General features: G+C 67.2%; 53 protein-coding genes (1 of these 53 only partly in view). 20 read left to right on the forward strand and 33 right to left on the reverse strand.

Annotation, left to right across the window (positions count from 1 at the left end; translation table 11 throughout):
• Window positions 1–162 precede the first annotated feature (162 nt).
• On the forward strand, window positions 163–1233 hold the full coding sequence (locus RCF13_RS09215; protein WP_134969355.1) for a DUF4241 domain-containing protein: 1071 nt from the start codon (window positions 163–165) through the stop codon (window positions 1231–1233).
• 81 nt (window positions 1234–1314) lie between these two features.
• On the opposite strand, the gene RCF13_RS09220 is transcribed toward RCF13_RS09215, so the two are convergent.
• Complete coding sequence (locus RCF13_RS09220; RefSeq protein ID WP_005410175.1) at window positions 1315–2307, reverse strand: LysR family transcriptional regulator; 993 nt, start codon at window positions 2305–2307, stop codon at window positions 1315–1317.
• A 127-nt stretch (window positions 2308–2434) separates the two neighbouring features.
• Between RCF13_RS09220 and RCF13_RS09225 the strand changes: the two genes are divergently transcribed.
• Together RCF13_RS09225 and RCF13_RS09230 are read left to right on the forward strand one after the other, a co-directional pair.
• Complete coding sequence (locus RCF13_RS09225; protein WP_061478956.1) at window positions 2435–3022, forward strand: NAD(P)H-dependent oxidoreductase; 588 nt, start codon at window positions 2435–2437, stop codon at window positions 3020–3022.
• Window positions 3023–3159: 137 nt separating this feature from the next.
• Entirely contained in the window at window positions 3160–3516 is a 357-nt protein-coding gene (locus tag RCF13_RS09230; RefSeq protein WP_231352182.1) for a ligand-binding protein SH3, read from the forward strand.
• A gap of 117 nt (window positions 3517–3633) precedes the next feature.
• Here RCF13_RS09230 and serS read toward each other — a convergent pair whose 3' ends face one another.
• Window positions 3634–4914 (reverse strand): serine--tRNA ligase, encoded by a 1281-nt coding sequence (gene serS / locus RCF13_RS09235; protein ID WP_061478958.1) that lies wholly within the window; start codon window positions 4912–4914, stop codon window positions 3634–3636.
• Window positions 4915–5027: 113 nt separating this feature from the next.
• Here serS and RCF13_RS09240 point away from each other — a divergent pair, with 113 nt between their 5' ends.
• Together RCF13_RS09240 and RCF13_RS09245 are read left to right on the forward strand one after the other, a co-directional pair.
• Window positions 5028–5654: an energy transducer TonB gene (locus RCF13_RS09240; protein WP_231352183.1), complete on the forward strand. Its 627-nt coding sequence runs from the start codon at window positions 5028–5030 to the stop codon at window positions 5652–5654.
• Between the two features lie 121 nt (window positions 5655–5775).
• On the forward strand, window positions 5776–6348 hold the full coding sequence (locus tag RCF13_RS09245) for an energy transducer TonB (protein WP_231352184.1): 573 nt from the start codon (window positions 5776–5778) through the stop codon (window positions 6346–6348).
• 110 nt (window positions 6349–6458) lie between these two features.
• Here RCF13_RS09245 and aroA read toward each other — a convergent pair whose 3' ends face one another.
• The 4 genes from aroA to RCF13_RS09265 form a co-directional block, all read right to left on the reverse strand.
• Complete coding sequence (aroA, locus tag RCF13_RS09250) at window positions 6459–7766, reverse strand: 3-phosphoshikimate 1-carboxyvinyltransferase (protein WP_134969380.1); 1308 nt, start codon at window positions 7764–7766, stop codon at window positions 6459–6461.
• A 76-nt stretch (window positions 7767–7842) separates the two neighbouring features.
• Entirely contained in the window at window positions 7843–9042 is a 1200-nt protein-coding gene (gene pheA, locus RCF13_RS09255) for a prephenate dehydratase (protein WP_061478961.1), read from the reverse strand.
• A gap of 51 nt (window positions 9043–9093) precedes the next feature.
• The gene (gene serC, locus RCF13_RS09260; RefSeq protein WP_134969381.1) at window positions 9094–10179 is read right to left on the reverse strand and encodes a 3-phosphoserine/phosphohydroxythreonine transaminase; all 1086 of its coding nucleotides are present in this window, start codon (window positions 10177–10179) and stop codon (window positions 9094–9096) included.
• 181 nt (window positions 10180–10360) lie between these two features.
• Window positions 10361–11167, reverse strand: coding sequence for an FHA domain-containing protein (locus tag RCF13_RS09265; protein WP_154351056.1), 807 nt, complete (start codon window positions 11165–11167; stop codon window positions 10361–10363).
• Window positions 11168–11292: 125 nt separating this feature from the next.
• Here RCF13_RS09265 and RCF13_RS09270 point away from each other — a divergent pair, with 125 nt between their 5' ends.
• The 3 genes from RCF13_RS09270 to RCF13_RS09280 all read left to right on the forward strand — a co-directional run bounded on the left by RCF13_RS09270 (window position 11293) and on the right by RCF13_RS09280 (window position 13382).
• Window positions 11293–11568 (forward strand): polyhydroxyalkanoic acid system family protein, encoded by a 276-nt coding sequence (locus tag RCF13_RS09270; protein WP_005417302.1) that lies wholly within the window; start codon window positions 11293–11295, stop codon window positions 11566–11568.
• 81 nt (window positions 11569–11649) lie between these two features.
• On the forward strand, window positions 11650–12141 hold the full coding sequence (locus RCF13_RS09275; RefSeq protein WP_005417304.1) for a phasin family protein: 492 nt from the start codon (window positions 11650–11652) through the stop codon (window positions 12139–12141).
• Window positions 12142–12377: 236 nt separating this feature from the next.
• The gene (locus tag RCF13_RS09280) at window positions 12378–13382 is read left to right on the forward strand and encodes a restriction endonuclease (protein WP_231352185.1); all 1005 of its coding nucleotides are present in this window, start codon (window positions 12378–12380) and stop codon (window positions 13380–13382) included.
• 117 nt (window positions 13383–13499) lie between these two features.
• Here RCF13_RS09280 and hutC read toward each other — a convergent pair whose 3' ends face one another.
• On the reverse strand, window positions 13500–14228 hold the full coding sequence (gene hutC / locus RCF13_RS09285; protein ID WP_134968801.1) for a histidine utilization repressor: 729 nt from the start codon (window positions 14226–14228) through the stop codon (window positions 13500–13502).
• A gap of 27 nt (window positions 14229–14255) precedes the next feature.
• Complete coding sequence (locus RCF13_RS09290) at window positions 14256–15626, reverse strand: formimidoylglutamate deiminase (protein WP_134968800.1); 1371 nt, start codon at window positions 15624–15626, stop codon at window positions 14256–14258.
• Between the two features lie 67 nt (window positions 15627–15693).
• Here RCF13_RS09290 and hutI point away from each other — a divergent pair, with 67 nt between their 5' ends.
• From hutI to RCF13_RS09320, 6 genes are all read left to right on the forward strand, one after another.
• Complete coding sequence (gene hutI / locus RCF13_RS09295; RefSeq protein WP_134968799.1) at window positions 15694–16917, forward strand: imidazolonepropionase; 1224 nt, start codon at window positions 15694–15696, stop codon at window positions 16915–16917.
• Window positions 16914–18455 carry a histidine ammonia-lyase gene (hutH, locus tag RCF13_RS09300; protein ID WP_134968798.1) on the forward strand — a complete coding sequence of 514 codons (1542 nt, stop codon included), beginning with the start codon at window positions 16914–16916 and terminating at the stop codon, window positions 18453–18455. Before hutI ends, hutH begins: the two co-directional genes overlap by 4 nt.
• Window positions 18452–19306: an N-formylglutamate deformylase gene (gene hutG / locus RCF13_RS09305; RefSeq protein WP_134968797.1), complete on the forward strand. Its 855-nt coding sequence runs from the start codon at window positions 18452–18454 to the stop codon at window positions 19304–19306. The genes hutH and hutG overlap by 4 nt, the downstream gene beginning before the upstream one ends.
• Window positions 19303–20970, forward strand: coding sequence for a urocanate hydratase (gene hutU / locus RCF13_RS09310; protein ID WP_134968796.1), 1668 nt, complete (start codon window positions 19303–19305; stop codon window positions 20968–20970). The genes hutG and hutU overlap by 4 nt, the downstream gene beginning before the upstream one ends.
• Before the next feature lie 163 nt (window positions 20971–21133).
• A complete protein-coding gene (locus RCF13_RS09315) occupies window positions 21134–22570 on the forward strand; it encodes a serine hydrolase domain-containing protein (protein WP_231352187.1) in 1437 nt (478 codons plus the stop codon).
• A 192-nt stretch (window positions 22571–22762) separates the two neighbouring features.
• Window positions 22763–24871: a TonB-dependent receptor gene (locus RCF13_RS09320; protein WP_134968795.1), complete on the forward strand. Its 2109-nt coding sequence runs from the start codon at window positions 22763–22765 to the stop codon at window positions 24869–24871.
• A 46-nt stretch (window positions 24872–24917) separates the two neighbouring features.
• Here the strand turns inward: RCF13_RS09320 and RCF13_RS09325 are convergent, their stop codons facing one another.
• From RCF13_RS09325 to RCF13_RS09340, 4 genes are all read right to left on the reverse strand, one after another.
• On the reverse strand, window positions 24918–25436 hold the full coding sequence (locus RCF13_RS09325) for a hypothetical protein (RefSeq protein WP_134968794.1): 519 nt from the start codon (window positions 25434–25436) through the stop codon (window positions 24918–24920).
• A gap of 195 nt (window positions 25437–25631) precedes the next feature.
• A complete protein-coding gene (locus tag RCF13_RS09330) occupies window positions 25632–26411 on the reverse strand; it encodes a hypothetical protein (protein WP_061480065.1) in 780 nt (259 codons plus the stop codon).
• Window positions 26412–26564: 153 nt separating this feature from the next.
• Window positions 26565–26948: a nuclear transport factor 2 family protein gene (locus RCF13_RS09335; protein ID WP_061480064.1), complete on the reverse strand. Its 384-nt coding sequence runs from the start codon at window positions 26946–26948 to the stop codon at window positions 26565–26567.
• Window positions 26949–27001: 53 nt separating this feature from the next.
• Window positions 27002–27577, reverse strand: a complete 576-nt coding sequence (locus RCF13_RS09340; RefSeq protein ID WP_231352189.1) for a TetR/AcrR family transcriptional regulator — start codon at window positions 27575–27577, stop codon at window positions 27002–27004.
• 69 nt (window positions 27578–27646) lie between these two features.
• Between RCF13_RS09340 and RCF13_RS09345 the strand changes: the two genes are divergently transcribed.
• The gene (locus tag RCF13_RS09345; protein ID WP_005410204.1) at window positions 27647–28192 is read left to right on the forward strand and encodes a thioesterase family protein; all 546 of its coding nucleotides are present in this window, start codon (window positions 27647–27649) and stop codon (window positions 28190–28192) included.
• A gap of 3 nt (window positions 28193–28195) precedes the next feature.
• On the opposite strand, the gene RCF13_RS09350 is transcribed toward RCF13_RS09345, so the two are convergent.
• A complete protein-coding gene (locus tag RCF13_RS09350; RefSeq protein ID WP_231352190.1) occupies window positions 28196–28918 on the reverse strand; it encodes a hypothetical protein in 723 nt (240 codons plus the stop codon).
• A gap of 67 nt (window positions 28919–28985) precedes the next feature.
• Window positions 28986–30119, reverse strand: a complete 1134-nt coding sequence (locus RCF13_RS09355; RefSeq protein ID WP_308141092.1) for an agmatine deiminase family protein — start codon at window positions 30117–30119, stop codon at window positions 28986–28988.
• 6 nt (window positions 30120–30125) lie between these two features.
• On the opposite strand from RCF13_RS09355, the gene RCF13_RS09360 reads away from it, so the two are divergent.
• Entirely contained in the window at window positions 30126–30494 is a 369-nt protein-coding gene (locus tag RCF13_RS09360) for a LysR substrate-binding domain-containing protein (RefSeq protein WP_235643251.1), read from the forward strand.
• Here the strand turns inward: RCF13_RS09360 and RCF13_RS09365 are convergent.
• Together RCF13_RS09365 and RCF13_RS09370 are read right to left on the reverse strand one after the other, a co-directional pair.
• Complete coding sequence (locus tag RCF13_RS09365; RefSeq protein WP_134968708.1) at window positions 30469–31251, reverse strand: SGNH/GDSL hydrolase family protein; 783 nt, start codon at window positions 31249–31251, stop codon at window positions 30469–30471. The two genes, RCF13_RS09360 and RCF13_RS09365, sit on opposite strands and share 26 nt — an antisense overlap.
• Before the next feature lie 49 nt (window positions 31252–31300).
• Window positions 31301–32266 carry a DUF2268 domain-containing putative Zn-dependent protease gene (locus tag RCF13_RS09370; RefSeq protein ID WP_231352193.1) on the reverse strand — a complete coding sequence of 322 codons (966 nt, stop codon included), beginning with the start codon at window positions 32264–32266 and terminating at the stop codon, window positions 31301–31303.
• Window positions 32267–32404: 138 nt separating this feature from the next.
• Between RCF13_RS09370 and RCF13_RS09375 the strand changes: the two genes are divergently transcribed.
• Window positions 32405–33388, forward strand: a complete 984-nt coding sequence (locus tag RCF13_RS09375) for a hypothetical protein (protein ID WP_134968707.1) — start codon at window positions 32405–32407, stop codon at window positions 33386–33388.
• A gap of 13 nt (window positions 33389–33401) precedes the next feature.
• Here RCF13_RS09375 and RCF13_RS09380 read toward each other — a convergent pair whose 3' ends face one another.
• The 5 genes from RCF13_RS09380 to RCF13_RS09400 form a co-directional block, all read right to left on the reverse strand.
• The gene (locus tag RCF13_RS09380) at window positions 33402–33722 is read right to left on the reverse strand and encodes a hypothetical protein (RefSeq protein WP_134968706.1); all 321 of its coding nucleotides are present in this window, start codon (window positions 33720–33722) and stop codon (window positions 33402–33404) included.
• 126 nt (window positions 33723–33848) lie between these two features.
• Window positions 33849–34379 (reverse strand): FtsX-like permease family protein, encoded by a 531-nt coding sequence (locus tag RCF13_RS09385; RefSeq protein ID WP_134968705.1) that lies wholly within the window; start codon window positions 34377–34379, stop codon window positions 33849–33851.
• Between the two features lie 35 nt (window positions 34380–34414).
• Window positions 34415–36232, reverse strand: coding sequence for a M3 family metallopeptidase (locus tag RCF13_RS09390; RefSeq protein WP_229298568.1), 1818 nt, complete (start codon window positions 36230–36232; stop codon window positions 34415–34417).
• A gap of 180 nt (window positions 36233–36412) precedes the next feature.
• Complete coding sequence (locus RCF13_RS09395; protein ID WP_308141093.1) at window positions 36413–38875, reverse strand: prolyl oligopeptidase family serine peptidase; 2463 nt, start codon at window positions 38873–38875, stop codon at window positions 36413–36415.
• Window positions 38876–39043: 168 nt separating this feature from the next.
• Entirely contained in the window at window positions 39044–39373 is a 330-nt protein-coding gene (locus RCF13_RS09400; RefSeq protein WP_061480047.1) for a hypothetical protein, read from the reverse strand.
• A 239-nt stretch (window positions 39374–39612) separates the two neighbouring features.
• Between RCF13_RS09400 and RCF13_RS09405 the strand changes: the two genes are divergently transcribed.
• Both RCF13_RS09405 and RCF13_RS09410 read left to right on the forward strand, forming a co-directional pair.
• Window positions 39613–40389 carry a HipA family kinase gene (locus tag RCF13_RS09405; RefSeq protein WP_134968703.1) on the forward strand — a complete coding sequence of 259 codons (777 nt, stop codon included), beginning with the start codon at window positions 39613–39615 and terminating at the stop codon, window positions 40387–40389.
• The gene (locus RCF13_RS09410; protein WP_061480045.1) at window positions 40367–40774 is read left to right on the forward strand and encodes a DUF3037 domain-containing protein; all 408 of its coding nucleotides are present in this window, start codon (window positions 40367–40369) and stop codon (window positions 40772–40774) included. The genes RCF13_RS09405 and RCF13_RS09410 overlap by 23 nt, the downstream gene beginning before the upstream one ends.
• Window positions 40775–41068: 294 nt before the next feature.
• Here the strand turns inward: RCF13_RS09410 and RCF13_RS09415 are convergent, their stop codons facing one another.
• The 10 genes from RCF13_RS09415 to ligA all read right to left on the reverse strand — a co-directional run bounded on the left by RCF13_RS09415 (window position 41069) and on the right by ligA (window position 53895).
• A complete protein-coding gene (locus RCF13_RS09415; protein ID WP_134968702.1) occupies window positions 41069–41353 on the reverse strand; it encodes a hypothetical protein in 285 nt (94 codons plus the stop codon).
• A 47-nt stretch (window positions 41354–41400) separates the two neighbouring features.
• Window positions 41401–41826 (reverse strand): hypothetical protein, encoded by a 426-nt coding sequence (locus tag RCF13_RS09420; protein WP_231352195.1) that lies wholly within the window; start codon window positions 41824–41826, stop codon window positions 41401–41403.
• Between the two features lie 81 nt (window positions 41827–41907).
• Window positions 41908–42201 (reverse strand): hypothetical protein, encoded by a 294-nt coding sequence (locus RCF13_RS09425; protein ID WP_231352196.1) that lies wholly within the window; start codon window positions 42199–42201, stop codon window positions 41908–41910.
• A gap of 125 nt (window positions 42202–42326) precedes the next feature.
• Window positions 42327–44855, reverse strand: coding sequence for a membrane-bound PQQ-dependent dehydrogenase, glucose/quinate/shikimate family (locus tag RCF13_RS09430; RefSeq protein ID WP_134968701.1), 2529 nt, complete (start codon window positions 44853–44855; stop codon window positions 42327–42329).
• A gap of 131 nt (window positions 44856–44986) precedes the next feature.
• The gene (gene gyrA, locus RCF13_RS09435) at window positions 44987–47701 is read right to left on the reverse strand and encodes a DNA gyrase subunit A (RefSeq protein ID WP_308141094.1); all 2715 of its coding nucleotides are present in this window, start codon (window positions 47699–47701) and stop codon (window positions 44987–44989) included.
• Window positions 47702–47962: 261 nt separating this feature from the next.
• Window positions 47963–49027: an S-methyl-5-thioribose-1-phosphate isomerase gene (mtnA, locus tag RCF13_RS09440; protein ID WP_061480041.1), complete on the reverse strand. Its 1065-nt coding sequence runs from the start codon at window positions 49025–49027 to the stop codon at window positions 47963–47965.
• Between the two features lie 47 nt (window positions 49028–49074).
• Window positions 49075–49803, reverse strand: a complete 729-nt coding sequence (locus tag RCF13_RS09445; protein ID WP_134968200.1) for a DUF3011 domain-containing protein — start codon at window positions 49801–49803, stop codon at window positions 49075–49077.
• A gap of 138 nt (window positions 49804–49941) precedes the next feature.
• Complete coding sequence (gene epmA / locus RCF13_RS09450; protein ID WP_134968199.1) at window positions 49942–50898, reverse strand: EF-P lysine aminoacylase EpmA; 957 nt, start codon at window positions 50896–50898, stop codon at window positions 49942–49944.
• Window positions 50895–51380: a GNAT family N-acetyltransferase gene (locus tag RCF13_RS09455; RefSeq protein ID WP_061480038.1), complete on the reverse strand. Its 486-nt coding sequence runs from the start codon at window positions 51378–51380 to the stop codon at window positions 50895–50897. The genes epmA and RCF13_RS09455 overlap by 4 nt, the downstream gene beginning before the upstream one ends.
• A 49-nt stretch (window positions 51381–51429) precedes the next feature.
• Window positions 51430–53895 (reverse strand): NAD-dependent DNA ligase LigA, encoded by a 2466-nt coding sequence (ligA, locus tag RCF13_RS09460; RefSeq protein ID WP_134968198.1) that lies wholly within the window; start codon window positions 53893–53895, stop codon window positions 51430–51432.
• A gap of 259 nt (window positions 53896–54154) precedes the next feature.
• Here ligA and RCF13_RS09465 point away from each other — a divergent pair, with 259 nt between their 5' ends.
• On the forward strand, window positions 54155–55279 hold the full coding sequence (locus RCF13_RS09465) for a pyridoxal phosphate-dependent aminotransferase (RefSeq protein ID WP_134968197.1): 1125 nt from the start codon (window positions 54155–54157) through the stop codon (window positions 55277–55279).
• A gap of 93 nt (window positions 55280–55372) precedes the next feature.
• On the opposite strand, the gene zipA is transcribed toward RCF13_RS09465, so the two are convergent.
• Both zipA and smc read right to left on the reverse strand, forming a co-directional pair.
• Window positions 55373–56113, reverse strand: a complete 741-nt coding sequence (zipA, locus tag RCF13_RS09470) for a cell division protein ZipA (RefSeq protein ID WP_061480035.1) — start codon at window positions 56111–56113, stop codon at window positions 55373–55375.
• 46 nt (window positions 56114–56159) lie between these two features.
• Window positions 56160–56952, reverse strand: partial view of a chromosome segregation protein SMC gene (gene smc, locus RCF13_RS09475; protein ID WP_134968196.1) — the 3' portion only. Its footprint extends 2711 nt past the window's final position; the window shows 793 of its 3504 coding nt (coding positions 2712–3504); the start codon falls outside the window, past its right edge — the gene reads right to left on this strand; the stop codon is at window positions 56160–56162.

Consider the following 56952-nt stretch of genomic DNA (forward strand, 5'->3'; position numbering starts at 1 on the left):
GCTGCTTACATCCACGGCTTCTACAATCCAGCCCGGCTACACTCGGCGCTGGGCTACCACTCGCCTAACAACTACGCCCGGCAGCTCCGGGCTGCCGCCTGAAACGGCTTCATGGCGTCCGTTTTCAGGGGGCCAGATCACTTCACCGCACTTGGAGCCGCCATGGCCCATCTCGATCTGGCCAACCTGCGCACCTGCCTGCTGGACGACACCCAGCTGGCTGCGGTGGCCCTGCACCGCACCTTCGCCGGACACCTGCCGGTCAGCAGCGGGCAGCTGGTGGTCTGCGATCCGCTGGTCCAGGCCGAGGCGCCGGCGCTGGCCGACTACACCGCGCCGCTGGGCCGGCATCCGGTCGAGATCATCGTGCACAGTGGCCGCCCGGCGTTGGCCGTGGCCTGGTTCAAGCCCCGCGAAGCTCTTACCGCGAACGCCCTCCACTGGCAGATGGCGCGCTGGACCACCCAGGACCTGACCGGCCTGGATGAGGACAGCTTCATCGGCTACCCGGTCGACGCCGGCATCGGTTGTTTCATGGACACCGACACCCAGCAGGCGCTGCTGGCCCTGATCGAACAGGCCGATGGCGACGAAGAGAGTGAATGGTCGGATGCACTGATCGACCATGATGGCCTGGATGAAGGCGCCGAGTACCGCCCCTGGGGCGAGGACTCGCCGCACGGCCTGGTGGTCTTCACCAGCGGCTGGGGCGACGGTGTCTATCCCAGCTACTGGGCGCTGGACACGTCCGGCATTCCGGTCGCCCTGGTCACCGATTTCCTGTGCATCCAGGGCGGCGATGGGCGCGACGAGCGCGAGATTGCCGACCAGGCCTATCGCGACAACCTGCCAGCTGCAGAAGCCGAGGCGCTGGCACGACTGGTGGCTGCCGTCGAACGAGACGACACGGAGGCATTGCAGGACCTGCTGAAAGATGCGCCGCAGCGCGCCAACCAGATCGAACCGGGCTGCGGCGGCACCGCCCTGTACGAAGCGATCCGCCTGGACCGCCCGCAGGCGTTGCGGGTGCTGCTACAGGGTGGCGAGCTACCGGCGATGCCCGAGCGCCTGCACATGAGCAAGGTGACCGGCTATCTGGACTACGCGCGGTTCCTGAAGAAGCCGCGCAGCGCAGAACTGATGGCGGTGCTGGAAGCACCGGTCATTGCCGAGCCCACACCGGCCGCACCGCCGCGGCGCAGCTTCTGGGACCGGCTGTTGGGCCGGAACTGACTGGGGCCGGAAAGCAGCAACGCCGGGCATGGCCCGGCGCTACCGTTTCACAGATTGGCGGTGCAGTTGCGGGTAGGTGCCTCAGCCCGCATCCACCGCCAGCGCCCCCAGTGCACTGGCCTTGATCCGCTCCTTGGCCTTCTCACAGGCGCCACCGCAATCCAGGCGCGAGGCCTCCAGCTGCGGCGGCAGATGTTCTGCCAGGAAGTCGATGAACACGCGCACCGCCGGCAACAGCCCGCGGCGCGAGGCGAACACGGCGTGGCACACGCCCTGCGGCAACGACCAGTCCGGCAGCACCACTTCCAGCTCGCCATTGCGCACGGCATCGGCGCACACGGTCTCCGGCAGCATGGTGATGCCGAAACCGTCCTTCACCATGCTCTGCAGCAGCGGGAAGTCGAAACCAGCCACGCGCGGCTGCAGGTCGACCCGGCGCACTTCGCCTTCCGGGCCATGCAGTTCCCAGCGCTGGCGGGCTTCGTCTTCGCTGATGCTGAGGGTGACATGCTGGGTGAGCTCTTCCGGGTCCTTGGGGCGGCCGGCGCGGTCCAGGTATTTGGGGCTGGCCACCAGCAGTTCCTGCACCTGGCCGAAGCTGCGCATCACCAGGCTGCCGTCGTCGTCCAGGCGCGAACGCACGCGCAGGGCGACGTCGTAGCCTTCATTGATGATATCCACGCGGCGGTTGCTGATGTTCAGCTGCAGCCGCACCTTCGGGTACTGCTCAAGGAACTTGGGCAGCAGCTTGGGAAGCTGCATCTGCGCCAGTGACACCGGCACGCTGGCGCGCACCACGCCGCGCGGCTCCGCGCTGAGGCGGTCCACCACTTCGCGGGCGGCCTGGGCCTCGGCCAGCATCGTCTGCGCATGGCGATGCACGCTGGTGCCGACATCGGTGACCGCGAAACGGCGCGTGGAGCGCTGCAGCAGGCGTACGCCCAGGTCGGTTTCCAGCTGGCTGATGCGGCGGCTCAGGCGCGACTTGGGAATACCCAGTGCGCGCTCGGCGGCGGCGAATCCGCCGTGGTCGACCACCATCGCGAAGTAGTACAGGTCATTCAGGTCATGCATACCCGAGTTCCATATCTAGAACAATACGTGGCATTCAATCACCTTTATTCCGCCTTTGCAACAACCTATCGTTCTCTCCGTCGGCGGGGCCCCCCCGCCCCTTCCTCCCAGAACACAGGTGACTGCCATGAAGCTTCTGCATCTCGACGCCAGCGTGCTTGGCGACAACTCCGTCTCGCGCCAGCTGTCGGCCGCCGTGGTCGCCCGCTTCGCCAGCCAGATTGATGGCCTGCAGGTCGATTATCGCGATCTTGACGCCAATCCGGTACCGCATCTGCGCAGCAGCTCGCTGGCCAGGACCGACGCGGCCGAGGCGACCGATGCTGAACAGGTGATGCAGCAGTTCCTGGACGCCGACATCGTGGTGATCGGCGCGCCGATGTACAACTTCAGCATTCCGTCCACGCTGAAGGCCTGGATCGACCGCGTGGCCGTGGCCGGCCGCACCTTCAAGTACACCGAGAACGGCCCGGTGGGCCTGGCCGGTGGCAAGCGGGTGATCATCGCCAGCAGCCGCGGCGGCATCTACACCGACTCGCCGGCCGACTTCCAGGAGCCGTTCCTGCGCCAGGTGTTCGCCTTCATGGGCATCAACGAGGTCGAATTCGTGCGCGCCGAGGGCATCGCCTATTCGCCGCAGCACCGTGAAGACGCCATCGCCGGTGCGCTGGCAGCACTGCCGTCGCACGAAGCGGCCGAACCCGTCGCCGCATAACGCGTTCCAACGTTCGGCGCCCCTCTCTCCTCGTCTGGGCGCTGAACGCGGGCCGGGATCCCCTCCCCCATCCCGGCCCACCCTGGCGGCCCCGCTGTGCGGGGCCGTTTTCTTTTGCGACGCGCTAGGCTGGGGGCATGAACTACATCGTGACGGCTGCGCACCGCAGCGAATTTCCGCACCCGATCACCCTGCGCCGTGGCCAGGCGCTGGTGGTGGGCGAACGTTATGAAGGCCCGGAGGGCTGGGAAGACTGGTTCCTGTGCCAAGCCGAAGAGCAGCAGCCCGGTTTCGTGCCGGCGCCGGTGATCGGTCGCGATGCGCAGAATGACGCCTATGCCACGGAGGATTACTGCGCGCGGGAGCTGGATGTGGATCCCGGGCAGATCTTGCGCGGGCTGCGCATCCTCAATGGCTGGGCGTGGTGCGTGCCGGAGACGGGCGAACCTGGATGGGTGCCGTTGGAGAAGCTGCGGGTTTCAGAAGCCCCGTAGCGCCCGAGCCCATGCTCGGGCGGCGGCGCGCGGAGCGCCGATAGAAACAATGCGGCCCGCGATGGGCAGGAGCAGCCGAGCATAGGCTCGGCTCTACAGGACACTGAGCGCCGGCTGTCAGGCGATGGTTTCCAGGCCGCCCATGTACGGGCGCAGGGCCTCCGGCACGGTGATGCTGCCGTCGGCGTTCTGGTAGTTCTCCATCACCGCGATCATCGCACGGCCAACCGCCACGCCCGAGCCGTTCAGGGTATGCACCAGCTCAGGCTTGCCGGTGGCCGGGTTGCGCCAGCGCGCCTGCATGCGGCGGGCCTGGAAGTCACCACAGTTCGAGCACGAGGAGATCTCGCGGTAAGTCTCCTGCGACGGCAGCCAGACTTCCAGATCGTAGGTCTTCACCGCCGAGAAGCCCATGTCGCCGGTGCACAGCAGCACCTTGCGGTACGGCAGGCCCAGCTTTTCCAGCACCACTTCGGCACAGCGGGTCATGCGCTGGTGCTCGGCGTCGCTGTCTTCCGGGCGGCTGATCGAGACCAGCTCGACCTTCTCGAACTGGTGCTGGCGGATCATGCCGCGCACGTCGCGGCCGCCGCTGCCGGCCTCGGCACGGAAGCACATCGAGTGAGCGGTCATGCGCAGCGGCAGACGCTCGGCGTCGACGATCTCGTCACGCACGATGTTGGTCAGCGGCACTTCCGAGGTCGGGATCAGGTAACGCGTGGAGTCGCCCACGGCGGTCTTGAACAGGTCGTCCTCGAACTTCGGCAGCTGGCTGGTGCCGCGCAGCGAGTCAGCATTGACCAGCAGCGGTACGTTGGTTTCCTCGTAACCGTGCTCGCCGGTGTGCAGGTCGACCATGAACTGAGCCAGGGCGCGGTGCAGGCGCGCGATCGGGCCGCGCAGGACGGTGAAGCGCGAACCGGACAGTTTGGCCGCGGTCTCGCCGTCCAGCCAGCCATTGCGGGCGCCCAGTTCAACGTGGTCGAGCACCTTGAAATCGAACTGGCGCGGGGTTCCCCAGCGCGCCTGCTCGACGTTGTCGTTCTCGTCAGCACCGGCTGGCACGTCATCGGCCGGCAGGTTCGGGATCCCCATCGAGATTGCTTCGATCTTCTCGCGCAGCTCGTCCAGCGCCACTTCCGAGGCCTTCAGCTCGTCGGCGAAGGCGGCGACCTCGGCCATGATGGCCGACACGTCCTCGCCCTTGGCCTTGGCCTGGCCGATGGCCTTGGAACGGCTGTTGCGCAGGCTCTGCAGCTCCTGGGTCCGCACCTGGATGCGCTTGCGATCGGCCTCCAGGGACTCCAAGGCAGACACGTCGAGCTCGAAGCCACGGCTGGTGCGCAGGCGTTCGGCGAGGTCGGCGGGCTGGTGGCGGAGCAAGGCTGGATCAAGCATGGCAGGTGTCGTGGTGGGTATCAGGGATGGGATTATCGCTTGTTATACGGATTTCTGCCGCCCGGTTCATTCCCGCCGTGGCAGAATCGGGGCATTCCGTACTGGTCCGGTCCATGTCTGCACCCCGCTCGCCGTCCGCCAAGTCGTTTACCGTGCATATCCCGCGCAACGCCCTGAAGATCGCGGGCATCGCCTTCGGCGTGGGCGTGCTGCTGTTCGTGCTGGTCTGGTTCACCGGTCGCGACAAGGAATTCTTCCGCGCCGACCCGGCCGCACAGACCCCGCAGGAGACGGCGCAGGTGGAACCGCTGCCCGAACCGCTGGCGGCGGCCGCCGGTTCCAGCGACATGCCCGATGCCAAGCCGGCCCCGGTCGAGGAGGAAGCCCCGAAGCTGGTCGAAACCCCGCCGCCACCGCCGGCGCCCGTCGCCGAAGCGGCCCCGGCCGCGCCGGCTGCCACGGGCAACAGCCAGCCGATGCCGATTGCCGGCCAGTCGCCACCGCCGGCCTACCCGGCCGCCGCGCTGCGCGCCGGCGAGACCGGCAGTGTGGTCGTACGCGTGGACGTGGATGCCACCGGCTATCCGAACAATGTCACGGTAATCCAGCGCAGCGGCTCACGCGAGCTCGACCGTGCCGCGACCGATGCGGTGCGCCGCTGGCGCTTCACCCCGGCACAGAGCAACGGCCAGGCCGTACCGGGCAGCATTGAAGTGCCGTTCGACTTCAAGACCCAGTAACTGAACGTTTCCCGGCAGGCAAACTGAACCCTGCCGGTCGCGTTGACGCAACGCTGACACTTCACGCCGCTGGCCCGCGCAACACTCTCTCCCGTCGTCCAATCGACGGAAGGAGTTCGCGATGACCGCCACCACCCACGAAGACCTTCATTCGCCGCAGCTGCCGCAGGACGTCAGCGAACAGCACAAGCCCACGTCGCCCTGGATGTGGATCGCGCTGATCGTGGCGATGTTTGCCGCCGCGCTGCTCTGGCTGCGTCACTCGAACCAGGAAGACGTGGCGCCGGCACCGGTCGGCGAGCGCATGCTGCCCGCGCCCGAGCAGGCGCCGGTCGCCGACGTACAGCAGCCTGCGGCACGCCATGCCGCAGCGGCCGGCAACCAGCGCAAGGCCACCCCTGCCGTACGCAATCGCGAGGCGCGCCCACTGGCAGGCAACAGCAAGCCGACCTACCCCGCTGCCGCGCTGCGCAATGGCGTGCAGGGCAGCGTGATCGCCAGCCTGAATGTCGATGCCCGCGGCCAGGTCACCAATGCTGCGATTGTTTCGCGCAGCGGCGAGCGCAGCCGTGATCTGGATCGTGCGGTGCTGAGCGCCGTGCAGAACTGGAAGTTCCAGCCGGCGATGCATGAAGGCCGTGCAGTGGCCAGTGTGGTGCGGGTCCCGGTGGATTTCCGTACCGGACAGCGTTGATCGCGGACGAGGGGTTCGTGATGTTTAGACGGAGGCTTCGGCCTCCGTCCTTTTATGCGGAGAAGCGTGCCAACCGAGGTTGGCACCTACCCGAAAACCTGATCGGCCGATCAGGCCAGGTTGAAGCCGGCGCTGCGCGCCAGGCCGTCGAAGTCCGGGAAGGACGTGGCGACGTTGGCGATGTCGTTGATACGCACTTCGCCGTCGCTGATCTGGCCGGCAATGGCAAACGCCATGGCAATACGGTGGTCGCCGTGGCTTTCGATGGTGCCACTCCCCAGCCGAACGCCGCCGTGCAGGGTGGCGCCATCCTCGGTTTCGTCCACCTGCATGCCCAGCGCACGCAGGCCGGTGGCCATCGCCGCAAGGCGGTCGGATTCCTTCACTCGCAGTTCGGCCGCACCGCTCACCACGGTCTGGCCCTCGGCGGCCGCGGCGGCCACGAACAGCGCCGGGAACTCGTCGATCATGTCCGGCACCAGTTCTTCCGGAATGCGTGCGCCCTTCAGCGGGGCGTAGCGCACCACCAGGTCGGCCACCGGTTCACCGCCCTGTTCTGCCGGGTTCTCTTCGGTGATGTCCGCACCCATCAGGCGCAGCGCGTGCAGCAGGCCGGTGCGACGCGGATTCAGGCCGACCTGCTTCAGGCGCAGCTCGGAACCGGGAATGATGCTGGCGGCGACCAGATAGAACGCGGCCGAAGAGAAATCGGCGGGCACCACGATATCCGTGGCGCGCAGGCGCTGGCCACCGCGCAGGCGGGCCTTGCCCGGCGAAAACGCGATGTCCACGCCGAATGCGGACAACATGCGCTCGGTGTAGTCGCGGGTCGGGTGCGGTTCGGTCACGCAGGTTTCGCCCTGCGCATACAGCCCGGCCAGCAGCACCGCCGACTTGACCTGCGCACTGGCCACCGGCGAGGCGAAATCGATGCCGTGCAGCGCTTGGCCACCATGCACGTGCAGCGGCGGTGTGCCGTCGTCCTGGGTGTCGATCCTTGCGCCCATCTGCGACAGCGGGCCAGTGACGCGGCGCATCGGGCGGCCGGACAGCGATTCATCGCCGATCAGCGTGCAGTCGAACGACTGGCCCGCCAACAGGCCGGCCAGCAGGCGCATGCCGGTACCGGCATTGCCGCAATCCAGCGGTGCATCCGGCGCCTTCAGGCCATCGATGCCGACGCCGTGCACGACGCGCTGCGACGGGCTGGGCGTTTCGATGCGCACCCCCAGCTGGCTGAAGATGCGCGCCGTGGCACGGGTGTCCTCACCTTCCAGGAAGCCCTCGATGTGCGAGGTGCCATCGGCCAGCGCGGCAAACATCACCGAGCGGTGCGAGACCGACTTGTCGCCGGGAATGGTCAGGCTGCCCTGCAGCGGCTGGCCCTTGCGGGCTATCCAGTGTTGCGCGTTGCTCATCGTTCGATCATTCCGTAAACACCGGCAGCGCCGGCGATGCATCAGGGAGCGGCGGCTGTTGCCGCCGCAGCAGCACTCATGGCACGGCCACCGGATAGGAGCCCAGCACCTTGATCTGCGCCGAGTGCGCTTCCAGTTCGGCCAGCGCAGCCTGCATCGGCGCGTCGTCGATGTGGCCGGCCAGGTCGATGAAGAAACCGTACTCCCACTTGCCGTGGTGTGACGGCCGCGACTCGATGCGGTTCATGCTGATGCCGTGGCGGGCGAACGGGCTGAGCACGTCGAACAGCGCACCGGGCTTGTCATGGATGAACACCAGCACCGAGGTACGGTCGTGGCCGGAGGTCGGGAAAATGTTGCGGCCCACCACCAGGAAACGGGTGGTGTTGTCGGCATCGTTCTGGATCGGTTTGGTGACCACCTTCTTCAGGCCGTACACATGGCCGGCGCTCTCGCCGCCGATGGCCGCCGCGTCGTCGGCGTTGCGCGCACGACGCGCACCTTCGGCATTGCTCGACACCGGAATCTTTTCGGCCTTCGGCAGATTGGCGCGCAGCCACGCCGAGGTCTGCATGAACGACTGCGGGTGCGCGTAGATGCGCTCGATGTCCTCGATGCGGCCGCTGCGCGACATCAGGTACTGCTGCACGCGCAGTTCCACTTCGCCGCAGATCTTCAGGTTGGAGGTCAGGAACATGTCCAGGGTGATCTGGATGGTGCCCTGCCCCGAATTCTCCACCGGCACCACGCCGAAATCGGCGTTGCCCGCTTCCACTTCCTGGAACACCTCTTCGATGCTGGCCATCGGCAGGCCCAGCGCGGAGCGGCCGAAGTGCTTGAGCACGGCCTGCTGGCTGAAAGTACCTTCCGGGCCGAGGTAACCGATCTTCAGCGGCTCCTGCTGGGCCAGGCAGGCCGACATGATCTCGCGGTAGACGTGCACCAGCAGTTCATCGCTGAGCGGGCCTTCGTTGCGGTCCACCACCATGCGCAGCACCTGCGCTTCGCGCTCGGGGCGGTAGTAGTCGACGGCGGCGGCGAGCTTGCCCTTGGCCTTGCCGACCTGGTGGGCGAAGCGCGCGCGCTCGGCGATCAGGCTCTGGATGTCGCGGTCGATCTGGTCGATCTTCGAGCGCACATCGGCCAGCGCCAGCGGCGCCAGGGTGGGTGCCGGGTTCGAGGCGGCCTTGGCCTTGCCCTTCGCCTTGGTGGGCACGCTTTCATTGGCCGGTTCGGCCTTCTTCGGCGCCTTCTTGCTGGATTTGCTGCTTGCCATCGGAATTCCTTGTTGCGGGGCACGCACCCGACGGTGCGCGCCGTTCATTGCTCAGCCGTGACGCTGCTGGAAATCGGCCATGAAGGCCACCAGCGCCTCGGCCCCGGCCAGCGGCATGGCGTTGTAGAGCGAGGCACGGATGCCACCGACGACCTTGTGTCCCTTCAGCGCCAGCAGGCCAGCGGCCTTGGCCTCGGCCACGAAGCGGGCATCGAGATCGGCGTTGGGCAGGAAGAACGGGATGTTCATCCGCGAACGGGCCGCGTGTGCAACCTCATTGCGGTAGAAGCCGCCGGAGCCGTCGATGGCGCCGTACACCAGCGCGGCCTTGGCGGCATTGCGCCTGGCGAACTCGGCCACGCCGCCCTCGGCCAGCATCCACTTGAACACCAGGCCGGCCAGGTACCAGTTCCAGGTCGGCGGGGTGTTGAGCATCGAATCGCGGGCGACATGCGAGCGGTAATCGAAGATGTCCGCGCGTGGCTGGCCACTGCGCTCGAGCAGATCGCGGCGGATGATCATCACCGCGATGCCGACCGGGCCCAGGTTCTTCTGCGCGCCGGCATAGATCACACCGTAGCGGCGCACGTCCAGCGGCTCGCTGGCGATGGACGAGCTGAAGTCGGCCACCAGCGGTACATTGCCGGTATCGGGCACATCACGGAACTCGACGCCGTGGATGGTCTCGTTGGCGGTGATGTGCACGTAGGCGGCATTGGGCGAGAGCTGCCAATCGGCGCGCGGCGGCAGCGTGCGATAGCCATCGGCCTCGCTGCTGGCGGCGATGTTGACGTCGACGTAGACACCGGCCTGCTTGACCGCGGTCTTGCCCCAGTGACCACTGACCACGTAGTCGGCACGCTGGCCGGGGGCGGCGAAGTTGAGCGGGATCAGCGCCTGCTGGGTGGTGGCACCACCGGACAGGAACAGCACCGCATAGTCCTCCGGGATATCGAGCAGGCGACGCAGGTCGGCCTCGGCCTCGGCGGCCACGGACATGAATTCCGCGCCGCGATGGCTCATTTCCACGATCGAAGCGCCGGACCCGTGCCAGTCCAGCATTTCCGCCTGCGCCTGGCGCAGGACCGATTCCGGCAAGGTCGCAGGGCCGGCACTGAAGTTGAACGCGCGCGTCATGTCACACCTGTGGGGCAAGACCCCTAGTATGCCGCAGTGCACCAGCCTTGCGGCCTTGTGCAGCAAGGGAAATTTGGTTTCATTGGAATCCATCGGCAACGCGACCGGGTAGTGCCAGCCGCTGGCCGGCAACCTCACGGATTCAGGGGCGGCGGTTGCCGGCCAGCGGCCGGCACTACCGTCAGCGCGCGCCGAACCAGAGCAGCAGGCTGAGCAGCGCGGCCAGCAGCAGCGCACTGACCAGCAGCCACGGCCAGCGCCGCACCCTGCGCGGCGCAACCGGCAGCACCGGCGCCTGTTCCACGTCCTCGCCCGACTCGTCCTCGACCGGCAACGACCGCCGGCGCGGATCATGCGGCACTTCCAGCACGAAACGGTGCTGGCCATCGAACACCACCTGGTCGCCGGCCTGCAGCCAGCAATGGCGCACGGCCACGCCATTGACGCGGGTGCCGTCGGCACTGCCAAGGTCGCGCAGCAGCACGCGTTCGCCGTGCACTTCCACGCGGGCATGCTGCTCGGCAAAAGCCGGGTCATCGATGGCGATGTCGGCCTCGTTGCCACGCCCGATCAGGCGGGCCCGCGACAGGGTGAAGCTGCGGCCATGATGGAGGCCGCCGACACCGCGCAGCAGCCGCTGCTGCTCGTCGCTGCCATCTTCGGTTCTCGGCGCAGGCGCCTGCAGCAGGATTTCGACCTCGCCCTGAAGGACCATCTCCACGCCATCTACATACACCGCATCGCCTGCACGCAGCAGGGCCATCCGGCGTACCGGGCGACCGTTGACGTGGACGCCGCGGATGCCGTTGCCGACCTGCAGCCAGAGGCCGCGATCATCCATGCAGAACTGGGCCAGCAGCAGTGCGCCGTGGCCGGGATCTCCTAGCCGCACGCTGCCGTTGGCCTGGCGCACGATGCGCTGCACCCCGGGCCGCAAGGGCTGGTCGGGCTGTTGTTGTTGACTGAAGTGAACAAGCAGGTTCTGCACGCGGCGCAGCCTAGCAGGTTGGTCGCCAACGAAGAAGAACCCACGATGAGTGCTTGGCGCGGCGGCCCTTGATGCGCACAATGCTTGCCCTCTTCGACCTACCCCGCCCTGCGCCAGGAGCCTTCATGTCCACCATCGATGTCCGCCACGCCCACGCCCTGCCCGATGCACAGGCGCGCGCCGCGATCGAACAGGTCGCTGCCAAGCTGTCCGAGCGCTTTGGCCTGAAGTCGTCCTGGACCGCCGACGTACTGAACTTCTCCGGCAGCGGCGTGGACGGTGCGATCGAACTGCAGCCGGGTGCCGTGCGCGTAACCGCCAAGCTGGGCTTCCTGCTGTCGGCGATGAAGGGCATGGTCGAAGGCGAGATCCAGCGTGTGCTGAAGGAAAAGCTGGGCTGAACCCCGGCGGCGGCCGTCACGGCCGTGCAACGCCGGTGCGCGCTACTCTCGGGGGCAGGCCCAACTCCCACGGGAAGTGCGATGAACCACTACGAGAACGACGACCGCCGCAACGACGATGCCTCTTTCAGTGACCAGGCCGAGCGCTTCTCGCGCAAGCTGAGCGATTCGGCCCAGCAGGTCTGGCTGGCCGGGTTGGGTGCGCTGGGTCGCGCCCAGGCCGAGGGCAGCCGCTTCTTCGACGGCCTGGTGAAGGAAGGCGAAGCCTGGGAAGCCCGCCGCCGTGAACGCAACGGCGACCAGGGCCCGGGCTGGCGTGACAATGTCGAGACCTCGCTGGACGAGGCCCGCGAGAAGGCCTCCGGCACCTGGAACAAGGTGGAGAAGGCCTTCGATGACCAGGTGCAGGGCGTACTCAAGCGCCTGCATGTACCCACCGCCGACGAAGTGACCGCGCTGGAGGCGCGCATTGATGCCCTGCACGCGCGCCTGGCCAAGCTGGAAAATCGCGCCGCGTCCGGCACCGACGCCCCTGCTCCGGGCAGCCATCAGTCGCCGGACAGCGTGCCCTGAGCGCAATTGTTGCAACGCAATAAAAATTGGTCGACAATCGCGAGCAACCCGCCAATCGCTTCGGCTGCCGTTTGTTCCCTCCCCTCACGGCTTCAGGATTGGCGGGTTTTTCGTGCCCGCTGTGCGCCGATCTGCGCGCTCCATCACGCTTTCTGTCAGGAACATCCTGACCCGGCCAGGCACCGCGACCTTTACACTGTCGTCCTCCGCTTTCGCCCCTTCCGCCCTACTCCTGCATGCTCCCCTGGATCCTGGCCCTGCTGTCGGCCCTGCTTAGCTGTTCCCTGGCCGTTGTCTATCTGTGGTGGGTCAAGCGGCGGCAGAAGGAGATGCAACTCGGCCTGCAGGCCCTGGCGGGCATGCATTGGCGCGAATTCTCGGTTCTGGTCAAGCGCATGCTGCGCGAACAGCGCGGCCTGCGTGAGCTGATCGATCCGGCGGAAGAAGCCCGCGAGCCAAGCAGCGATTTCATGCTCAGCGATGGCCCCAACCACTGGCTGGTGTCGTGCAAGCATGGCCTGGCCTACCGCATCGGCACCGCCGCGGTGAACGAGCTGGGTGCGGCCGCGCGCCTGGCCGGGGCCAAGGGCGGCGTGCTGCTGACCGAAGGCCGCATCGAGCGCGACGGCCGCAGCGCCGCCGAGAAGCAGGCGGTTGAAGTGCTGGACGGCCCGCGCCTGTGGCCGTTGCTGCAGCCTTACCTGCCCGGCGACATCGAAGCGCGCGTGCGCGCCAGCGCCCGCCACGAAGCGCTGCGCCGCATCGCCATCGCCGCACTGGGTTCGGCAACGCTGGGGCTGCTGGTTGGCCTGGGCCTGCAGGGCCTGCGTGTGGAAGAGGCCGCGCCGGTTGCTGCGGCACCGGTGGTGGCGACGCCTTCAACCGCGCCTGCGGCGGAACCTGCTGGCACCGCGGCAGTGCTCCCGGCCGCCCCTTCACCCGCGGCTGCCGTCGCCCCGGCGGCCGACGCGCGCAGCAATCCCAATCCGGATGCGGCCACGCTGGAGCGCTTCCAGGCCGATCTGGCCCGCGCCCTGGCCGGCAAGCCCGGCATCGCCAGCGGTGTCTGGCTGACCCGGCAGACGCTGGCGATCAACCGCACCGGCGAACTGGAAAAGGTCTGGCCGCAGGTCTGTGAGGAAGTGCTGCACTACCCCGCCCTGCGCAACGTGCGCATCCAGCTCAACGCCCGGCCCGGCGTGGATGAGCCGGTACGCTGGCGGCAGTGCGCTACGTATTGATGGGGCAGCATCTTGATGGGGCAGCATCCACGCATGGCGTGGATCTACCAGGGATTCACACGCGTCGGATAATCCCAACCGGGATTCAGTAGATCCACGCCATGCGTGGATACGCCTCTAGCGCGCCCCAGGCGCGAAGCGCGCGACCAGGTCCCACGCGTCGCCGAGGAATACCTGGCGCACGCGGGTGATCGGCTGATCGCCACGCCAGGTCAGGCGCTCGATCACCAGGCAGGCGGTACCCGGTTTCACGTCCAGCAGCCTGGCCGTGGCGGTGTCCGCACCCCAGGCACTGATGCGATGCTGCGCGCGCGTCCAGGACACGTTCTGCAGCAGCCAGCTGCCCGGCGCGGTGGTACTGAAATCGACTTCCAGTACCTCGGGCACGCCCACCGGACTGATCAGGCGATGCTCCAGCGCCAGCGGACGGCCATCGGCCAGGTGCAGGCAGCGCATCGCCAACAGCTTCTCGCTGCCGGCCAGCTCCACTTCACCGGCATTGCCGGTGTCGGCCAGGCGCAGCTCGCGCTGCAGCAGGCGGTACGCGTACTGATGGCCGCGCGAACCGACCTCCATCGCGATATCGGGAATCTCCAGCGCCACCTGCTCCAGGTGCGGCGGCTGCCGCGCCACGAATGAACCGGCGCGACGGCGGCGCTCGATCATGCCGCTCTCGGCCAATGCGGTCAGCACCTTGTTCACCGTCATCCGCGAGCAGCCGTATTGCTCCATCAACTCGTGCTCGTACGGAATACGGAAGCCCGGCGCCCACTCTCCGCTGAGGATGCGGCTTTCCAGATCGCTGCGGATACGCTGGTTGAGCGTGGCGGACTTGCTGGCCTTCACGTAATGAGGTCCCGGTGGCGGAGGCGATCAGCCCAGCACGCCGCGCAGGGCGGCGGCGAAGGCGGTGGTGATCGGCTCGCGCTGCAGGTGGCGGCCCTCGGCCACGCACTGGCGGCCATGGCGCCAGACCGATCGCAGCGCGCCATTACGTGCGGCGAACACCCAACTGTCAAGCCATGCGTCATCCTGTCGCGCCTGCAGCGCCGGGTGCGCGGCGTCCAGTTCGACCAGGTCGGCACTGGCACCAACCTGCAGGCCAGCGGCCACGCCCAGCGCCTGCGCTCCACCGCGCAGTGCGCCTTCGAACAGGAAACGACCGGTGCTGCGGCTGGCATCCGGGGCCAGTACATTGCGCCCGCGCAAGGTCAGCCGCTGGCCGTATTCGAGCAGGCGCAGTTCTTCGGCGGCATCGATCAGCACATTGGAATCGGAGCCGACACCGAAGCGACCGCCCTCGCGCGCGAACGCCTGCATCGGGAACAGGCCGTCGCCCAGGTTGGCCTCGGTGATCGGGCACAGGCCGGCCACCGCCTGGCTGGCCACGATGGCCGCGCGCTCGTCGTCGGTGATGTGGGTGGCATGCACCAGGCACCAGCGCGAATCCACCGGTGCATGGTCGTACAACCACTGCACCGGGCGCTGGGCGCTCCAGGCCAGGCAGGCCTCGACTTCGCGCACCTGCTCGGCGATATGGATGTGCACCGGGCCATCGGTGAGCGGCAGCAACGCACTCAGTTCTTCGCCGGTGACCGCGCGCAGGCTGTGCGGGGCAATGCCGAGCACCGCGTCAGGCAGCGTGGCCAATGCCGGCTTTGCGGCGTCCAGCAGCTGCGCGAAGCCGTCCATGTCGTGGATCAGGCGTCGCTGCGCAGGGTTCGGCGGCGCGCCGCCGAAATCGGCGTGGGCATAGAACACCGGCAGCAGGGTCAGGCCGATACCGGTCTGCTCGGCTGCCGCCGCGATCCGTGCACTCATCTCGGCGCGGTTGGCATAGGCGCGACCATCGGCGTCGTGGTGCAGGTAGTGGAATTCACCGACGCGGGTAAAGCCGCTTTCCAGCATTTCCATGTAGGCCTGGGCGGCGATGGCCTGCACCGCGTCCGGGCGCAGGTGGGCCAGGAAGCGGTACATCAGCTCGCGCCAGCTCCAGAAGCTGTCACCGTCACCGCCGCCGATCTCGGTCAGGCCGGCCATGCCGCGCTGAAAGGCGTGGCTGTGCAGGTTGGGCAGGCCCGGCACCAGGATGCGGACGCGGGTGTCGCCCGCCTGCGCGCCCTGCCCCGTGCTGATCGCCGCGATGCGACCGTCCTGCACCTGCAGGCGGACATCGCGGACCCAACCCTCGGCCAGCAGGGCGTGGGCGGCATGGAAACTGTGCGGGGAACGCGAATCGGACATGGCTGGACAACCCGAAATGGACGCCTATATTGTATAGACATATAAGCACAGCCGCGTTGTGGATGCCATGCACGTCGATACCCTCTGGTCCAACGTCCACCTGATCACCCTCGATGGCGAAGGGCTGGGTGTCATCCGCGATGGCGTTCTGGCCTGCGCCGACGGCCGCATCGTCCATGTCGGCGCGGCCGGCAGCGATGCCCACCTGCAGCCGACCACCCGCATCGACGGCGAAGGCCGCTGGATTTCGCCCGGCCTGATCGACTGCCATACCCACCTGGTCTACGCCGGCAACCGCGCCAACGAGTTCGAGCAGCGCCTGCAGGGCGTCAGCTATGCCGAGATCGCCCGTGCCGGCGGCGGTATCGTCTCCACCGTACGCGCCACCCGTGCTGCCACCCCGGAACAGCTGGCCCGCGAAAGCCGGCCGCGCCTGCTGGCGATGCGTGCCGAAGGCGTGACGACGATCGAGATCAAGTCCGGCTACGGCCTGACCTTGCCCGACGAACGCAAGCAGCTGCAGGTGGCGCGTGCATTGGGTGAGGAATGCCGGGTCAACGTGGTGACCACCTTCCTCGGTGCACACGCGATTCCGCCGGGCCGCCAAGCACAGGAGTACACCGATGAGCTGTGCGAGGTGATGATTCCGGCCATCGCCGCGGAAGGCCTGGCCGAAGCGGTGGATGTGTTCTGCGAGAACATCGCGTTCTCGCGCGCACAGGCGCGGCAGGTCTTCGAAGCGGCACGCGCCAACGGGCTGGCGGTGAAGATCCACGCCGAGCAGCTGAGCAACCAGCATGGCGCCGAACTGACGGCCAGCTTCGGTGCACTGTCGGCCGACCATATTGAACATCTGGATGACGCCGGCATCGCCGCGATGGCCGCTGCCGGTACCGTCGCCGTGCTGCTGCCCGGTGCTTTCTATTTCACCCGCGATACCACCCTGCCGCCGATCGCCGCGCTGCGTGCGGCCGGCGTGCCGCTGGCGCTGGCCACCGACAGCAACCCGGGCACTTCGCCGCTGACCAGCCCGCTGCTGGCGATGAACATGGGCGCCACCCTGTTCCGCCTGACCGTGGATGAGTGCATCGCCGGCTTCACCCGTGAAGCGGCGCGCGCACTGGGCCACGGCGAGCGCATCGGTCGCCTGGCGGTGGGCATGGACTGCGACCTGGCGATCTGGGACATCGATGCGCCCGCCGACCTGGTCTATCGCATTGGATTCAACCCGCTGCACGCGCGCGTGGTGCGCGGGCAGCCCGACCTGCCTGCCTCCTGGAGCAACACATGAGCAACACCCTGGTTCTTCGCCCCGGCCATGTCACTCTCGCCCAGTGGCGGCAGGTCTATCGCGGTGCGCCGCTTGCACTGGACCCGGCCGCGCTGCCGGTGGTGCGCGCCAGCGCTGCGGCGGTGGCCGCCATCGTCGCCAAGGGCGCGCCGGTGTATGGCATCAACACCGGCTTCGGCAAGCTGGCCAGCGTGCGCATCGAGCGCGAAGACCTGGCCACCCTGCAGCGGAACATCGTGCTCTCGCATGCCGCCGGCGTGGGCGAGCCGATGCCGGCCAGCGTGGTGCGGTTGATGATGGCGCTGAAGCTGGTCAGCCTGGCGCAGGGCGCATCGGGCATTCGCGAGGAAACCCTGCTGCTGCTCGAAGCGATGCTGGTCAAGGGCGTGCTGCCGGTGGTGCCCGCACAAGGCTCGGTGGGTGCCTCGGGTGACCTGGCGCCGCTTTCGCACCTGGCCAGCGTGATGCTGGGCGTCGGCGAAGCCTTCATCGGTGACGAGCGCCTGCCGGCGATCGATGCGCTGGCACGTGCCGGCCTGCAGCCGATCGAACTGGGCGCGAAGGAAGGCCTGGCGCTGCTCAATGGCACCCAGTTCTCCACCGCGTATGCGTTGGCCGGCCTGTTCGAGATCGAGACCGTGTTCCAGGCGGCGCTGATCACCGGCGCGCTGTCGGTGGAAGCAGCCAAGGGCTCCGACACGCCGTTCGACCCGCGCATCCACGCCATCCGCGGCCAGCGCGGGCAGATCGCCACCGCGGCCACCCTGCGCACGCTGATGCAGGGCTCGGACATCCGCGAGTCGCATCGCGACAACGACGTGCGCGTGCAGGATCCGTACTGCCTGCGCTGCCAGCCGCAGGTGATGGGCGCAGCGCTGGACATCCTGCGCCAGGCCGCGACCACGCTGGAAATCGAAGCCAACGGCGTGTCCGACAATCCGCTGGTGTTCACCGATACCGGCGAAGCACTGTCCGGCGGCAACTTCCACGCCGAGCCGGTCGCCTTCGCCGCTGACATGCTGGCGATGGCGGTGTGCGAGATCGGCTCGATCAGCGAGCGCCGCCTGGCGATGCTGGTCGACCCTGCGCTGTCCGGCCTGCCTGCATTCCTGACCCCGCGCCCCGGCCTGAATTCCGGCTTCATGATTCCGCAGGTGACCGCTGCCGCGCTGGTCTCGGAGAACAAGCAGCGCGCCTACCCCGCCAGCGTTGATTCGATCCCGACCTCGGCCAACCAGGAAGACCATGTGTCGATGGCCGCACATGGCGCGCGCCGGCTGATGCAGATGGCCGAGAACGCCGCCAACGTGATCGGCATCGAGCTGCTGGCCGCTGCGCAGGGCTGCGACTTCCACGCCCCGCTGCGCTCCAGCGCCGCGCTGGAAACCGTGCGCGCCACCCTGCGTGCGCAGGTGCCGACGCTGGAAGAAGACCGCTACTTCCATCCGGACATGGTGACCGCCACGAATCTGGTGCGCAGTGGCGCGCTGGCGCAGGGCCTGACCGACCTGCTGCCAACCGTGGAGCCGCAGGCATGAATACCCATCCCGAATGGCTGACCGTGCACGAGGGCGACGCCCCCCTCATCGTCAGCTTCCCGCATACCGGCAGCGAGCTTCCGCACGACCTGATCGGCGACTACCACTCGCCGTGGCTGGCCCGTCGCGATGCCGACTGGTGGGTGCACGAGCTGTACGACTTTGTGCGTGGCATGGGCGCGACCACGGTGCGCTCGGCGATCTCGCGCTCGGTGATCGACCTCAACCGAGACCCCAGCGGGGTCTCGCTGTACCCCGGCCAGAACACGACCGGCCTGTGCCCGCTGACCACCTTCGACAACCAGCCGCTGTACCACGCCGGACGCGAACCGGATGATGCGGAAATCGCCCGTCGTCGCGACACGTATTTCCTGCCTTACCACGATGCGCTGACCGCGCAGATCACCCGCCTGCGCGCGAAGTTCGGCACGGTGGTGGTGTACGACGCACATTCTATCCGCTCACATATTCCGCACCTGTTCGACGGCGAACTGCCGCAGTTCAACCTGGGTACCGCTGGCCCGTCCGGCGCGCCGGACACGTCCTGCGACAACGCGTTGAGCGACGTGGTGGAGAACCTGCTGAAGATCAGTGGCATGAGCCAGGTGCGCAACGGCCGCTTCAAGGGTGGCTGGATCACCCGCCACTACAGCAACATCGCCGGCGGTGTGCACAGCCTGCAGATGGAGCTGGCCTGCCGTGGCTACATGCACGAACCCCTGCCGGACCAGGTGGACGAACACAGCTGGCCCACCCCGCTCGACCCCGACCACGCCGCACCGCTGCGCCACACCCTGGCGCAGGTGCTCAACGCCTGCCTTGAATTCGCTACGAACCGGAGCGCCGCATGACCCGCAACGACCCGTCCCGCACCCTCGCCGCGCCAACCGGCACCACGCTGAATGCCAAGAGCTGGCTGACCGAAGCGCCGCTGCGCATGCTGATGAACAACCTGCACCCCGATGTGGCCGAGCGCCCGCAGGAACTGGTGGTGTACGGCGGCATCGGCCGCGCCGCACGTGACTGGGAGAGCTTCGATGCCATCGTCGAAACGCTCAAGCGCCTGGACGACGACCAGACCCTGCTCGTGCAGTCGGGCAAGCCGGTGGGCGTGTTCCGCACCCATGCCGATGCACCGCGCGTGCTGATCGCCAACTCCAACCTGGTGCCGCGCTGGGCCAACTGGGACCACTTCAACGAACTGGATAGGAAGGGCCTGGCCATGTACGGCCAGATGACTGCCGGCAGCTGGATCTACATCGGCGCGCAGGGCATCGTGCAGGGCACCTACGAGACCTTCGTGGAAATGGGCCGCCAGCATTTCGGTGGTGACCTGACCGGCAAGTGGCTGTTCACCGGTGGCCTCGGCGGCATGGGCGGCGCACAGCCGCTGGCCGCGGTGATGGCCGGCGCCTCCTGCCTGGCCGTCGAGTGCCGCAAGAGCAGCATCGACATGCGCCTGCGCACCGGCTACCTGGATACCTGGACCGACAACCTGGACGAAGCGCTGCGCCTGATCGACGAGTCGTGCAAGGCCGGTACGCCGAAGTCGGTGGGCCTGCTCGGCAACGTCGCCGATGTACTGGCTGAACTGCTCAAGCGCGGCGTGAAGCCGGACCTGCTGACCGACCAGACCTCCGCGCACGACCCGGTGAACGGCTACCTGCCGCAGGGCTGGACCGTCGAGCAGTGGGACGAAAAGCGCGTGTCCGCGCCGAAGGAAGTGGAGAAGGCAGCGCGCGCGTCGATGGCCAACCATATCCGCGCCATGCTCGGCTTCCACGCACTCGGCGTGCCGACCGTGGACTACGGCAACAACCTGCGGCAGATGGCGCTGGAAGAAGGCGTGGAGAACGCGTTCGACTTCCCCGGGTTCGTGCCGGCCTACATCCGCCCGCTGTTCTGCCGTGGCATCGGCCCGTTCCGCTGGGCGGCACTAAGTGGTGACCCGGAAGACATCGCCAAGACCGATGCCAAGGTGAAGGAACTGATTCCGGACAATCCCCACCTGCACCGCTGGCTGGACATGGCCGCCGAGAAGATCAAATTCCAGGGCCTGCCGGCGCGCATCTGCTGGGTCGGCCTGGGTGATCGTGATCGACTCGGCCTGGCGTTCAACGAGATGGTCGCCAACGGCGAACTGAAGGCGCCGGTGGTGATCGGACGTGACCACCTGGACAGCGGCAGCGTGGCCTCGCCGAACCGCGAAACCGAAGCGATGGCCGATGGCTCCGACGCGGTGTCCGACTGGCCGCTGCTGAACGCCCTGCTCAACACCGCCAGCGGCGCGACCTGGGTCTCGCTGCACCACGGCGGCGGCGTCGGCATGGGCTTCTCGCAGCACGCCGGCATGGTGATCGTCTGCGACGGTACCGAGGCGGCGGCGAAGCGGATTGCCCGCGTGCTGTGGAACGACCCGGCCACCGGCGTCATGCGCCACGCCGATGCGGGGTATGACATCGCGATCGGCTGCGCGAAGGAAAAGGGACTGGATCTGCCGGGGATCCTGGGCTGATCGCAGGGTGCCGGCCAGCGGCCGGCACTACCCGAAAGCACCTGTAGAGCCGAGCCATGCTCGGCTCATTTTTCCGGGTGCATGATGCCTGGCCCGAAGGCAGCCGAGCATGGGCTCGGCTCTACATGCCAAGATGCGCCATCACCGCTGACGGATCACCGCGATGTTCCGCACGCTCGCTGCCTCATTGCTCTGCACGCTATTGGTGATTCCGCCTGTTTCGGCACGTGGCGCTCCCAGCACTCTCTCTGCTCAGCTCGACACCCAACTGCAGGCCAACCGCGAGCGCTACGGCATTGCCGGCCAGGCGGTGCTGGTCGCACACAACGGTCAGGTGCTCTACCAGGGCGCCAGCGGCGAGCGTGACCCGGCCTCCCACGCACCTGCCACCGTCGATTCCATCTTCGCCGCACAGTCGATGGCCAAGCTGCTGACCAGCACACTGGTGATGCAACTGGTCGATCAGAGCAAGGTGGATCTGGATGCACCGGCCAGCCGCTATGTGCCGGGCCTGCCTGCAGCATGGCAGGCAATCCACGTGCGTGATTTCCTCAACCACAGCTCCGGCATCGGCGAGTACTACGACCGGGTGGATAACCGCTGGGTGAGCACGGGCTACCCCGGTGTAGCGCCTGACCTTGGCACTGCGCTGAAGGTGGCCGGCGCTGCACCGATGCAGTTCGCCACCGGCAGCCGCGTGCAGTACACCCAGGCCAACTACCTGGTGCTGACGGCGTTGCTGGAAGCGCACTACCGCAAGCCCTACCCGGCCATCGCGCGCGAACGCATCCTGCAGCCATTGAAGATGGCCAGCACCTCGTGGGGCGTTGCCAGCGTGCCGGCCCGGCGCGCGGCGGTGCCGTACATCGGCAAGGATGGCCAACTGCAGCCGGCCAATGAAGATGCCTGGCCGGACTACGGCTGGGGCCATGCCGATCTGCAGACCACCGTGGGCGACATGAACCGTTTCCTGCAGGCGCTGGCGACCGGCAAGCTGGTGCGCACGGGGACCCTGGAAAAACTCTGGCAGCCGCAGAAGCTGAGCGGTGGCGGCAGCAACTTCTTCTCCACCGGCTGGGACACCACCCGCAGCGACGGCCACACCCAGGTCGGCCACGATGGGGGCACCCGTGTTAGGGCACGGCTGGCCTACAAGGGCACGCTGGCCGACGGCTACTGGGTGTTCGTGTACCTGACCAACGGCAGCGCCCGCAATGTCTGGTCCAGCACGCTGGTGGAGAGCACGATGGCGGTCGCGGCGCCGCAGGCGTTTCCGCACGCGGTGCTGTCCGAGCGGCTGGTCGCGTATGCGCTGGATGATGATGCAGGCGCTGCCCAGGCGATACGCAGTTGGTTGCGCGATAACAACCGGGTGACGGGCAGCGAGCTGGAACGAGCGATCAACGCCAGCGGCTATGCCATCCACCAGAGCCTTGGTGCACGCAGGGCGTTGAAGGTATTCGCCCTCAATACCGAGCTGTATCCGGATTCGGCCAATGTGTGGGACAGCCTGGCCGAGTGTCATGCGGCATTGGGCGAAAGGGAAGCGGCTGATCGGCTGTATGCAAAGGCCAAAGCGCTGGCCAAGCCCTCGCCGTAACCTGCTGTAGAGCCGAGCCCATGCTCGGCTGCTCTTCGTTTCGAGCGAAGGAAACCCGCGCTGCGCGCGATTAGCCGAGCGTGGGCTCGGCTCTACATGGATGTTGCGGGCGGCCATACGCCGCCGGTGGGTGACGTGGCGCCACCGACCTGTTAACTTGCGCGCCACTTTACTGGTTTACAGCATTTCCGCATGTCGCTCTCGTCGTACCGCCCCATCCCCTCGCTGCTGTCTCTGGCCGTTTCCCTTGGCCTCGCCTCCACTGCCGCTGCAGTCCCGCAGGCCACCACGTTGGATGCCGTACAGGTCACTGCAGCCGATGCCAGCGCGCAGGCGCGCGAGGCGTTGAAGCGGGTGCCCGGCGCCAGCAACGTCATCGACGTGGCCAAGGCCGACAGCCGACTGTCCAGCAGTGCCGATGTGCTGGCCTACCAGCCGGGCATCAGCGCGCAGTCGCCGGGCAACGAGGGCACCAAGATCTCGATCCGTGGGTCGGGCATCAACCGGGGGCCGGGCGCGCATGCCTCGGGCATTGCGGTGTCGATCGACGGCCTGCCGCTGACCGGCCCAGGTGGCACGCCCTACGAGCTGCAGGAACCGCTGTGGCTGTCGCGCGTGGAAGTCCTGCGCGGCGCCAACGGTTTCGAGCGCGGCGCGTTGGCGCTGGGCGGTGCCATCGACTACGTCAGCCGCAGCGGCCGTGATTCGGCGGGCGTGCAGCTGCACTACGAAGCCGGCAGCCGTGGCTACCAGAAGCGTGGCCTCAGCTGGGGCGGCGTCAACGGCGATGTCGACTACTTCCTGGCCTACACCGATACCGAATTCGACGGTTACCAGCGCCATGCGCGCGGCGATGGTAAGGGCGCGATGGCCAACATCGGCTGGCAGATCACGCCCGACCTGCAGACGCGCTTCTTCGTGCGTTACCGCGAAACCAATCACGAAACACCCGGTCGCCTGACCCGCGATCAGATCCGCAACGATCCACGTGCCGCGAACGCGGCCAACCTGGCCATCGATGCGCGTCGCCCGCAGCCGGGCAGCACCTGGGTGGGCAATGTCACCACGCTGCAGATCGATGAGGACTCGTCGCTGCAGGCCGGGCTGGTGTACCACTCCTACCCGATGGACTTGAACGAGAGCCTGTACCGCCAGCAGCTGGACTACGCCAACCTCAACGCCACGCTGGACTACCGCCGCCGCCACCGGCTGTTCGGGCTGGACAGCGAGACCACGGTCGGCCTGCGCGTCACCCATGACCTGGATGCCGATGTGCGCGAGTCGCTGCGCTTTGCCAGCAACGGCTATGCCGCCGGCACGCGCACGCGTGACTTCCGCCACCACGGCACCGACAGCACGCTGCACGTCAGCAACACCCTCGCCTTCAATGACCGCCTGCGCATGCAGGCTGGGCTGGCACTGATCAACACCCGCCGCGATGTGCAGGTGACCTGGCCGAGCAGCGGCGGCCGCCTGCGCGAGCAGGACTGGGACTATGCGCCGCGACTGGGCTTCACTTGGCAGCACAGCGCGCAGACCCAGTGGTTCGGCAACCTCAGCCGTTCGGTGGAGGCACCGCACCCATGGTCGATGATCTGGGGCTCGAACCAGTACTTCGGGCCGGGCAATGGCCCGTCTACCGGCCGTCAGCGCGCGCCGGTGCCGATGCAGAACCAGACCGCCACCACGCTGGAACTGGGCGCGCGCGGTGACGCGGCGCTGGGCCGCTGGGAACTGACCGGCTACTACGCCCACGTGAACCACGAACTGCTGAGCGTCGAACTGCAACCGGTGCCGAACCTGTTCATCGCCGAGAACAATGCCAGCCCCACCGTGCACCGCGGTATCGAAGCCGGATTGGACAGCACGCTGTGGCAGGCTGCACCGGGCCGCCTGTCGCTGCGCCAGGCGTATACCTTCAGCGATTTCCGCTACCGCCACGATGCACGTTTCGGCAGCAACCGCCTGCCCGGCCTGCCGCGCCACGCCTACCAGGCCGAGCTGCGCTTCGATCATGCATCCGGCCTGTACGCGGCGCTCAATACCGAATACGCCTCGCGCATCGCCGTGGACTACGCCAACAGCTACTGGGCCGACAGCCATGTGATCTTCGGCAGCCGCATCGGCTACGACGCACCCGGTGGCCGCTGGCAGGCCTGTGCGGAGATGCGCAACCTAGGCAACCGCCGCTACGCCGCCACCGTCACGCCGGGCTATGACGACGCCGGCAAGGATGTTGCGCGCTCGACCCCGGGCGAAGGCCGCGGCGTCTACGCGGGCGTGCGCTGGCGCTTTGAGTGATTGCTGCAGGCGGCGCCGGGTGTGATCCGGCGCCGTCGTTCCAGGGTCAGCCGATACGCCAGGGCGGCAGGCGCTCGCTGCGCTTCCAGATGGAAGGCGCGAAGCCGACCAGCACCAGTGCCGCCAGCCACTTCGGCGACGTACTCAGCAGCGTCGAACCGAGCGAGCCGCCGCCGGGTGCGAGCGGCTCCTGCCACGGGTTGTAGCCCAGGTAGACGACGCTGCCAGCCCACCACAACAACGCCAGGCCGATGCCCACCAGCAGCAGGGCCAGGATACGGCAGGTCCAGCGCTGCGAGGTGGTTCCCCACTCGCGGGACACCGCTACCAGCAGACCCACCACCAACAGCGACACCAGTGCCACCAGGCCGATATCGATCTTCGGTCCAATGCGCTCATAGGCGCAGGCACGGCATTGCGTCTCTTCCGCGGCAGTGGCGGCTTCAGCGCCATCGCCCCGCCCGGCTGCCGGCTGCGCCAGTGCTGCAAACGGCAACAACACCGCCAGCAGCGTCACCATGATCCAACGAAACAACGTCCTGTTCCTGCGTGCAGCGACATCCATGCGCTCTTCCTCGTCAGTGGTTGTGTGTCTCAGTGGGCGTTCGGCCATCCAGCGCCCCGGTTCCCGATGCAATACGACAAGCTCCCGATAGGTGAAACCGCCAGGACACGAATCCTCGGCGACCGCGATCATAGCCCACTGTTCATTGCGGCTGAAAACCGGTCGGGACCGGGCCATATGAAGGAAGCAACCGCATTACAGCCCCTGGATGACCTGCAGCAGATGGCTCGCACCTGGCTCGAGTTCCTGAGCAAGCCAGCCCAGTACCGCGAAGAACAGCAACAGGCCGATCAGCGGCCAGGCCGTGTGCGACACGCATACCCGCCACCATCCCTGCTCGTGCATGCCCTGCATGCGCCGGTACAGGCCGCCGGCGATCGCCGCGTCCACCAGCAGTTCGGCCATCAGCACCGGCGCCGACCACACCACCCACACGCTGGCCAGCAGGACGGTCGCCACCAGCGCGACGATGCCGAGGATGGCCAGCAACGGCAAGCCCGCTTCGTCTTCAGCGAGCCCGGCCAACGGCAGCTCTCCGGCGTCGCCACTGCTCACCGATGCCGGCTCGTTCCACGAGGCCGACGCACCGCCACCGCCGGAACGGCCGCCGGCGCCGCTCCACGGTGATTCCACGGCACTGCCGCGAGGGGATGGGCTGCCACCGCCCACATCCGGCGACAGGCCATCCAGTACGTTGTCCCAACGCCAGCGGATCCAGATCCACATCAGCAGCAGGAACACGCCGTAGGCCAGCACGACGGCCATCGGGTAGCGAAACCACATCGCGTCGATACCGGCCAGGCGCAGCAGGTGCGAGGCAAGGAAACCGGCCGCACCGGTCAGGGCGACGATCAGTGCCATCTGCAGGCGTGGCCAACCGCGCTGCTGCAAGTGCCTGCGCGCACGCACGACTTCGCTGCCGCGGTTCATCGGCAATGTCAGTGGGCTGCGTGAAAAATGGCGCGAGCGCTTCATGCCGCCGCCAGGGGGCGGGAGGCATCGCGGCCAGGGACCTCGGGAACCTGATGCTGCATGCGGACATCCTTGCCGGGCACGCGTAGGCGGTGTTGGGCGGATTCTACCGCGGGCAGCTCCGCTGTCCAGACGGCGGTTCCAAGCGGCCGATCCTCAGCTGCGATCAATGATCCGTTCGATGCGGCCACCCGCGAACACGAACTCGCTCTGGCCCTGCAGTTCCAGCTCAGTGCCCGCACGCGGTCCATCGGGAACATCCTGCGCGAACACGCCGCGCCAGCCAATCGTCGCCGTCGCCCGATCACCATCGAGCACCAGCGCCAGCAAGCGCTGTTCGCGCTCGCGGAACAGGCGCGCAGATTGGCGTGCCAGTTCGCCAAAGGCATCGACGCCTTCGGTGACCATCGTCAACTGGCCGCCACTGTGATTCTCGAAGCGTACGTTGTGCGCCAGCACGGCCAGCATGGCGTCGATATCGAAGCGGTTGTAGGCCTGCAGGTAGTGCTCGATCAACTGACGATGGTGCAATTCGTCCATGGCGGCATCCAGTCGTGGGCTGCTGGCGAGTCTGGCCTGCCCGCACCGGCCGATCAAGGCCGCGTGGCCGCCTTCAGCAACTGCGCGGCCACCTGGTCGAACGGGGCAATGTCCTGCAGAGCGCGGCACATCGCCACCGCACCTTCCACGCTGGCGATCACCAGGCTGGCCAGTTCACCCGCCGCTGCCGGGGCATGCCCTTCAGCGACGAACGCCGAGGCGAGATGGCCGTGCCAGCGCGCGAACACCTCGGCCGCCGCCGCGCGGGGTTGGCTGGGCGTCGCCTCCACCGGCTCCTCCACGGCAGCGGCCAGCACCGGGCAGCCGGCGCGGAATTCTGAGCGCAGCAGACGCTCGCGCCACATCGCCAGGAACTGCTGCAGGCCCTGCACCGCCCCACCCTCCAGCAACTCCATCAGCAGCGCCTCCACCTTGTCGCCAGCCATGTGGGTGGCGCGCGCCAGCAACTCCTGCTTGCCGCCGGGAAAGTGGTAATAGGTGGAGCCCAGCGGTGCCTCGGCCAGCTTGGTCACCTCACGGATGCTGGTGGCATTGAGGCCTACCCGCGCCAGCATCTGTGCCGCAGCATCAATCACGCGTTGTGGCGCATCAGAGGGTCGCGGGCTCACGGCGGTCTCCTTGCTAAGACAGTCGTCATAGATTAGCGTACCGGCCGTTCTATAACAGTCGTCATAGCCATGAATCTCTGGTTCCGCCTGCTCCACCTGCTGCTGTGCAGCCTGTTCCGGCCGAAGCTGGAGGCGCCGTTCGGGGTCTCGCGGCTGCAGTTCCGGGTACTGCCCAACGACCTGGACAGCAACCTGCACATGACCAACGGCCGCTACTGGAACATCTTCGATCTGGGCCGGCTGGACCTGATCCTGCGCATGGGCCTGGGCCGGGTGGCGCTGCGCGAGAAGTGGGCACCGATCGTCGGCGCTGGCACCATCCAGTTCCGCCGTGAACTGAAGCCGTTCCAGCGCTTCACCCTGGAAACACGCCTGGTCGGCTGGATCGGCTCGCGCGGCATCATGGAGCAGCGCGTGCTGATCGGGCCCGAGCAGAAGATCGCCACCCGTGCGCTGCTGGTCACCGGCATCTACGACCGTCGCGCGCGCCAGTTCCTGGGCATGCCGAAGATGATGGAAGCGATCGGCGTGGTCGCCCCGCCCTCGCCTCCACTCAGTGCGGCCGCCGAAGCGCTGCTGGCCGCCGACGCAGCGTTGAAGCAGGACGACGCCTGAGCCTCAGGGAGCCGCCACCGGCATCATGTGCTGTCCGCGCGATACGACCTGGGTACGCCCTCCCACGTGCAGCACGTACTCGAAGGACTGCCGCATGCGGCTGTACGCGCCACCCTCCGGCACGCCGTAGTTGGCACCCACGCTGAGGGTATGCCGGCCCGGCGGCAACGGCTTGAGCATCACCCAGTAACCGTCGGCGGCGGCCAGCCGTGAGTCTGCGTCATCGGCATCCATGCGGAAGCAGCCTTCACTGCGCACCCGATGCATGCGCATGTCGCCCAGGGGTTGCCCATCCAGCAGCACCACTGCACTGATCAGGTAATCGTTGTTGACCGCCGCCCCGGCCTGCAGCTCCTTGCAGGACACAGACTCATCCACCTGGTAGTGCGCCATGTTGATGATCGGCAGCAGCAGGTACTTGCCAGCCGGCACCACGCATTCGCGATGTGGCCGGAAACGGCCATTGGTGCCGGCCAGGTACCAGACCGGGCCTTCCTGGCCCAGATCACACACACGGCCATCCGGGTCGAGATAGGGCGCGCCGCCCTGGGCGTCGGCCCACCGCCACCAGCGGGCGGTCCATTCGGCCAGTGAAACGCCGCCCACCGGTTCACGCGTCAGCGGCGAAGGCGCCGCCGTGTCTGCACTGAACGCCGGCACGGCCGCCAGCAGCAGTGCCATCGTTGCGCCGCTGCGGCGCAGCCATCCCTGGATTCCCTTCCGCATCACCCACCCCATCGTCCCTGGCGGCCACGCTGCGTGGCCGGCTCCGGGGCCACTTTACCTTGGCTGACTACACCTTCGGCATGTTCTTGGTCACGCAATGGATGCCGCCACCGCCGCCGGCAATCGCATCGATGTCCACCTGCTCGATCACACGACCGGGATACATGTCTTCCAGCAGTTCACGGCAGACGCCATCGGCTTCGTCGTCACCGAACTCCGGCGTGACCACGGCGCCGTTGATCGGCAGGTAGTTGATGTAGCCCATGGCCAGATCGTCGTTGTCGCGGGTATGCACGTTGTCGCGCCCGTCCAGGGGCGGCGGCAGCGTGTGCACCTGCAGGCGACGGCCATCGGCATCGGTGGCCCCGCGCAGGATGTCCAGGTGCTCGCGGGTCAGATCGTAGTCGTAGGACTCCGGATCGTTGTCCAGGTTGGCGATCACCACGCCCGGGCGCACGAAACGGGCATAGAAGTCCACGTGCGCATCGGTGATGTCCTCGCCGGCGATACCGGGCAACCAGATCACCTTGCGCAGGCCAAGGTGATGCTTCAGCTCCGCCTCAACATCCGCGCGCGACCAGTCCGGATTGCGATTGCGGTTCACCCAGCAGCTTTCGGTGAGGATGGCGGTGCCATGGCCATCGACTTCGATGCCACCGCCCTCACCTACCAGATCGCTTTCCAACAGCGTGGCGCCGGTCACCTGCGCCAGCCAGGGCGCCACCGCGCCATCGTTGCGTGCGCTCTGCTTGCCACCCCAACCGTTGAAGTTGAAGTTGACCAGCCCCAGCCCGCCCCGGTCATTAGTGACGAAGCAACCGCCGTAATCGCGCACCCAGATGTCATCCAGCGGCACCTCGAGGAACTCGATGTTGTCGCGGCCGCAACGGTCCTGCGCCTGCTTCAACTGTGCCGGGCGGCACAGCACGCTGACCGGCTGGTGGCGGGCGATGGTACGGGCCAGCCGCGCCACGGCGGTGTTCACCGCATCAGCGTGCGCGCCCCAGACCCGAGGCTGCGCGGCGAAGGCCAGGAAAACGCGCTCCTGCGGGCCGTGCTCGTCCGGCATGCGCCAGATGCCCGCACCCGGCCCCGCTGCGGACGCGCGGCCCGGCAGCCCGGCCAGGCCCAGTGCGGCCAGCCCGCCAAGAAGTGCCAGCATCGCGTACTGCTGCAGGACCGTCTCTATCCGGCCTGCCATCCGGCGCTGCTCGCCACACCGGTACAAGAACGCCTGACCCTGCATGGCGAGCGGGAAATGGACTGGAGCCAGTGGCAGGTCCAGGGCGGCGCCGATGTCGGCCAGCGCCGCGAGGGCATGAACTTCTCCGAACCCGGGCAGCTGCTGGATGCCGCCTGCCAAGGGCTGGGTATCGCGCTGGTCAGCGAGCTGCTGGCCGCACGCGCCTGTGAACAAGGGCTGCTGCAACCCCTGGATGATGCACGCGTGCGCGGCCCGCGCTGGAGCTGGCTGGTGCACGAGGACAGCGCGGCGGATCCGCTGGTGATCAGTTTCTGCGAGTGGTTGCTGGCGAGCCTGCCCGCTGACGCTACTTCTGCTGCAGCGCGCGCTTGACTGCCGCCTCGGCCAGCGGCGCCATCACCGCATAGCCCTTCGCCGTGGGATGCACGCCGTCCTCGGCCAGCTGCGGGTCCAGCCCTCCGGCGGCATTGGCCATCGGCGTGTAATAGTCCAGATAGACCAGCTGCTTCGCATCGGCATAGCGCTTCAATGCCGCGTTCAATGCGCGCACCTTGGGCGCAGGTGCCGTACCCGGCAACCACGGGTAATCGCTGACCGGCAGCACCGATGCCAGTACCACGGCGATGCCATGTGCGCGTGCCAGGTCCACCATCGCGTGCAGGTTGTCTTCAATCATCGCCTGCGTGGTCGGGCCGGTGTTGCCGGCGATGTCGTTGGTGCCGGCCAGGATCAACACCACCTGCGGCTTCAGTGCCAGCACGTCCTGCGGGAACCGCACCAGCATCTGCGCCGTGGTCTGGCCACTGATGCCGCGGTTGAGCCAGCCCTTGCCGGAAAAGAACGATGCGCTGCCTTCCCTGCCCCAGCCTTCGGTGATGGAATCACCGAAGAACACCACGCGTGGTTGCCCCGGTACCGCCGCAGGCAGCCGCGCGTTGGCTTCACGATAGTGCTGCAGCTGCGGCCAATCGGCCAGACGCTGCTGCATGAAACGCACTTCGTCCGCGCGCAGGCTTTCGACAGGCTCCAGCAGTAACGGGTTGATTGCGGGCATCTCGGCCGCCACCCCGTGGGCGCTCAGCGCGATACCGAGGGCAACTGCGGCCAGGCCGCCGGACAAGGAACGCATGGGGTCTCTCCCTTGAATGTCCGGGCCAGTCTAGCGCGCGGCCCCGCGCTTACCGCGCCGCCGACCGCGCGGCCACGCCGGTCACCTTGGCCGGCATCCACATGCCGGGCGTCCAGCCGCTGGCAGCCAGGATTGCCTTCGGGTTGTCCTGCTGGATCAGCGCACGCACTGCATCGCGCTTGTCCTTGGCCCGCAGGTAATAGGCCTTGGCGATGCGGTAGCCCACCCAGTACCCGAGGTCATAGGGCTCCTGCGAACCAGGCTTGTAGTTGTACAGCCACGGCGACAGATCGGTACTGTCCACATCCAGCGCAAAGGCGCTTTCAATGTGGACCTCGCGGCCGCGCGTCCACGCCGCATGGCGACTGTTGCCGACGTTGCCGGAAATCAATTCGGCGATGAATTCGGCGATACCTTCGCCCAGCGAAACACGCAGCACCGTCGCATGCGGGTCGCCGGGCTCGAAATCGGTCAGGCCGGTCTGCTGGATGTGCACGTACTCGTGCGCGATCACGTGCACGAAGCGGTCCTGCACATTGGGATTCATGAAATCGGCTGCGCACAGCGCTTCCAGGCCGATGATCACCCCGCTCTTCGAGGTCAACCCGACCGGTCGGCCGCGGCCGACCGCGAGGGTCACCGGCAGAAACGCGGCCTGCGGATAGATCGCCTGCAGGTTGCCGAACACCTGCACCAGACGCTGCTTCACCGCCGGCAGCTCCGCCAGGCAGCTGCGGCCCTGCGCATACACCCCGGGCTGGCCGGCAATGGCTTCGGCCATGCGTTCGGGCGTGACCCGGCGCGCCTTCGCCAGTTCACCCAGGCCCGGACTGCCTTCGGCCAGGTAACCGGCCAGCTGGGCGACGCTGGGCTTGCCGCCGGTGCTGTCGTAGATCGCGTAGAAGCGGCTGGCATCGGTGGTGAGGATCTGCGGCCCCGGCGGAGTACCCGCCGACGCCACGCCAACCGCCCCAGCACAGGCCAGGGCAAGCAGGCAACGCAGGAAACTGGACATCGCTCCGTCCTTGGTGGAGTGCATGCGAAGCGCGCAATCTATCACTCCGCCCCGGCCACCGCAGCGGGCACATGCAGGCCCTTCGGGGCTGTGCCAGACTCACTCAGGCACCTGCCATGGATGATGGAGCACCGCACGATGATGATCGTTCCCGCGTACTGGGCCGAAGCCCGCCTGCAGGCCCGTTTCCGTGGCCGGCCGGTGGTCGTGCGCCGCTTCGGCTGGTCCGATGAGGGACCTGCCGAGGCCCAGGCCCACGCCGACCGCCGTGCCAACGAAGCCCTCAATGCCATCCTCGCCGGGCAGGTGCTGCCGCGTCGCGAAGTGCGCAGCAACTATGGCGTGGAGGGTGTGCCAATCCGCGAGCAGATCGTGCAGCGCGACGGCGATGTCATCATCACCCGCAACAGCTATGGCGCATTGTGTCTCAACAGCCCCGACGTGCTGTTTGCCGACATCGACCATGCGCAGCCACCGGCCGGCTGCGTGATACCGGCCATCGTCGCTGCGATCCTGCTGCTTGCCGGCGCCATCATCGGCACCCTGCTCTGGCACTGGCTGGTGGGCCTGGCACTGGGCGTGGCGGCAGTGCTGCTTGTCAACGCGGCATTGCTGATGCGGCGGAAGCAGCGCCTGGCCGCCGCCGGCGGTGCTGAGGGGCTTGCGCTGAAACGCGTGGACGCGTTCAGCGAACAGCATCCCGATTGGCACCTGCGTGCCTACCGCACACCCGCCGGGCTGCGCGTGCTGGCGATGCATGCCACGTTCTCAACGGAGGACGAGCAGCTCCAGGCATTCTTCAAGGCACTGGGCACCGACACCCTGTACGCGCGCATGTGCCGGCTGCAGCATTGTTTCCGTGCGCGACTGACACCGAAGCCGTGGCGCGTCGGCCTGAAGTACCGCATCCGGCCGCCGGTGGCCGCGTGGTCAGCCGAACAGGCCAACAATCCGGATCGACTGGCCTGGATTGCCGAGTACGAAAAGAAGAGTGCCGGCTTTGCCGCGTGCACCTACCTGCGCAGCTTCGGCGACACCTCCCGGGTGCATGCCAAGGCCGAGCATGTGCGCGAGCTGCACGATCGGCTGTCGCACGCTCAGGACCGGTTACCGCTGGCCTGAGCGCAACGCGCGCTCAGTCCACGCCCTGCACGAACGGCTGCCCTGCCAGGGTAACGCCCAGCCGCACCGCGATCTGCTGACCTTCCTTCTCGAAGGTCGTGGCGCATTGCTTGGCGCCTTTTTGGCATCCGACTTCCGGAAAGCCCTCGAGTGACTCAGGCGCGCCCTGGACCGGACTCACCTGCCACCCTGCCGCATCCATGAGGCGCTTGGCCTTGGCATAAGGCATGCCGGCGACAATGCCCAACTGCGCCAGTTCGGAGGGGAGTGATTGGCCATGCAGGCTCGGCGTCATCACCAGCGCCAACACTGCGACAACACGTTTGGACTTCATAGGTGAAAACCATGGCAGACAGCAACAGGCCTGCAGCGTATCGCAGCGTCCGCACGCCATGGCACCCGCATCACATATGGTTACGCAACCGCAACGGCCAATGACACGAGGTCGCCCTTCGATCCATCAGGTACTGTTGAGAACCGCCACGGGCGCCTCGCGCGCCGCCCGCCGCGCCGGTACCCAGGCAGCCAGCTGCCCCAGGGTGAACACCAGCCCGACGCCCAGCACCAGGTACTCGGGATCGATGCGAGGTACCTCGTAGTAGCGCGAAACCCAGACATTCAACGCCAATGCCAGCACACTGCCAGCGAGCGCGCCGACGAAGGTCAGCATCAGATTCTCGATCATGAAGTAGCTGGTCACATCGCGCCTGCGGGCACCCAGCGCACGTCGTATGCCGATCTGCGGATAGCGCTTGCGGACCCAGAAGCTGGCCAGCCCATACACGCCCGTGCCGGTCACGATCAACAGCGAGATGCCGGCGCACAGGAAGATGATCGCCATAGTCTGGTCACGCCGGAAGTATTCCGCACGCAGTTCGCTGAAGCGCTGGACCCGGGGCAGCATCCGGTTCGCTTCGCGCGCGGCCAGCGCATTGCGGGCCGAGTCGAGGACCGCGGAAAGCGCGTCCGGCTCGCTGCGCACCGCGTACATCACACGGGTGCCGGCAGCAGCAGGCTGTCGCCTGTTCAGCGACCGCGCTTGCGCTCGATTTCCGCGTGCAGCCCCTGCAGCCGCACCAGGTACTGCTGGAAAACGCCCAGATCTTGCTCGACCAGGCGTGACCAGTCGGGCTTCGCATTCAGCAACTGCTCGACCTGCTGCTGCGGTGGGCGATCAAACCCCTCGCCCAGGACGGCCAGGTAGCGCTCCCTGAATCCCTCCGGATCCTGCTGGTCCTGGGCGAAGAGCTGCACCGCAATCAGTCCGGCATACAGGTAATTGGCCAGGTAAAGCGGATCCTCATACATCAGCCGCTTGGATACCCAGGTGCTGCGCAGCTCGGGATACTGCTCCGATGCGCCCCCATACCGGCCCAGTACCTTCATCGTCAGCGCATCAAGCGCGTCTGCATTGCCAACCCCATCGGCGGCCACTTCCTGATAGATGGACTGTTCCAGATCGGCCTCTTCAGACGAGACGAACAGCTGCAGGATGATGTCATCGAGCAACGACTTCAGGTAATACGCCTTGGCACGTGGATCACTGGCCTGCCGGTAGAGCTGATCGCGGAACTTCAGTTCGTTGTAGATGGCGAAGGCCTCGGTCAACCACTTGTTGCCGTTGCGCTGGAATGATGATGCGCCGCCGCGCTGCATCCACTGGCCATGCATGGCATGGCCGGCTTCGTGAGCGATCTGGACATCCCCCTCCAGATCGCCCTGGCGATGGCCAACGAACAGCAACGAAGGCACACCGGGGGCGCTGATCGAAAACGCATCCATCGCGCGCCGCCCTGCCGATCCGCCCAGATCCATGCGTCCGCCCGCAGGATCGAGCAGCCCGCGCAGCCCTGTCACGTAATGCGGCCCCAGCACCTGCATTGATGCTGCCGCCGCATCACGCAACTGCGCCAGGTCAAGCGGCGGAGGAATATAGCCCGCATCAGGCAGGTCCATGTCCCAGATCTGTGGAGACGCCTGGCCCATGCGCTCAAGATGGGTCAACTGCATCTGCTGGTAGTTCCGCCGCAGCAGCGCGTGGCGCGCTACCGCCGCCAGTGTCGCGTCGACGGCGGCCTGATCCAGGCCCATGTGCCGGTAGCTGCGGTCAGGCGCAGTTCCATCGCCCTGCAGTTCCGACGCATGCTCGTTGAGGCGGACCAGGCCCAGCAGCACCGTTGCCATTTCGCTGCGCCGCGACGCCATTCCCTGCCAGTAGGCACGCCATGCCGCTTCGCGCAGTGAACGGTCCGGCAGGCGGGAAAGGGCTCGCGCGTCGGTGCGGCTGTCGAGCGTGCGGCCTTCATGTTCGAAGCGGGCAAAGGGCGCCGACTGCAACAGCTGCCGGTGCAGGCGCCCGAAGCTGTCCAGCGCCGGGTCAGCCAACGTGTCGACCGCATCCACCAGCGCTGCATTGGCCGGCTGCACATCCTCCCGCAAAGCCCGTTCACGCAGGTCGGCATGCGGCGCGATCCAGGCAGCGTGCGCGGGCGCATCACGCAATGCCTGCTTGGCAATCGCCGCGATGCGTCCACATGTGCTGGCGACTTCGCCCTGGGTGTTGGCCCACCGGGCATCATCGGCATTGCGCGCTGCCTGAAGATGCAGGTAGCCATGGTGGCGGAGGCACTCGCCATACAGCTGTTCGGCCTGCTGGAACCTCACGTCTGGCGGCGCATGAAGTGCCTTGAGGGCATGGGTCCTCCGCTCGAGGTTCTGCCACGCCTCACGTTCCTGGGAGGCGCTGCCAAAGTAGCTGCGGTCATCTGCCCGCAGAGCTTGCGCTTCCACTCCGTGTGTCATCCCGGCCAACAGCGTCGCGATGACAAAAGTGATGGCGCGCATCCCATTGCGATGCATCGATGTCTCCTGGTCTGTTTCCACTCCCAGCTTAGCAGCCCGGGTGGACCCGGATGCCTCATGGCAGGTGGCTTCCCGATTCCCGATTGCGCATCCGGATCCAGGCCGTCTACCCACTCACATCCCGATACAGCAAGGCCGCCCTGGGGCGGCCTTCCCGTCTCCTTACTTGGCGTTCTTCACGTAGGTGTCGAACCAGTTCAGCATTTCCGCCACCAGCTGCTCGTTCGATTCCAGCGCGGTGTACCAGTGCGGTTCGTTCGGCAGCATCACCAGCCGCGTGATGCCGCCGTTGCCTCGGATCGCCTGGTAGAGCTTGCGCGACTGGAACGGCTCAGTGCCCGGGTTGGCGTCGTCCTCGCCGTGGACCAGCAGCAGCGGCAGCTTGATCTTGTCGGCATAGAAGAACGGAGAGGCCTTCAGGTACACGTCCTGCGCCTGCCACACCGAGCGACGCTCGTTCTGGAAGCCGAACGGGGTAAAGGTCTTGTTGTACGAACCGCTGGTCGCCACGCCAGCCTTGAACAGATTGGTATGGGCGATCAGGTTGGCGGTCATCAGGCCGCCATGGCTGTGGCCGGTCACGCCGATGCGGTTGCGATCGACCACGCCCATGTCCACCGCCTTGTCCACCGCTGCCTTGGCGTCGGCTTCCAGCTGTTCCAGGTAGGTGTCGTAGGCGTTCTTCGGATCGCCCACGATCGGGAACGAGGCGTTGTCGATGATCGCGTAGCCGGCCAGCAGCATCAGGCGGTACGGCTGCAGGCGGGTGAAGGTCTGCTGCGAACCGGACACCTGCCCCGCCTGCGCGGCGTTGGCGAAGTCGGCCGGGTAGGCGTACAGGATCGCCGGCACGCGCTGGCCTTCCTTGTAGCCCGGCGGCGTGTACAGGGTGAACGACAGGTCCACGCCATCGGCACGCTTGTAGGTCACCAGCTGCTTCTTGATCTGGCGCACTTCCGGAGTCGGGTCGACCAGCTTGGTCAGCGCGGTCGCGGTGGACGCGAACTGCGCCTCGCCGGTCTTCGCATCGGCCACCGCCTCACCCTGCTGACGGATGAAGGCGTTCGGCGGATCGATCACCGACTGGTGCCAGGTCAGGTAGCGCCCAGGCGTATTGCTGAAACCAAGGAACTGCTCGTAGGCATCGGCGCTGCTGCGGAACAGGCGCTCGCTCTTCAGCGTGCCGAGGTCGAGGCGGTCGAGGAACGGACGGTCGCCCTGCGGCGAGGCACCACGGCCGCTGAGGAAAACATGGTTGCCCTCACGGCGCACGACCTGCGCACCATTCGGCAGGCGGGTGAAGACCAGGTTGCCGGGGTTGCCGTACAGCTCATCGCTGGACATGTCCCACAGCAGGCGGCCTTCCTTCTTCGGCTGGTCCACTTCGACGATGCGGGTCTGCATCCAGTGGCGGTTCTCGTCGTTCTCGAACTGGAACGCCACGGCCGGATCGGCAGTCCATGCGAAGCCTTCGAAGCGTTGTGCAGTGCGGGTGATCTCGACCGGCTTGCCGTTGAACGGCGCCTTCAGCATCAGTACCCGATCGCGATGCGGCACGCTGACCTTCCAGTCGCCCTTGTCCAGCGCTTCGGCATAGACCAGGGTAGCCGGATCGGTGGCACGCCAGTCGAAACCGCGCGGGCCTTCCGGTACGCCGTGCACCGGCACGCGGTCGGCCAGCGGCAGGCTGGCGATCGGCGTGGACTTGCCGCTGGCGATATCCAGCACGGCAACGTCGTTGGCGAAGCGCTGGTAGGTCACCGCATGCGAGTACGGCGCCTTGATCGATTCGGTCAGCACGTGCACGCCATCGGGCGCGGCGCTGACTTCGTTGAACAGCGCCGGCTGCCCGACCGGACGCACGCTGTTGGCGGCGGTATCGACCACGGCCAGCTGCGAGGCGCCGTAGTAGGCGAACAGCTTTTCGTCATGCACGCTGGTCAGCGTGTCGCGGGCTTCGTAGGTGCTGCTCTCGCCGCTGCTGCCCAGCGACTCCTGCGCATCCGGGCCGGTCGGCACGCCACCATTGGACGGCGCCGGGCCCTGGTTGGCCGGAACCAGCTTCACCAGCAGGTTCCGGCTGCCGCCCAGCCACTGCACGGTGTAGCCGAAGATCGGGTTCAGCTGGACGTTCGGCACCTGCTTCACCTGGCCGGTAGCGGCATCGCCTACCCACAGCTGCACGCTGGTATCGACCGCGTTCTGGAACGCAAAGTGGCTGCCATCGGCCGACCACAGCGCGCCGGTGGCGCAGCCCTGCGGCAGGTTGACCTTGGTCTCCTTGCCGCTGCCGATATCGACCAGGGTGAAGTCGGCCACGCAGGCCGGAATGCCGTAGCCACCGGGGGTGTCGTGCCGGCTGCGGTTCTTCGGTTCCAGGCGCACGCCAGCCAGCTTCAGGTACGGCTGAGCGACACGGCTGATCGACGGGTAGGTCTGCGCAGTGGTCAGCAGCAGGCGCTGGCCACCCGGGGCCACGTTCGGTGCCGGTGGCGGCGGTGCCTTCAACACCTTGAGCAGGTGCTCCGGCGGCTTCGCGTAATCAGCGAAGGCCGGGCCAGCGGCCAGCAGGCCGACGGTGGCAACGGCAACGGCCGCCGCCAGAGAGGTTCGACGGATCAGCATCCTTATCCCCTGGGTGTGAATGGGTACCCGGAATCGGGTATGGACCCGAATCTAGCACCGCAGGGGATGGGGTGAATGGGCCGGAAGGGCTAGAGGCCGGATGGGGCAAAGTGGGACACGCCCGGAGAGGCCGGCGATGGACCGGCATCTGCCAGGCGTGGTCTGTCGTCACTGCTGGGCGTGCAGGTCCCAGGCAGTCAGGTAATCGGGGTCGACCACGATCATGCCACTGTTCCGCATGCGGTACTCGCCGGGCTCGGCGGGCAGGTACTGGTCGAGCATCGGCGGCAGATAGCGCTCATGGCCGTCATTCTCGTCCGCCAGCACCACGCCTTCGTCGGCGCTGATGCGCAGCACCGTACCGGCGTATTGTTCCAGCCCCTGCACCTGGCCGTCACCGCCATAGCGGGTGACGCCCACCAGCACCACCTTGCCGATCATTTCCTCGACCTTGGCATCGTCCAAGGGCGGCAGCATGGGAGTGAATTCATCGCTCATCGGTGCACCTCCGTAGCCTGCTGGACATCGTGGATGAGGTTTCCGCTTCGCAGTGCGCGTCGCTGGCAGCCGAGCAGGTGCCCAGCCCGAAGCCTCGGCATCGAGAGTGCCAGTGCGCCCATGAACCCAAGGGTTCCTGGAGCAAGATGCTGCCATCGCAGGCGGAAGGGACAGGTGAAGGCCGAACTCGGTCCTCGGCGATCAGGGGGGGGGCACCTGCACCACGCTAGAATGCGCCCATGCGCACCGTACATGCCCTCCGCTACATCACCCCGCTACGGGAAGGCGGCTCCCTGCCCGCCGTGGTCGAGACCGACGACGACGGCATGGCGGTACTGAAATTCCGTGGCGCCGGCCAAGGCCCGAAGGCGTTGATCGCCGAGCTGATTGCCGGTGAGATGGCACGCACGCTGGGCCTGCCGATTCCGGAAATCCTGTTCGTCGAGCTGGATCGCGAGTTCGCCCGCACCGAGCCCGACCCGGAGATCCAGGAGCTGATCCGCGCCAGCGAGGGCCTGAATCTGGGCCTGGACTACCTGCCCGGTGCGATCAATTACGATCCGGCGGCGATGCCGGTCGATGCAGACCTGGCCTCGCGCATCGTCTGGTTCGATGCGTTCACCAGCAATGTCGATCGCACCACCCGCAACCCCAACCTGATGGTATGGCACCGCAAGCTGTACCTGATCGACCACGGTGCGGCGATGTACTTCCACCACGACTGGGCCAACGCCGGCGATGCCTGCGAAAAGCCGTTCGTGCTGATCCGCGACCACGTGCTGCTGTCGTTCGCCAGCCGCATTGCCGAGGTGGACGCAGAACTGGCTGCGTGCCTGACCGATGCCGAAATCGAGCGCATCGTTGGCCTGGTGCCGGACAGCTGGCTGGTGGACGAACCGGCGTTCGACAGCCCACAGGCCTATCGCCAGGGCTATATCAACTATCTCAAGCACCGCTTGAAAGTGCGTGCAGTGTTCGTGCAGGAGGCCGTCCGTGCCCACGCTGCACACGTATGACTATGCGGTCATCCGCGTGGTACCGCGGGTGGAACGCGAGGAGTTCATCAACGTCGGAGTGATCGTCTCCTGCCCCGGCGCGCGCCATCTGGAAGCGGCCATCGAGATCGATCCGGCACGCCTGCACGCGTTCGCTCCAGCGCTTGATCAGGATGCGTTGCAACCGTGGCTGGATGCGATCGTGGCCATCTGCCGTGGCGACGCCAGCGCCGGACCCATCGCACAGCTGCCCGCGCGCGCCCGCTTTCATTTCCTCACCGCCAAGCGCAGCTCGGTTGTGCAGATGTCGAGCACGCATGTCGGCCGCACTGCGGACCCGGCGGGTGTGGTGGAACACTTGATGACGAAGATGGTGCGGGTACCGGCACCAACCGAGCAACATTGATTGGGTAGAGTCGACCGCTGGTCGACTGCCGTTCGCGGGAAGCAGGCGCACCGTCTTCGTGGCCGTACCGGTGCTCCCTACCCTCGCCCTGCACCACGAAACCAAGCCATACCAGCCCTTGTGGTTCTGCGCCGTGGTGGCCTGCTGCAGCAATGCAGGTGAGACCAGCGCTCCGCTTTGCAGGCCTGGGCGAGCTTCATCTTGTCCGGCGTTTCAGCGCCCACGATCTGGCACCGCTTCACCTGCTGCAGATTGGCCAGGTCCATGACGGTCGTCACCCCAGCTGCATCCACGCTAGGGACGCTGCCGCAACACCTCGACCGTGACGGTGAACGCCTCGATGCGATGCCATTCGCTCCGCTCATGCGGCAGCGATTCCACGCCCATGCCGATCTGGTACCGCACCGCTTCCTCGGGCGCGGCGAAATCACGCGATTCGTGCTGCGCTGTGGTCAGCACATAGGCAATCTGCCGATGGTCGGTAATGCCGTTGTCGATGCAGGTACGCACGATCATCTCGACCGACTGGTCCCGGGTCAGGCCGAAGCACACCCCACCTTTTCCATAGCCTTCGCTCATCCTTCAGCTCTCCAGTTCCGGAACGCATCCGTTCGTCGGGGAAAGACCTACTTCAGCAGGTCCGATTCGGTAGGGGCCTCGCCCCTGCAGGTGTCATAGCGGCGCTGCAGCAGCGTGCGTGGCCCGGTTCCGCGCAGCTGGATGACCTTGTCCTCGCGCGCGCACGGGCTGACCTTCGCGCGCAGCACAAACCGCCCATTGTCGATATGGTCGATGTCGCGCCCGCCGATGGCCGCTTCCAATGCCTTGGCACGCACATAGCGGTTGAACTTGGCGTCGAACAGGTAGAACGCATGCACCGGAACGTTGTAGACACCGTTGTTGTCCTGCCACACCTGCAGGTCCGGCACGCCATCGCCATTGAAATCCGAAACGGTCAGCAGCACGGCCGCCGCACCCTGGGCATCGGCGCCAGCGCGGGTCAGGCGCGGCTGCACGTCCGTGACCGCCACGTTGCGCCCGCCACGGGTCACGCCCATGCTCCGGGCAACGATTGTCGCGCTGGTGCAGCCATTGCCGCTGCAGATCGCGCAGCACCTGCTGATCACTGGCGGTCAGCGTGGAGCCGCCGCACTGTAGGCGGCGTTGAACGCATCGTCGTGCACTTTGAATTCAGCGTCGACACAACGACGACGGGCCTCCAGTGCGGTGCCCGTAGCCGCCATGCAGGGCGCATGGGCGGGGCTCAGATAGCGCGCATCGCCTGCGATCAGTTCGGCACCGCTGGGCACCTTGCGTGCGGCAGGCTGGGGCGACGCCTGCGCGCTTGCCCACAGGCAGGGGCCAAGCAGAAGCAGTCCTGCCAGCAACCGGGTGGCACGCCCCGGCAGGCGTTCGGAGTTCAGCATGCGTTTCCTTCCCTGGGGGCGTTGGCCGGCCCCGTCCTGTTCCGATGATGGATGCTGCCCGGTCGCCAGCGCAACTTCAGCGACATCGGTCACGGCCCCGTCGCCCATATTCAGGCCGGCAACCGCTATTTCGGCAGCGCGAACGCCATCACGTAATCGCCGTTCGGGGTTTCCATGAAATGGTGGCCGCCGGCCATGATCACTACGTACTGGCGTCCGCCCTGCGCGTACACCATCGGCGTGGCCTGACCACCCGCGGGCAGCGCCGCATGCCACAGCTCCTTGCCGGTCTTCAGGTCGATGGCACGCAGCAGGTCATCGGTGGCGGCCGCGATGAAGATCAGTCCGCTGGCAGTCACCACCGAACCGCCGTTGTTCGGCGTGCCGATCTCGATCGGCAGGCCGGAACGGATGCCGAACGGCCCATTGCCGCGCGCACTGCCAAACGGACGATCCCACAACAGCTTGCCGGTGCGCAGGTCGATGGCGCGGATGCCGCCGTAGGGAGGCTGCTTGCACAGCAGACCCGTGAAAGGCAGCCGCCAGCCAGCGTTGACCTGGATACCATACGGCGTTCCCACCTGCGGATCGCCGGCGCCCTCGCCACCGCCCCTGTCGGCACGGATCTTCTCGCGCGGCAGCCAGCCCAGGCGGTCGGCTTCGGCACGTGGCACCAGCCGGTTGTAGTTGGGCATATCGTTGTAGTTGGCCACGATCACGCCGCGGCGCGTGTCGATGGACACACTGCCCCAATCCGAACCGCCGTTGTAGCCGGGGTATTCGATGGAATGGCGATCACTGCTCGGCGGCGTGTAGAAGCCTTCGTAATAGGCCTTGCGGAACTGGATGCGGCAGATCAGCTGGTCGATCGGTGTGATGCCCCACATGTCGCGCTCGGTCAGGTCATGCTGGCGGCGCAGTGTGTGGTACAGCGAGAACAGCTGCGTGGGTGAGCGCTGTTCCGGTTCGACACCGCCGACCGGCACCCTGCGCTCTTCGGCAGCGGTCAGCAGCTGGCCGTTGCGGCGATCGAGGATGTAGAGATCACCCTGCTTGGTCGGCAGCAGGATCGCCGGCACCTTGCCTGCCGCCGTCGGGTAGTCGATCAGGCTGGCCTGCGAACCGAGGTCGTAGTCCCACACATCCTTGCGCACGGCCTGGAAATGCCAGGCCGGCTTGCCAGTGGCCACATCGATCGCCACCAGCGACGTCGCATAGCGGTTCTGGTTTTCCGTACGCGAGCCACTCCAGTAGTCGCCCGCAGAATTGCCCAGCGGCAGATAGACCAGCCCCAGCGCCTCATCACCGGTCGCGGTGGTCCACATGTTCGGCGTGCCGCGCGTGTAGGTCTGCCCATGCGGCGGCAGGCCGCTGCGCTCGGGCTGGTCCATGTCCCACGCCCAGCGCAGCTTGCCGGTGATCGCGTCGTAGGCTTGGATCACGCCCGATGGCGCGTCGCGGTGCTGACCATCCAGCACCTGGTGGCCGGTGACGATCACGCCGCGCACGATGGCCGGGGGCGAGGTGATCGACACGTAGCCGGATGGCACCTCACCCATACCCAGGGTGATGTCGACCTGGCCGTTGTTGCCGAAATTCGCACAGGGACGACCGCTATCTGCATCCACTGCAATGATGCGCCCGTCCAGCGTGCCTTCGATGATGCGCGCCCAGCACGCCGGACGACTGCCCGGTGCAGCGCTGCGGCTCACGCTGGGTGGCGGTTCGGGCAACGCCAGATCAGCCGCGGCATCGGCCAGGGTGGCATCGGCCAGGATCGGCGTTGCCGGTTGCTCGTAGTAGCTCACACCACGGCAGGCGGCGGTGTACGGGATCGAGGCGTCCTTCACCTTCGGATCGAAGCGCCACACTTCCTTGCCACTGGCGGCGTCGAGCGCGATCAGGCGGTTACGGGCAGTGCACAGGTACAGGCGGTCGCCGATCTTCAGCGGCGTGGTTTCCGCACCCCAGCGCTTCTTCGGCATATCGCCGGTGCGGAACTGCCAGGCCAGCTGCAACGTGGCCACGTTGGCCGGGGTGATCTGCTGCAGCGGCGAATAACGGGTGGCAGCATTGCTGCGCCCCCACGCCGGCCAGTCTCCCTCGGCAGGCTGGTCAGCCGGCTGCAGGCCCGTGGTATCCCGCGTGGGTTCCAGTCCGGCGCCGGCCGCGCCTTCCGGGAACGGCTGGTGCCCGTCCACTTCACCATGCGGTGCGAACGCCAACCCGAAGGCAGCGACGAACACCAGCATCAGGACGCCCGCCACGCTGCGCGACAGGCGCTTTGAAACCGGTTCGCGAAGGGTCGGCGCGAGCAGCGCCAGCACGATGCCGAGCGCGGTCACCAGGCCCAGCCGCGGCACCCAGCGCCAGTAGTCGCTGCCCGATTCCCACCAGGTCCACAGCAACGTGCCGACGAACACCAGCGCATACAGCAGCGCGCCGCTGCGGCGATTGCCGAACAACAACAGGCCACTGGCCAGAAGGCCGGCCCCGGCGATGGCGTAGTACCCCGACCCGCCCAGGCTGAGCAGCCACGCGCCGAGCCCGCCGATGACCAGGCCGAGCACGACCAGCAGCAGCGACAGCACGGTAACGAGAGGATGCCGGGAGGCGCGGACGGGAGCAGGAGCGGACTGCGGCGTGGCGGACATCGTCGATCTCCGGAGGCAGCATGCGCCGTTATCCCACCGCCTGCGTGAAGCGCGCGCGTATGCGTGGCATCCGGATACGACGACGCCGGCACAGGGCCGGCGTCGTCGGGTACCCCAGGCTCGCGGCAGGATCACTCCTGTGCGGCGTCCTCGCTGCTGGCCGCAGCCGGGGCGCTGTCGGTCGTGGCCGGGGCGGCGACTGCCACCTCGTCCTCGTCCTCGTCGATCGAGGCATCCATGCGCTCCACCGCCTGCAGCTTCTCGTCCTTGGACAGGCGGATCAGGGTCACGCCCTGGGTGTTGCGGTCGACGCGGCTGATTTCCGAGCCACGCGTACGCACCAGCGTACCGCCGTCGGAGATCAGCAGGACTTCGTCGCGGGAGCCCATCAGCACTGCGGCGACCAGCTTGCCGTTGCGCTCGGTGGTCTGGATGCCGATCACGCCCTGCGTGCCACGGCCCTTGCGCGGATAGTCCGGCAGCGGGGTGCGCTTGCCATAGCCGTTCTCGGTGGCGGTCAGGATGTACTGCACGCTGCTGTCATCGGCACCGTCAATCACCGCATCGCCCGTGGCGGCGGCCTCCTCGACACCGTTGTCGTCCTCGTTCTCGTCCTCGATGCCACCGGCACTTTCGGCCACGATCAGGCTGACCACTTCCTCGCCGGCCGGCATCCTGATGCCACGCACGCCGGTGGCGGTACGGCCCATCGAGCGGACTTTGTCCTCGCCGAAGCGCACGGTCTTGCCGTTGGAGGCGAACAGCAGGATGTCGCGCTGGCCATCGGTCAGGCCGACGCCGACCAGGGCATCGCCCTCATCGAGGTTGATCGCGATCTTGCCGCGGGCAAGGCGGAAGGCGAACTCGCCCAGCGGGGTCTTCTTGACCGTACCGTTCTTCGTGGCGAAGAACACGAACTGGCCATCGGCGTACTCGCGCACCGGCAGCACGGCCTGCACGCGTTCGCCGGGTTCCAGCGGAATCCAGTTGATGATCGGACGGCCGCGGGCGTTGGAGCCCGCTTCCGGCAGCTGGTAGACCGGCAACCAGAACACCTTGCCCGAACTGGTGAACGTCAGCAGCGTATCGTGCGTGTTGACCAGCCAAAGCTGTTCGATGAAATCCTCTTCCTTGGTCGCCGCCGCACTGCGACCACGGCCGCCGCGGCGCTGCGCGCGGTACACGCTGACCGGCTGGCGCTTCACGTAGCCGGCGTGGGACACGGTGACCACCACGTCTTCCGGTGCGATCAGGTCGAGGATGTCCAGGTCTTCTTCGCTGTGGCGGATTTCGGTGCGACGTTCGTCACCGAACTCGGCCTTGACGTTGACCAGCTCCTCGCGGATCACCTGCAGCAGGCGGTCGGGATCTTCCAGGATGTGGATCAGCCCGGCGATCACTTCCAGCAGCTGCTTGTACTCGTCAGTCAGGCGGTCCTGCTCCAGCCCGGTCAGGCGGTGCAGGCGCATTTCCAGGATCTGGGTGGCCTGGATCTCGGTCAGCTGGTAGCCGCCCTCGACCAGGCCCACGCCCTTGGGCAGGTCTTCCGGGCGCGAGGCTTCGGCACCGGCGGCACCCAGCATCGCACCGACCAGGCCCGGCTCCCACACGCGCGCCAGCATGCGCTCGCGTGCTTCGTTCGGGTTCGGCGAGGTCTTGATCAGTTCGATCATCTCGTCGATGTTGGCCAGCGCGACGGTCAGGCCTTCCAGCACATGGGCACGGGCGCGCGCCTTGCGCAGCTCGAACACGGTGCGGCGGGTGACCACTTCGCGACGGTGGCGGACGAACGCCTCCAGCATCTGCTTCAGATTCATCAACTGCGGGCGGCCGTCGACCAGCGCCACCATGTTGATGCCGAACACCGATTCCATCTGCGTCTGCTGGTACAGGTTGTTCAGCACAACCTCGGCAGATTCGCCGCGCTTGATCTCGATGTAGATGCGCATGCCGTCCTTGTCGGACTCATCGCGCAGCTCGCTGATGCCTTCGATCTTCTTTTCCTTGACCAGCTCGGCGATCTTCTCGATCAGACGCGCCTTGTTCACCTGGTAAGGAATTTCAGTGACGATGATCGACTCGCGGCCATTGTCGGCCACTTCGATATCGGCCTTGGCACGGATGCGCACGCGGCCACGGCCGGTGCGGTAGCCGGCGACGATGCCGGCGGTGCCGTTGATGATGCCGGCGGTCGGGAAATCCGGGCCCGGGATGTACTCCATCAGGCCGTCGACGTCGATCTCCGGGTTGTCGATCAGCGCAATGCAGGCGTTGATCGATTCGCTCAGGTTGTGCGGCGGGATGTTGGTCGCCATGCCCACCGCGATACCGGCCGAGCCGTTGACCAGCAGGTTCGGGAACCGGGTCGGCATGACCGTCGGCTCCAGTTCCTTTTCGTCGTAGTTGGGCTGGAAATCGACGGTTTCCTTGTCGATATCGGCCATCAGCTCATGCGCCAGGCGCGACATGCGCGCCTCGGTGTATCGCATCGCCGCGGCGGAGTCGCCGTCGATTGAACCAAAGTTACCCTGGCCGTCGACCAGCATGTAGCGCAGCGAGAACGGCTGTGCCAGGCGCACCAGCGTGTCGTACACCGACTGATCGCCATGCGGGTGGTACTTACCGATGACGTCACCGACGATACGCGCCGACTTGAAGTAGGGCTTGTTGCTGTGCGCGTTGAGTTCGTTCATCGCGTACAGCACGCGGCGATGCACCGGCTTGAGGCCGTCGCGCGCATCCGGCAGCGCGCGGCCCACGATCACGCTCATGGCGTAATCGAGGTAGCTCTTGCGCATCTCGTCTTCCAGGTTGACCTGGATGATTTCCTTGGCGGTTTCTGCCATTCGGGTTCCGTTGTCTGGTAGCGGTCCAGTCCGGCGCAGCCCTCTGCGGGAGGGGGTCGCGCCGGAACCTCGATTCAACCTGTGGATACTACCACAACGGGCTGTTTTCCGCCTGCCTTTACGGGGATTTTACCGGCACAAATCAGGAACTTAGGGCCCCATACCGCCCCTGTAGAGCCGAGCCCATGCTCGGCTGCGGCGGATTCGCTGGCTCAGCCGAGCATGGGCTCGGCTCTACAGACGTCCGCGGTCCTGCCCGCCTCAGCCGCCGAAGGCGGCGCGCATGTTCTCGGCGGTCGGGTTCAGGATCACCCCGCGCTCGGTCACGATGGCGTCGATCAGCTCGCCCGGGGTGACGTCGAACACCGGGTTCCAGGCGGCAATGCCCTCGGCCACGGTGCGGGTACCGCCCACGCCGTAGAGTTCGCCCGGATCACGCTGCTCGATCTCGATCTGACTGCCGTCCACGGTCTCCATGTCCACGGTCGAGGACGGCGCCACCACCATGAACTTCACGCCATGGTGGCGCGCGGCAATGGCCAGTTGATAGGTGCCGATCTTGTTGGCGGTATCACCATTGGCGCAGATGCGGTCTGCGCCCACGATCACCCACTGCACGGCACCGGTCTTCATCAGGTGCGAGGCCGCCGAGTCGGCGATCAGGGTGGCATCGATACCGTCCTGCTGCAGCTCCCACACGGTCAGGCGCGCGCCCTGCAGCCACGGCCGGGTCTCGCCGGCGAACACGCGGGCAATGCGGTGCTGGGCCATGCCGGCGCGAATGACGCCCAGCGCGGTACCGAAGCCGGCGGTGGCCAGCGAGCCGGTATTGCAGTGGGTCAGCACACCGCTGCCGGCCTCGATCAAGCCAGCGCCCAGTGCGCCCATGTGGCGGTTGGCGGCCAGGTCTTCCTCGGCGATGGCCTGCGCTTCGGCCTCCAGCAGTGCCTTCCAGTCGGCGCCGGCGGCGTGCAGGCAACGGCGCATGCGCGCCAGCGCCCAGGCCAGATTGACCGCAGTGGGGCGCGATGCGTTCAGGCGCTGCAGTGCCGGTTCCAGCTGCTGCAGGGCGTGCGCACCGTCGGCGGCCTGCACCTCGCGCGCGGCCAGCACCACGCCCCAGGCGGCGGCGATGCCGATCGCCGGCGCGCCGCGCACGGTCAACGCATGGATGGCGCTGGCAACCTCGTCGCTGTCGTGGCAGACCACATGCTCGACCACGAACGGCAGCTTGCGCTGGTCCAGCAGTTGCAGGGCATCGCCGGTCCACAGGATCGGGCGGATGTGGTCATAACGGGCGTAGTCGATGTCGGGGGCAGTGTTCATGGGCCCATTGTAGGGCCACGCCCGGCAGCGTTGGAGCCCGCCCGGGCTCAATTCACCGAGAATTCGGCGCGGCAGCCGCCGTCCACCCAGATGCCGTTGCGGCTCCAGCCCCAGGTACTGCCTTCCTCGCAGGGCGTGCTGGACAGCTGCTCGGAAACGACCGCGCCAACGGAGATGCTGGCGCCGCAGAAACGCCGCTTCTTCGACTTCGATTCGCAGGTCAGGCGACGCGGCATGTCGACGAAGCGGCCGTCCTCGTCGGCCACCTCGAAATCGCCTTGGCAACCACGGCTGGTCCAGATCTCATTGCGCTTGTAGCCCCAGCCCTGCCCCTCGCGGCATGGCAGCACCGACAGCTGGCGCAGCAGGCGCACGGGGGCGCCATCCAGGCGCACCGGGCAGCTCTGCGGACGGCCATTGGATTCGCAGCGCACCACGCGGCGCACCAGGCGCTTGCCTTCCGTTGCCGCAGGTGCCGCACCCTGCGCACGGCGCGCACGGAATTCGGCGCGGCAGCCAAGGGTGACCCACACGCCGCTGCGGTCGGTACCCCACTCGCTGCCGCGGATGCAGCTGTTGCTGGACAGCTGGCGCACCAGATCGACGCCGTTGGACACATCGATATCGCAGTGCACCCAGCCCATGTCGCGGGACTCGCAGGTCACCACTTCATCGTCGTAGCCCACCTGCTGGGCCGACGCCGGCGACGGCAGCCAGGCACCCCAGAGCGCAATGGAGTACATCGGTGCAGCGACAACCGCAAACCACTTGACCAAAGCCTTCCCCAGCAGGAATGGATGAACTGCATGCCAGTGTCCGGCATTGGCCGTGATAAAAGCATCATCCCGCTTGCCGACGCAAGCGCGCAGAACCCGCGTTTCGTTCAGCCTGGGATGTTCAGCAACGCGTGATGGTCACGCGTGGGCGAAGTCGTAGGCCAACACATCTGCAATGCGGGGTGTGCGGTTCATCGCCATCAGCAGGCGGTCGATCCCCAGCGCAACGCCGGCACAGGCCGGCAACGCCGGCAACGCCGCCAGCAGCGCCTCATCCAGTGGCGGCTGCACCTGCCCACGTTCGTGGCGGCGCTGCTGGTCGCGCTGGAAGCGGGCGCGCTGCTCGTCGGCGTCGTTCAGTTCGTGATAGCCGTTGGCCAGCTCCACTGCACCCAGGTACAGTTCGAAACGCTCGGCCAGCGGCGGCGTGCCGGCGCGGATGCGTGCCAGCGCGGCCTGGCTGGCTGGCCAGTCATGCACCACGGTCATGACCGCGTCATCGAAATGCGGCTGGATACGATGGGTCATCAGCAGGTCGAGCCAGTCATCACGGGTCAATCCGACCGGGTCAATGTGCACCTCGCCCAACGCGGCACGCAGCGTGGACTCATCCGCCTCGAACGGATCCACGCCAAGGTGCTGCTGGAACAGCTCGCGGTAACTCAGCACGCGCAGGGTCGCACGGCGTCCCACCAGGGCCAGCGCCTGTCCGATCAGCTCGGCGGTTTCCTGTACCAGCCGATGGTGGTCCCAACCGACCCGATACCATTCCAGCATGGTGAATTCCGGGTTGTGGCGACCACCGGCCTCGCCATTGCGGAACACCCGGCCCAGTTCGTAACAGTCGCCCACGCCGGCAGCGAGCAGGCGCTTGAGCGGATACTCCGGCGAGGTGCGCAGCCAGCGGCGGCGTCCGCCGGCATCGACATGCCCGGTGAAGTCGGTATGGAAGCTGTCGATGTTCGGCTCGGTGTTGCCCGCGACCGACAGGATCGGCGTCTCCACCTCGAGCACATCGCGCTCTGCAAAGAAGCGGCGCACCAGCGCGTTGAGCGCAGCGCGCTGCTGCAGCGCGCGCAGCAGGGCCTCGCTCACAGGATGCCCTCCGGGCGCGGATGGTCGAGCGGCAGGGTCAGCAGATCGCGCGTATCGTCGATGTAGCCGCTGGCCAGGTACAGGCGTCGGGCCAGTTCGTTGTGGTGGTTCACTTCCAGGCGAAGGCGGCTGACGCCACGACCACGAGCGCGCTGTTCGCAGATGGCCAGCGCCTGCTTGCCGCGGCCACGACCGCGCGCGCGATGGCTCAGGTACAGCTCGTCCAGCAGCATGAAGTGGCCGCCCTGCTCCAGGCTGAAGCCCATCGCGATCACCGCGTAGCCGACCACCTCGCCCGCCTCGTCCAGCCACAACAGCACTTCGCCATTGCGCGGATCGGCCAGCAGCGCGTCCACGCCGCGACGCACGCGCCCGTCATCGAAGTCGATCCTGTCTTCGGCGTAGAACTCGCGCATCAGCGCGATCAACAGCTCCTCGTCGGCACGGGTGGCCAGGCGGAAATCCAGCGGGGCGGTCTGCATCGGTGTTCCTTTGTGTTTCATGCCGGGCGCCATGCACCCGGCGGGGTCATCATTCGTGTTCGGCCAGATAAGCCAGCAGGCGGTCTTCGTCCCATACCGGCACGCCCAGCGATTGCGCCTTGTCCAACTTGGAGCCGGCCTCGGTACCGGCGACCACGAAGCTGGTCTTCTTCGAGACGCTGCCGGAGACCTTTGCACCGAGGGCCTCCAGGCGCTCCTTGGCGGCATCGCGGGTGAGCTGGGCCAGGGTGCCGGTCAGCACCACGGTCTGCCCATCCAGCGGGCCGGCCACGATCTCGGCCAGCGCCGGCGCCTTGGCCAGGATCTGCTGCATCGCCTTCTCGGCCGCCAGCAGCATCGCGCCATGACCATCGGCATCGAGCCACGCAGCCAGGCCACGCGCGGTGTCGTCCGGTAGGCCGGCGTTGACGAACTGGCCATGTTCGGCGTCGAGCACGGCCTGCGCGCCAGGCAGCGCAGCCACCAGCTTCTCGGCGCGCAGGCGGGTGATGCCGGGAATCTCTGATTCGACCAACAGCTGCGCCAGGTCCAGCCCCTCGCGCAGCCTGGCGCTGGGCGCGTGCACATCGCTGATGCGGACCTGGCCGACCTGCAGCAGGTCATCGATGGCCTGCTGGTTGCCCTGCTGTTCGAAGAAGTGGCCGAGCGAGCGTGCCACTTCGCCACCGATGTCCGGCACGCGCTTGAACAACGGCCACGGCAGGTGGCGGATCAGTTCCAGATCACCGAACCACTGCGCCAGCGCCTTGGCCGTGCTCTCGCCCACGTGCTCGATGCCCAGCGCGAACAGCAGCCGTTCCAGCGTGGCGGCACGACTGGCGTCGATGGCCGCGATCAGGTTGTCGGCCCACTTGGTCGCGATCTTCTTCGTGTTCCATTCGAAGCGGGCCGGCTGCGCCAGCGCCTGCGCGCGCCAGCCCGGATCGTTGCCGTCCAGCCTGAGCACTGCATTGAGCACCGCGCCACTGCCTTCGGCCGGCAGGTGCAGCTTCAGTGCGGCGGCCAGCGCCGAGGGATCTTCAGCGTCCAGCACCAGCTTCAGGTGCAGCAGCTGGTCACGAGTGAGCCGGTACAGGTCGGCCACGCTCTTGACGATGCCAGCGTCGACCAGGGTTTCAATGTATTTGTCGCCCAGGCCGTCGATGTCCATCGCGCGGCGAGAGGCGAAATGGGCGATGGCTTCCTTGCGCTGCGCCGGGCAGGACAGCTCGCCCGAGCAGCGCCATGCGGCCGCCCCTTCCTCGCGCACGATCTCCGAGCCGCACACCGGGCAGCGCGTCGGCATCTGCCAGGGCGTGGTGCCCTGCGGGCGGCGATCGAGGATGACGCTGACCACTTCCGGGATCACGTCGCCGGCGCGGCGCACGATCACGCTGTCGCCGACGCGCACGTCGAGGCGTGCGATCTGGTCGGCGTTGTGCAGCGTGGCGTTGGACACGATCACGCCGGCCACGGCCACCGGTGCCAGGCGCGCGACCGGTGTGGCCGCACCGGTGCGGCCGATCTGGATCTCGATCGCCTCCACGGTAGTGCTCTGTTCCTGTGCAGGGAACTTGTGCGCGATGGCCCAGCGTGGCGCGCGCGAGACGAAGCCCATCGCCTGCTGGCCGGCACGGTCATCCAGCTTGTAGACCACGCCATCGATATCGAACGGCAGGCTGTCGCGGCGCTCGCCGATATCGCGGTAGTAGCCGAGCAGGCCGTCGGTGCCTTCCACCACCTTGCACAGCGCGCTGACCGGGAAACCCCAGGCGCCGAGCTGCGCCAGCGTGCCCGAATGGGTATCGGGCAGCTCGCCGCCCTGCACTTCACCGGTACCGTAGGCGAAGAAGCTCAACCTGCGCTGCGCACTGATCTTCGGGTCGAGCTGGCGCAGCGATCCAGCCGCCGCGTTGCGCGGGTTGGCCAGCACCTTGCCGCCGTGCAGGCGCGCACGTTCGTTGTAGGCCTCGAAATCGGCACGCGCCATGTAGACCTCGCCGCGCACCTCCAGCACGTCCGGCCAGTCCTTGCCGTGCAGCCGCTTGGGAACATCGCCGATCTCGCGCAGGTTGGCGGTCACGTCCTCGCCGGTGCTGCCATCGCCGCGGGTCGCGCCGAGCACGAAATGACCATCCTCGTAGCGCAGGCTGATCGCCAGGCCGTCCATCTTCGGCTCGGCCGAGAACTGCAGGCTGCGGCGGCCCAGGCGTTCGTCAATGCGGCGTACGAAATCCGCCACTTCCTCATCGCTGAAGGCGTTGGACAGCGACAACATCGGCACCGCATGGCGGACTTCGGGGAAACGGCCGGAGGGACGCGCGCCGACCTGCTGGGTCGGGCTGTCGGCCCGGGCCAGTTCCGGATGTTCGCGCTCCAGTGCTTCCAGCTCGCGCACCATCCGGTCGTAGTCGATGTCGGGGATCTCCGGGGCATCCAGCTCATGGTAGGCGCGGTTGGCCTGGGCGATCTGCCGGCGGAGATCTTCGGCGCGTTCGGCGGGGCTGGAGCTCATCGGAATCCGGTGGTTCTGGGATGGCCGGGGATTCTACCGCGCCGGACCGTCAGGCCCTGTAATGCCCCCCCTTCGCAGCGCCGAGCCATGCTCGACGGGCGCTCCCTGCCCTGGTGGCCAACCTTCTCCCCGCCCCGGCAGATGCCAACCTTGGTTGGCACGGCTGCAGCCGAGCATGGCTCGGCACTACAAAAAGCGGGCTTGCCGCCCACCGCAACCAGCGCTAGCGTGCGACGGTCTGCCCTTCGGAACCGTGCCCGTGACCCTGCCTGCTTCCCGTCGACGCTTCCTGCAACTGGCCGGTGCTGGCCTCGCCGTCGCTGGCAGCGGGCTGCCGCAGCTTGGCCATACCCAACCCGCGACGGCCGCCGCTCCTGCCCCCGCCGAAGGTGCGGTGCTGCTGAATTTCAACGAATGCCCCTACGGCCCCTCGCCCGCAGCCCAGCAGGCGGCACGCGACAGCATCGCCGGTTGCGGCCGCTACCGCTTCGCCCTGGCCGGACAGGTGCGCGATGCCTTCATCGAACAGGCACGCATTCCGGCTGATCACGTGCGCCTCTATCCCGGCTCAAGCGAGCCGTTGAACCGCGCCGCCATGCTGTGGACCAGCCCGCAGGCGGGACTGGTGGTGGCCGACCCGACCTTCGAGACCCTGGGCGAGGTCGCCGCTGCTCGCGGCGCCCATGTGCAGAAAGTGCCGCTGCGCGACGACGGCGCACATGACCTGCGTGCAATGGTCGCCGCCGCGCACGCGCGCCCGACCGGGCTGCTGTATGTGTGCAACCCGAACAACCCGACCGGTTCGATCAGCCCACCGGATGAGCTCGCCTGGCTGCTGGCCCACAAGCCCGCCTCCACCCGCGTGCTGGTCGACGAGGCCTACCTGCAGTACAGCGAGCAGCCCAGCCTGATCGCGCAGGTGACGCAGCGCGATGACCTGATCGTGCTGCGCACGTTCTCCAAGCTGTACGGCATGGCCGGCCTGCGCCTGGGCGTGGCGGCCGCGCATCCCGACCGCCTGCGCGAACTGGCCAGCCTGGGCGACAACCCGCTGCCCGTGCCAGCACTGGCCGCGGCACTGGCCAGCCTGCAGGATCCCCAGTTGATCACGCAGCGGCGCCTGCAGAATTCCAAGGTGCGGCAGGCCACCATCGCGTGGCTGGGCAAGCGTGGCTTCAGCTGCGTGCCGTCGGAAGCGAACTGCTTCGTGGTGGATGTGCAGCGCGACGGTGCCGCTTTTGCCAAGGCGATGGCAGACAACGGCGTGATCATTGGCCGCAGCTGGCCGATCTGGCCACAGCGCGTGCGCGTGACCGTCGGCACCGAAGACGAGATGGCCGCATTCCGCCGTGCGTTCGCCAAGGTGGCCGGCGTACCGGCCTGACCCTGTTGGTGGGGGCGAACCTTGGTTCGCTCCATCCACGCATGGCGTGGATCTACCGGGGTGGGTGCCGACCGCTGGCCGGCACAACAGGCTTTACCAGCGCGGGGTCTTGGTCAGCGGCGGTGCCTGGTGCTGGCGGTCGTAGGCACGCAGCTCGTCGCGAATGTGCGCGATGCGCTGGCGGCCCAAGGCATTGCGGCTGTCGTCCAGCACCACGCCATCGAGCAGCTCGGCCATGCGCTGCACGGTCGGCAGCATCTTCTCCCAGGCATCAAGCGCGGTCAGCGGCGCCGGCAGGGTCAGGAAGAAGGCGATGGCCGGGGTTTCCATGGCACGGATGTTGGCCATGTCGAAGCTGCCCGGCTTCATGATGCTGGCCATCGAGAAGATCGGGCCGCGCTCGGGGTGGCCTTCCACCAGGCGGTGGAACACGTTCATGTGGCCGAATACCAGGCCGGTCTTCTCGGCCGCCACCACGATGTCTTCGCCGCGCAGCTGCTCGCCGGCACGGGCGGCCACGAACAGCGAGACGATCTTGTCGAAATCCTGGGTAGTGCGCTTGCCGAGGTCGTTGGCCGCGCCCGGGTCAGTGTCGGCCAGGCCAAGTTCGGCCTGCTCGCCTTCCCCGCGCATGCCCGGTTCGACGCGGCCCTCAGCCACCACGACGCCGTCCTCGCCCAGGACCGGTTCGCGGCGCTCGCCACTGGCCGGTTCCGTGTTCTCCACGCGACGGCCCTGGGGCTTCTTCTTCGGACGGCCAAACAGGAAGATCGCGGCGATCAACAGCAGGCCGGCGGCCAGGATGCCGATGCGCAACAGTGCCGTGTCGGACATTCGATAGGTTCTCCGGCTAATTCATTCAGGTAACTAGGATGGCACGTCAGGCCGCGCCCGCCAATCGCGCCGCTTCTTCCAGGTCCACGCTGACCAGGCGGCTGACGCCCGGCTCACGCATGGTCACGCCCGACAGCTGGTGCGCGGCCTCCATCGTCGCCTTGTTATGGCTGACGAACAGGAACTGCACCTTCTCGCTCATTTCCTTGACCATGTTGGCCAGGCGGCCGACGTTGGCTTCGTCCAGCGGGGCGTCCACCTCGTCCAGCAGGCAGAACGGGGCGGGATTCAACTGGAAGATGGCGAACACCAGCGCCACTGCGGTCATCGCCTTCTCGCCGCCGGACAGCAGCGAGATGCTGGACACGCGCTTGCCCGGCGGGCGCGCCATGATGGTCACACCCGTGTCGAGCAGGTCTTCTCCGGTCAGTTCCAGGTAGGCGTGGCCACCACCGAACAGGCGCGGATACAGCGCCTGGACGCCGGCGTTGACGCGGTCGAAGGTGTCCTTGAAGCGCCCGCGGGTCTCTCGATCGATCTTGCGGATGGCATCCTCAAGTGTTTCCAGCGCCGTGGTCAGGTCGGCGTGCTGCGAATCCAGGTAGTCCGAACGCTGCGAAGCCTCGCCGTACTCGTGGATGGCGGCCAGGTTGACCGGCTCCAGCCGGCGCATGCGTGCGTCGATCTGGTGCACGGCCTGCTCCCAGTCGCCCAGGCGGGCGTCCTCGGGTAGTGCATTGAGCACGTCCTGCAGCACGAAGCCGGCCTTTTCCACCGCCGCCTGCAGGGTGTCGGCGCTGAGCACCAAGGCCTGCTGGTCGAGCTTTCGCTGCGAAATG

This window comes from Stenotrophomonas maltophilia group sp. RNC7 (genome assembly GCF_030910085.1).
Lineage (GTDB): Bacteria > Pseudomonadota > Gammaproteobacteria > Xanthomonadales > Xanthomonadaceae > Stenotrophomonas > Stenotrophomonas sepilia.

Bases quoted from the DNA above. Each gene is read 5' to 3' on its own strand.
- RCF13_RS09215 (WP_134969355.1), top strand. From the start codon at position 163: ATGGCCCATCTCGATCTGGCCAACCTGCGCACCTGCCTGCTGGACGAC.
- RCF13_RS09220 (WP_005410175.1), bottom strand. From the start codon at position 2,307: ATGCATGACCTGAATGACCTGTACTACTTCGCGATGGTGGTCGACCAC.
- RCF13_RS09225 (WP_061478956.1), top strand. From the start codon at position 2,435: ATGAAGCTTCTGCATCTCGACGCCAGCGTGCTTGGCGACAACTCCGTC.
- RCF13_RS09230 (WP_231352182.1), top strand. From the start codon at position 3,160: ATGAACTACATCGTGACGGCTGCGCACCGCAGCGAATTTCCGCACCCG.
- serS (WP_061478958.1), bottom strand. From the start codon at position 4,914: ATGCTTGATCCAGCCTTGCTCCGCCACCAGCCCGCCGACCTCGCCGAA.
- RCF13_RS09240 (WP_231352183.1), top strand. From the start codon at position 5,028: ATGTCTGCACCCCGCTCGCCGTCCGCCAAGTCGTTTACCGTGCATATC.
- RCF13_RS09245 (WP_231352184.1), top strand. From the start codon at position 5,776: ATGACCGCCACCACCCACGAAGACCTTCATTCGCCGCAGCTGCCGCAG.
- aroA (WP_134969380.1), bottom strand. From the start codon at position 7,766: ATGAGCAACGCGCAACACTGGATAGCCCGCAAGGGCCAGCCGCTGCAG.
- pheA (WP_061478961.1), bottom strand. From the start codon at position 9,042: ATGGCAAGCAGCAAATCCAGCAAGAAGGCGCCGAAGAAGGCCGAACCG.
- serC (WP_134969381.1), bottom strand. From the start codon at position 10,179: ATGACGCGCGCGTTCAACTTCAGTGCCGGCCCTGCGACCTTGCCGGAA.
- RCF13_RS09270 (WP_005417302.1), top strand. From the start codon at position 11,293: ATGTCCACCATCGATGTCCGCCACGCCCACGCCCTGCCCGATGCACAG.
- RCF13_RS09275 (WP_005417304.1), top strand. From the start codon at position 11,650: ATGAACCACTACGAGAACGACGACCGCCGCAACGACGATGCCTCTTTC.
- RCF13_RS09280 (WP_231352185.1), top strand. From the start codon at position 12,378: ATGCTCCCCTGGATCCTGGCCCTGCTGTCGGCCCTGCTTAGCTGTTCC.
- RCF13_RS09290 (WP_134968800.1), bottom strand. From the start codon at position 15,626: ATGTCCGATTCGCGTTCCCCGCACAGTTTCCATGCCGCCCACGCCCTG.
- hutI (WP_134968799.1), top strand. From the start codon at position 15,694: ATGCACGTCGATACCCTCTGGTCCAACGTCCACCTGATCACCCTCGAT.
- hutH (WP_134968798.1), top strand. From the start codon at position 16,914: ATGAGCAACACCCTGGTTCTTCGCCCCGGCCATGTCACTCTCGCCCAG.
- hutG (WP_134968797.1), top strand. From the start codon at position 18,452: ATGAATACCCATCCCGAATGGCTGACCGTGCACGAGGGCGACGCCCCC.
- hutU (WP_134968796.1), top strand. From the start codon at position 19,303: ATGACCCGCAACGACCCGTCCCGCACCCTCGCCGCGCCAACCGGCACC.
- RCF13_RS09315 (WP_231352187.1), top strand. From the start codon at position 21,134: ATGTTCCGCACGCTCGCTGCCTCATTGCTCTGCACGCTATTGGTGATT.
- RCF13_RS09320 (WP_134968795.1), top strand. From the start codon at position 22,763: ATGTCGCTCTCGTCGTACCGCCCCATCCCCTCGCTGCTGTCTCTGGCC.
- RCF13_RS09325 (WP_134968794.1), bottom strand. From the start codon at position 25,436: ATGGATGTCGCTGCACGCAGGAACAGGACGTTGTTTCGTTGGATCATG.
- RCF13_RS09330 (WP_061480065.1), bottom strand. From the start codon at position 26,411: ATGAAGCGCTCGCGCCATTTTTCACGCAGCCCACTGACATTGCCGATG.
- RCF13_RS09335 (WP_061480064.1), bottom strand. From the start codon at position 26,948: ATGGACGAATTGCACCATCGTCAGTTGATCGAGCACTACCTGCAGGCC.
- RCF13_RS09345 (WP_005410204.1), top strand. From the start codon at position 27,647: ATGAATCTCTGGTTCCGCCTGCTCCACCTGCTGCTGTGCAGCCTGTTC.
- RCF13_RS09350 (WP_231352190.1), bottom strand. From the start codon at position 28,918: ATGCGGAAGGGAATCCAGGGATGGCTGCGCCGCAGCGGCGCAACGATG.
- RCF13_RS09355 (WP_308141092.1), bottom strand. From the start codon at position 30,119: ATGGCAGGCCGGATAGAGACGGTCCTGCAGCAGTACGCGATGCTGGCA.
- RCF13_RS09365 (WP_134968708.1), bottom strand. From the start codon at position 31,251: ATGCGTTCCTTGTCCGGCGGCCTGGCCGCAGTTGCCCTCGGTATCGCG.
- RCF13_RS09370 (WP_231352193.1), bottom strand. From the start codon at position 32,266: ATGTCCAGTTTCCTGCGTTGCCTGCTTGCCCTGGCCTGTGCTGGGGCG.
- RCF13_RS09375 (WP_134968707.1), top strand. From the start codon at position 32,405: ATGATGATCGTTCCCGCGTACTGGGCCGAAGCCCGCCTGCAGGCCCGT.
- RCF13_RS09380 (WP_134968706.1), bottom strand. From the start codon at position 33,722: ATGAAGTCCAAACGTGTTGTCGCAGTGTTGGCGCTGGTGATGACGCCG.
- RCF13_RS09385 (WP_134968705.1), bottom strand. From the start codon at position 34,379: ATGTACGCGGTGCGCAGCGAGCCGGACGCGCTTTCCGCGGTCCTCGAC.
- RCF13_RS09390 (WP_229298568.1), bottom strand. From the start codon at position 36,232: ATGCGCGCCATCACTTTTGTCATCGCGACGCTGTTGGCCGGGATGACA.
- RCF13_RS09395 (WP_308141093.1), bottom strand. From the start codon at position 38,875: ATGCTGATCCGTCGAACCTCTCTGGCGGCGGCCGTTGCCGTTGCCACC.
- RCF13_RS09400 (WP_061480047.1), bottom strand. From the start codon at position 39,373: ATGAGCGATGAATTCACTCCCATGCTGCCGCCCTTGGACGATGCCAAG.
- RCF13_RS09405 (WP_134968703.1), top strand. From the start codon at position 39,613: ATGCGCACCGTACATGCCCTCCGCTACATCACCCCGCTACGGGAAGGC.
- RCF13_RS09415 (WP_134968702.1), bottom strand. From the start codon at position 41,353: ATGAGCGAAGGCTATGGAAAAGGTGGGGTGTGCTTCGGCCTGACCCGG.
- RCF13_RS09425 (WP_231352196.1), bottom strand. From the start codon at position 42,201: ATGCTGAACTCCGAACGCCTGCCGGGGCGTGCCACCCGGTTGCTGGCA.
- RCF13_RS09430 (WP_134968701.1), bottom strand. From the start codon at position 44,855: ATGTCCGCCACGCCGCAGTCCGCTCCTGCTCCCGTCCGCGCCTCCCGG.
- gyrA (WP_308141094.1), bottom strand. From the start codon at position 47,701: ATGGCAGAAACCGCCAAGGAAATCATCCAGGTCAACCTGGAAGACGAG.
- mtnA (WP_061480041.1), bottom strand. From the start codon at position 49,027: ATGAACACTGCCCCCGACATCGACTACGCCCGTTATGACCACATCCGC.
- RCF13_RS09455 (WP_061480038.1), bottom strand. From the start codon at position 51,380: ATGCAGACCGCCCCGCTGGATTTCCGCCTGGCCACCCGTGCCGACGAG.
- ligA (WP_134968198.1), bottom strand. From the start codon at position 53,895: ATGAGCTCCAGCCCCGCCGAACGCGCCGAAGATCTCCGCCGGCAGATC.
- zipA (WP_061480035.1), bottom strand. From the start codon at position 56,113: ATGTCCGACACGGCACTGTTGCGCATCGGCATCCTGGCCGCCGGCCTG.